Raw genomic sequence first — 40,391 nt, forward strand, 5'->3', positions numbered from 1 at the left:
CACGCCGCCAGCGTTCGTCCTGAGCCAGGATCAAACTCTCCAAAAAGAAAGTTGATTGGCTTATTTAATTCGTCACTGACACCGAAGGTGTCAAGTCGCCTTCGCTTTTCTTATTGTCCAGCTTCAGCGCCTAGCTCTCTTGTGCCAAATAACCTTCTCCCTCGAAGTGCAAGCACTTCAGCGGGTGAAGAACATTTGGCTTCGAGAGCTGATCGCGGCGCTTCCGCTTTTCTTATTGACGCTTGCGTTTTGTCTAGTTTTCAAGGAACTTCAAACTCTAAATGATGACAGCTATTAAATAATAACTAAAAGCAAAATAAAAGTCAACATGTTTTTTATAAACATTTATAAATTTATTTGTTTTTTCTTCAAGACAGGCTTTATTCTATCACTATTATTGCTGTTGTTCAAGAGTATTTTTCTAGAAAAAATTTTTTGCTCCATCATCGTTAATCAATAACTTCTTCAATATGAATATCTCGATGTTCACTTAGAGAAAGAAATTCGTCTTTATCTACGATTTTAACAATTGGTCTTGTTGGCGCTTCCCGCTGCATAAAAACGATTTCCGCCATTTCACCGTTCGATAATTTGACAACTGTTCCTATATGAAAATTTATCAAACTGTCTAGTAGTATTTGTATCGCTTCCATACTCAATTTACCAAAGTGCTCGACTTGAATTTTTTCAAGTGCTTTAAAAGGCGATTGTTTTCGTCGATAAAGACGTTCGGACGTCATCGCGTGATAAACGTCAGCTACGGCCACTATTTTACTATAAGGGTGAATTTGCCGATCACGAATTCCAAACGGATAGCCCGTTCCATCATTGCGTTCATGATGCTGCAATACAGCTAGCTTTACTCCTTCTTTTAATGACGTTATTTTTTGAACCATTCGATAGCCAAACACGGTATGTTGCTTTACTTCTTCATATTCGCTAGTAGTAAGCGCAGATTTCTTCGCTAAAATTCTCTGATCAACCTTCGCCATGCCACAGTCAGACAATATACCCGCCAGCACAATTTGATAACAGTCCCCTTTACTATAATCTAATTGTTTTGCTAAAAATCCAGATAATAAACCAACACTGACAGCGTGATGGTATAAATAGTCTTCTTTTGTGGCATAACGATATAGCGTTAATAGCTCTTTTCGATGATGTACAAATTTATCGAATAAAGGGATAATAATATCTCTTATTTCCCCTATATCGATAGGAGAGCCTGACTGCCAAGATTGAAATGCTTTTTTATATTTTTGAACCGCTTTCAGATAAAGTGATATCGGCTGCTCATTGCTAGTGTTATCGCCATCATGCTGTCCAAGCAATTCAGCTGGTCTAAATGGATCGCCATTTGCCAGAACTGGTTCGATGCACACTTCCTCAATCAAAAATTTTTCCAGTACATTTAATAACGCTGGCGTCAATACAGTATTTTTGGGCATAATTGTCTTTTTTGTTTTACCTAGTACATCTTCAGCAAGAATACATCCTTCTTGCAATTGATGAAGTTTCGCCCGGATCATTGTGCTACACTCCTACTTTCGTCCTTTATTCCATAATCTTATACTAACATTGATGGTACGATAGTTGTAGTGGTTTACATAAAAAATGGCTCAAAAGGTAACACCTTTCGAGCCATTACAGTAATTAATGATTCTCTTCTTCGTCTACTTCATTTTCTTTCTCTTCTTTTGGAACTTTCGCTACGGTAGCAACATATTCATGTTCATCATCGTCGGATAAGCGAATTAATTTTACGCCTTGTGTATTTCTTCCCATTCGTGAAATGTCACTGACCGCAATACGAATAAGAATGCCGCCTGCCGTAATGAGCATTAAGTCTTCTTCACCAGTCACCGTCTTCACCGCAACAACCGAACCATTTTTCTCCGTAATGTTGCACGTTTTGAGTCCTTTTCCGCCACGGCTTTGTATACGATACTCCGAAGCCGGGGTACGCTTGCCATAGCCGTTTTTCGTAACGACTAATACATCGCAATCATCTTCTAAAATTTCCATGCCAACAACTTCATCGCCATCTTCGAGGGTAATCGCTTTAACTCCTGTTGCGCTTCGTCCCATTGTTCGTACATCGGTCTCTGGAAAACGAATGAGCATTCCGTTTTTTGTCCCGACAATAATATGTTTCGAACCGTCGGTTAACTTAACGGAAATCAACTCATCTTCTTCACGCAAATGGATGGCGATTAGACCATTGTTACGAATATGGGCAAACGAAGATAATGGCGAGCGTTTGGCGATTCCTTGTTTTGTTGTAAAGAACAAATATAAATTATCATCAAATTCATTGTTAATAGGGATAATGGTGTTAATCCACTCGTCTTTATCGAGTTCTAAAAGATTAATGATTGGAATTCCTCTAGCGGTTCGACCAAATTCAGGAATTTCGTATCCCTTCGCCCGGTATACTTTCCCTTTATTTGTAAAAAATAAAACAGTGTCATGGGTCGATGTAATCAAAAGATGTTCCACAAAGTCATCTTCGCTCGTATGCATTCCTTGGACGCCTCGTCCGCCTCGTTTTTGGCTTTTATACGTTGAAACAGGAAGACGTTTAATATAGCCTTTATGCGTGAGCGTAATGACGATGTTTTCGCGCGGAATTAAATCTTCATCGTCAAATTCTTCGATTCCTCCAATGACAATTTCTGTTCTCCGCTCATCGTTAAACCGCTCTTTAATTTCCGTTAATTCATCGCGAATAATTTGTAAAACTTTCTCTTCATCGGCTAAAATTGCTTTTAATTCGGCAATTAAGCGAATAAGATCTTGATATTCTTGTTCGATTTTTTCTCTTTCCAATCCTGTCAATCGTTGCAAGCGCATGTCTAAAATCGCCTGTGCCTGTCTTTCGCTGAGCGAAAATTGCCGCATAAGTCCTTCTCTAGCGATTTCTGTCGTTTGCGAGCTGCGGATTAAGTTAATCACTTCATCGAGATGATCAAGAGCAATACGCAATCCTTCTAAAATATGGGCACGCGCCTCCGCCTTTTTCAATTCATATGCCGTGCGGCGGCGAATGACGGTTTTTTGATGATCTAAATAATGTTGCAAGCATTCTTTTAAGTTTAATACTTTCGGCTGGCCGTCAACAAGCGCGAGCATGTTAATACCAAAGTTCGTTTGCAGTGCCGTATGTTTGTATAAATTGTTTAATATTACTTTCGAGTTCGCGTCTCTTCGCACTTCGATGACAATTCGCATTCCGCTGCGATCCGATTCATCGCGCAAATCAGTAATGCCGTCAATTTTCTTTTCACGGACAAGCTCGGCAATGCGTTCAATTAATTTTGCCTTGTTGACTTGATAAGGGAGCTCGCGGACAATGATCATTTCTTTCCCGTTTGATTGTTGTTCAATCTCGACTTTGGCGCGCAATGTAATCGAACCTCGGCCTGTTTCATACGCTTTGCGGATGCCGCTGCGTCCAATGATTTGCCCTGCTGTTGGAAAATCCGGTCCTGGAATATATTCCATTAAATCCGCTACAGTCATATCAGGATTTTTACTTAACGCCAAAATCGCGTCGACCACCTCGCCGAGCTGATGCGGCGGGATGTTCGTGGCCATCCCGACAGCGATCCCTGACGAACCGTTTACTAGTAAATTTGGGAAGCGCGACGGCAATACGACAGGCTCTTTTTCCGAACCATCATAGTTATCTTGATAATCAATTGTATCTTTGTTAATGTCACGCAGCATTTCCATCGCGATTTTGGACATGCGCGCTTCCGTGTAACGCATCGCTGCAGCCGCATCGCCGTCAATGGAACCAAAGTTTCCATGACCATCTACAAGCACATAACGATAGTTAAAATCTTGTGCCATGCGAACCATCGTATCATACACCGCTGCGTCACCGTGAGGGTGATATTTACCGATGACTTCACCGACGATGTGGGCAGATTTTTTATAAGGCTTGTCCGCGGTCATTCCGAGGTCATGCATTGCATATAAAATACGGCGGTGCACCGGTTTTAACCCATCGCGTACATCAGGTAATGCGCGCGATACGATGACGCTCATCGCATAGTCAAGAAACGAAGAGCGCATCTCTTGGCTAATATTGACTTCGCGGATGCGCGGATTTTGATTTTCTGACATTCATAAAAACCTCCCTTATAAAAAATTTTCGGCGGGGAGGGTGATTGCTCAACACTCTCCGATTAAATGTCTAAGTTTTTCACATATCGCGCATTTTCTTCAATAAACTGCCTTCTCGGTTCTACTTTGTCTCCCATTAAAATCTCGAATGTTTCGTCTGCTTCAATCGCATCTTGCAAACTAACTTGAAGAAGCGTTCTTGTCTCTGGATTCATCGTTGTTTCCCATAATTGTTCCGGATTCATTTCTCCAAGACCTTTATAACGTTGAATCGTTGGTTTCGGATTTTCCGGCAATTCCGCAAGAATTTTTTCAAGCTGCCGATCATTATACGCGTATTTTACCTGCTTGCCTTGTTCAATCTTATAAAGCGGAGGCTGGGCGATGTATACATATCCCCGCTCGATAAATTCGCGCATATAACGATAAAAGAAAGTAAGCAATAATGTGCGGATATGTGCCCCATCGACATCAGCATCTGTCATAATAATGATTTTATGGTAACGCGCTTTCGTAATATCAAAATCTTCACCAATTCCCGTACCTAACGCAGTGATGATAGCGCGAACTTCATTGTTCGATAAAATTTTGTCAAGCCGCGCTTTTTCGACATTGATAATTTTCCCGCGCAACGGCAAAATCGCTTGAAAATGGCGGTCTCTCCCTTGCTTTGCCGAACCGCCGGCAGAGTCTCCTTCGACCACATACAATTCACTGATAGAAGGATCTTTCGAGGAACAATCCGCTAGTTTCCCAGGCAAGTTAGAAATTTCAAGAGCGCTTTTTCGTCTTGTAAGCTCACGCGCTTTTTTCGCCGCTAACCGTGCCCGCGCCGCCATCATGCCTTTTTCCACAATTTTTCTTGCTATCGTTGGATTTTCTAATAAAAATGTTTCAAATTGTTCTGAGAAAATTGCATCGGTAACCGCCCGTGCATCACTGTTTCCAAGTTTTGTTTTTGTTTGTCCTTCAAACTGCGGGGACGGATGTTTAATCGAAACGATCGCTGTCAATCCTTCGCGAACATCTTCTCCGGTTAAATTAGGGTCATTATCTTTCAAAATTTGATGTTTGCGTGCGTAATCGTTAATAATGCGCGTCAATGCTGTTTTAAAACCGGATTCGTGCGTTCCGCCTTCATGTGTGTGAATGTTGTTAACAAAAGAATAAATATTGCTACTATAACTATCGTTATATTGGAGAGCAATTTCCACATAAATACCATCGCGCTCACCAATGATATAAATCGGTTCCTCATGAAGCACTTCACGCGTCCGATTTAAATGTTTAACGTAAGATTTAATACCGCCTTCGTAATGATATTCGTTTTTCCGATTTTCTACTCGCTTATCTTCAAGCGTAATTTTAAGGCCTCGATTTAAGAAAGCTAGCTCGCGAAGACGGGTTGCCAACGTTTCATAATCAAATTCTGTCGTTTCCGTAAAAATTTCCGGATCAGGCTTAAAACGAACGGTGGTACCTGTCCGATCCGTTTCTCCAATCACTTCTAAATCTGTACAAGGTACGCCTCGTTGATATTTTTGATAATGAATTTTCCCGTCCCTGTGTACATATACTTCCAGTTCTTCGGATAGAGCGTTAACGACAGAAGCGCCGACGCCATGAAGTCCGCCCGACACTTTATAACCGCCGCCGCCAAACTTTCCTCCTGCATGAAGCACGGTCATAATGACTTCGACAGCAGGGCGCCCCATTTTCTCTTGAATATCAACAGGAATACCACGGCCGTTGTCCGTAATCGCAATGATATTATCTTTTTCGATCGTAACGTTAATTTCTGTACAGTAACCAGCTAAAGCTTCATCGATGCTATTATCTACAATCTCCCATACGAGATGGTGCAGTCCTTTTGGACCCGTGGAACCAATATACATCCCCGGCCGTTTACGGACTGCTTCCAGCCCTTCTAATACTTGAATTTGGCTCGCATCATACGTATGTTCGATTTTTTGTTCCATTGTCATGCGAATCACCTACGCTTTCTTTCCAAACGTTCAAAAGATTAATCACAAAGAGGGGCGGTAATGTGACCGGAATGGACTTTGTAAATTGCTGCTTCCTTGACGATGTCATGTTCGATTCCGTCAATGCTTGTTGTCGTCACAAACGTTTGCACTTTTTTCCGAATTGTATCAAGAAGGTGGGTTTGCCGAAAGTCATCGAGTTCAGATAGCACATCATCAAGTAAAAGAATGGGGTAATCGCCAATTTCGGAAAAAATCAATTCGATTTCTGCCAACTTGATGGATAACGCTGTTGTGCGCTGTTGCCCTTGAGAGCCAAATATTTGAACATCTTTTCCGTTCACGCTAAATGCAATATCATCACGATGCGGACCAGCAAGCGTCATTCCTCGCTGGATTTCTCTTTCTTTTATTGTAGCAAACTTTTCACTATATGCTTCTATTATTCTCGACAATTCTACCTTTTCTGATACATCAACAGAAGGTCGATATTGAATTTGTAATGTTTCTAATCCGCGGCTAATTTCGTGATGAATTGGCGCCGCCCATTTTTGCAGCAAAAGCAAAAATTCATACCGCTTTAGCGTGATTTTAGCTGCCAGCGGAATGAGCTGTTCTGTTAAGATATCTAGTACTGTTTCATCTTGCTGCTCGCGCGTTTGCAACATTTTTAAATAATGGTTTCGCTGCTGCAAAAGCTTTTGGTATTGGCTCAAATCATGTATATAAACAGGGGATACTTGCCCAATTTCCATATCGACAAAACGCCGTCTCACTTGCGGGCTTCCTTTTACTAAATTTAAATCTTCCGGGGCAAACATCACGATATTCAAATGACCAACATATTGACTTAATCGTTGCTGTTCAATATGGTTGCATTTCGCTTTTTTTCCTTTTTTTGAAATAATAAGTTCAAGCGATAGCGCCCCATTTTTTTTTATTGCCTTTCCTTCTATTTTAGCATAGTCTTCGTTCCAGCGAATGAGATCTTTGTCGTTTGTTGTCCTGTGCGACTTCGCCATCGCCAATACATAGATGGCCTCCATCATGTTTGTTTTCCCTTGAGCATTCTCCCCTAAAATAATATTTACGTTATTGGCAAACTCTATCGTTTCACTCTCATAATTACGATAATTTTTTAGCGATAAATGTGTTAAAAACAACGGCCCTTCACCTACTCTGCCCTTGTTACAATAAACGTTCCAAGTCCTTCGACTTCGACTATATCCCCATTTTTTAATTTCCGTCCACGCCGATTTTCTCTTTCTCCGTTGACAAGCACTTCATTCGTTTGCAGAAACCATTTCACAGCACCGCCTGTCCCAACGGCTTGAATGAGTTTTAGCAATTGACCAAGCGTAATCGTTTCTGTCGTAATCGTTACTCTTTTTTCCATTCATCATCGCTCGCTTTCTAAAAACTGCCCATCTCTTTATTTTAACGAAAAAATAAAATATTAGCAAAGAAAGCTGCTAGAACTTAGCAGCTTTCATAAACGTTAATACGTTCTTACTGGTAAAATAAGCTGAAGCATAGAGTCGCTATGGAGAGGACGAAGTAAAAATGGACGCATTGCACCAGTAAAGCTAATTTGAATGTCGGTGCCATCAAGCGCTTTTAGTGCATCCATCATATATTTTGCGCTAAAGGAAATCTTTAATTCCTCTCCTTCGATCGATTCACTTTGAATTTCTTCCGTTACTTTTCCGATTTCCGGAGAAATAGAAGAAATTTCAATAATGCCGTCATTTAGCGTTGTCAGTTTCACAACATTGTTTCTTCCTTCTCTTGCTAATAAAGATGCGCGGTCAATGGCTTGTAAAAACTCTTTTGCGTTAACGATAATATCGGTTTTGCTATCTGTTGGAATAAGCCGGGTAGTTTCTGGATAATTTCCATCAAGCAATCGAGAGAAAAACAATAAATGTTTTGTTTTAAATAAAATTTGATTCGCCGTGATGACAATATCAACCGGGTCGTTGCTATCATCTAAGATTTTGCTCAATTCATTTAAACTTTTTCCCGGAATGACAACATTGTACGATTGCTGGTTTTCCGTTTCTATTTTTGCTTTTCGTAATGCAAGACGATGGCTATCTGTTGCAGTACAGATCAGTTCGCCATCTTCAACTCTCCAGTTGACACCTGTCAAGATCGGTCTTGTCTCTGAAGTAGAAACAGCAAATACTGTTTGACGAATGATTGTTTTTAACAAGTCAGTAGGAATTTTAAAAACATTTTCTTCCTCAATTTGCGGAAGTCTTGGATACTCTTCCGCGTCAAGCCCGTTTAAACTGAACTCCGCTTTTCCGGAACGGATCACCGTTAAAAAATTAGGCTGTACTTCAATTTCAATCGTATTTTCCGGTAGTTTTTTTACGATTTCTGAAAAAAAGCGAGCTTGCAGCACAATACTTCCGGTTTCTACTACTTCGACAAGCACTTTGTCTTCTTCTTCTGTAGGAATAAAAGATTCAATCGAAATGTCGGAATCGCTTCCTGTTAATGTTACTCCTTGTGAAGTTGCCGCAATTTTAATTCCAGTCAAAATCGGAATCGTCGTACGGGGGGACACAGCTTTCATAACATCTTGAACACTTTGAACTAGCGCTTCTCGATCAATTTTGATTTTCATCACGTAAGGCCTCCTACAATGATTAGGGAAATAAATTATTTTTTTATAATAAAAATATCGTAATACTAGTAATAATGCTTGTTGAAATGTGGATAAGTAAAAAAAGTAAAGGAAACACAGTCTGTCCACATGTGGATAGACTGTGTGTAACCATTCACTAGTTATTCACAATTGCTTTAGTTTCTCTTCAATCTCTTTTATATGTTTTTGCAATTGAGCATCTGTTTGGAGAAGCTTAGAAATTTTTTCATGGGCATGAATGACCGTCGTATGGTCACGGCCTCCAAATTCATCTCCAATTTTCGGCAATGAACAATCGGTAAGTTCTCGCGAAAGGTACATAGCGATTTGGCGCGGAAAAGCGACAGATTTCGTTCTTTTCTTAGCTTTAAAATCTTCTAGTTTAATATTGAAATGCTGGCCGACAACGCGCTGAATATCTTGAATGGTAATGACTTTTGGTTTTGTACTCGGAATAATATCCTTTAACGCCTCTGCCGCTAAATCAGCAGTAATTTCTTTATTGATCAGCGATGAGTAAGCTACAACGCGTATGAGGGCTCCTTCCAGCTCACGAATGTTAGAGTCAATTTGATTAGCGATATACAGCATCACTTCATTCGGAATATCAAATCCTTCCGCCTTTGCTTTCTTTCTGAGGATAGCGATCCTCGTTTCTAAGTCAGGAGGAGTGATATCCGTAATAAGCCCCCATTCAAACCGTGAGCGAAGGCGGTCTTCCAATGTCGGAATCTCTTTTGGCGGCCGATCGCTGGAGATAACGATTTGTTTACTTTCTTCATGCAATGTATTAAACGTATGGAAAAATTCCTCTTGAGTTTGTTCTTTTCCCGCTAAAAACTGAATATCATCAATTAATAGGACATCAACGTTCCGATATTTGTTGCGAAAATCGTCGGGACGATTGTCACGAATCGCGTTGATAAATTCATTTGTAAATTTTTCTGATGATAAATACACTACTTTCGCGGACGGATTATGTTCAATGACGTAATGGCCGATCGCGTGCATTAAATGCGTTTTGCCTAAGCCAACCCCGCCGTAAATAAATAGCGGATTATATGCTTTCGCCGGCGCTTCTGCCACCGCTAAAGAAGCTGCATGGGCAAAACGATTGCCGGAACCGATGACAAACGTGTCGAACGTATATTTTGGATTCAGCATGCTTTGCGGAAAATCCGTTGATTCCTCGTATGACTTTCGGTGCTTTTTCGAAGATCGCTGAAATTCAAAATCATCTTCGGATTGATTAGGAGGAGTAATGAACTTGATCAACAGTTCTTCTCCAGTGATGTCGTAAATGGTTTCAGCAATCAAGCGAGAGTAGCGGGAATCAAGCCAGTCTCTTGCAAATTCGTTTGGGGCTATGATGACAAGCGTGTCACCTCGTAAAGAGTGGGCTTTTGTTGATTTTAACCAAGTTTCAAAGCTTGGCTTGCTAATTTTCTTTTCGATTTCCCCGAGCACACGATTCCATAAATCATGGATGTTTTCCACCCGTTGCCCCCTCCTTTGAATCGTTTAAAAAAAGAATCTGTGGAAATAACATAATAATAAGGAAAAAAGATGGTATTTCGACAAAATCCACTACATGTGGATAACTTTATAAACAAGTTGTGAAAAAACATATCCACAACATATCCACAAAATGTGGATAAATTTTTTTATTCACACAATTATCCATAATGAAAACACAATAATAATAGCAAATAAACTAGCATGTTGCAATGGATTTTTAAAATTATCCACAAAAGAAAGACGTTGTGAAAAAATAATTATCCACATAGGTGAAAGATGTGAAAAAATTGTCGATAAATTATGTGGATATGTAAAATGGTGTCTAAAAAATTATCCACAACTTCGTGAACGAGGGAAAAATCCTGGAGCGGTTGACATTTTGCTAGATTGTTCAATATAATTAGAAAGACTGCCCGTAACAGTTATTCCTCAGGGAGGTGTCATAGATGAAACGGACATACCAACCAAATAAACGGAAGCGCAGCAAAGTTCATGGGTTCCGTGCGCGCATGAGTACGAGAAATGGCAGAAAAGTGCTTGCGCGTCGTCGTCGTAAAGGAAGAAAAGTATTATCCGCATAGGCCACTGAAACTTCAGTGGTCTTTTTTCTCAAGAGGATAGTGATTATAGAGATTGAAAAAGATGGAGTGTTTCCGCACGATGAAGAAAAAGTATCGCATAAAGAAAAACAAAGAATTTCAAGAAGTGTTCCAGCGCGGTACATCGATGGCGAATCGACAGTTTGTTATTTATATGCTTGACCGTCCTGAACAACCGTATTTCCGGATCGGTTTATCAGTGAGTAAAAAGCTTGGGAAGGCGGTTGTAAGAAATCGAATTAAACGTTACATTCGACAAGTTTTTTTGGAGATGAAAGACGATATTATGCCTCAAAAAGATTATGTGATTATTGCTAGGCTCCCAGTTGCAGAAATGACATATTTTGAGGTGAAGAAAAGCTTGCTGCATGTATTGCGCAAGGCGGGCGCGCTGAAAAGAGATATAAAATAAGGCATCTATTTTACTCCCGATGCTACGGTTTCTCGCTGAAAAAAGAGCGCCCATTTTGTTTGAAATGATGCTAAAATACATATTTAGGGTAATGTGAATTTGTCGGTTAGGAGGAAAAAGATGGTGAAGAGGCGAATTTGGTTAACGGTTGGGTTAATGGCATTGCTTGCACTCATATCGGGCTGTACGCAAATTAACGAACCAATTACGCCGGAGAGCAAAGGTTTTTGGAATGAGTATATCGTTTACCCGCTCTCTTGGCTAATTAAATATGTCGCTAATGCTTTAGGCGGAAACTTTGGATTGTCGATCGTTATTGTAACCATCTTCATTCGTTTGCTTATTTTACCGTTAATGATCCAGCAAACAAAAAATGCGAAAGCGATGCAAGCGCTGCAACCGGAAATACAAAAGCTTCGGGAAAAATATAGCTCTAAGGATATGCAAACACAACAAAAGCTCCAGCAAGAAATGATGTTGTTGTTTCAAAAACACGGTGTAAACCCGATGGCAGGTTGTTTCCCAATTCTTATTCAAATGCCGATTTTAATTGGATTTTATCATGCCATTATGCGTACGAGAGAAATTGCGGAACATAACTTTTTATGGTTTGATCTCGGCGAAAAAGACCCATATTTTATTTTACCGATTGTCGCAGGGATTACGACATTTATCCAACAAAAAATAATGATGGCTGGCGCTGGACAACAAAATCCGCAAATGGCGATGATGCTTTGGATGATGCCGATTATGATCGTGATTTTCGCGATTAATTTCCCAGCTGCTTTATCGCTTTATTGGGTAGTCGGGAATATTTTCTCTATTGTGCAAACGTATTTCATTAAAGGGCCGAATGTGGACTCTGCTCATTCAGGAGGAAAGAAAAAGTGAAAGAAGTAACCGCGACCGCCGCGACCGTAGATGAAGCTGTGCAGTTAGCGCTGCAACAGCTCGGTGTTTCGAGGGATCGTGCAGAAATTACGGTGTTGGATAAAGGAAGAAAAGGGCTGTTTGGGATTTTTGGAAGCAGACCTGCAGTGGTAAAAGCAAAACTTATGATAGATCCAGTAGAAGAAGCAGAGTTATTTTTAAAAAATGTTGTAAAACAGATGGGAGTAACAGCAGCAAAAATAGAGAAGCAACAAGATGGCAAGCGGATAACATTCATGATCACAGGAGAACAAGTAGGTTTATTGATCGGAAAACATGGACAAACATTAAATTCATTGCAATTATTGACTCAGCTTGTCGCAAACCGCTATGCAAAAGAATATGTTTCCATTATCGTCGATGCGGAAAATTATCGGGAACGAAGAGAAAAAACGCTGATTCAGCTGGCGCAGAAGTTAGCGGAAAAAGCGATAAAAACTGGAAAAGAAGTAAAGTTGGAGCCGCTTCCAGCGCATGAACGAAAAATTATTCATAATGCGTTAGCGAACTATAAAAAAGTAACTACTTATTCGGTTGGAGAAGAACCACATCGTTATGTTGTAGTATCTCCAATCATGTAAATCCACATTGATGAAAAGGGGCTATCTCTGAAACAAGCGAGGCAGCCTCTTTTTCTTCTTTTTTTGTTTACATTTTTTAGGTTTAAGGATGAGCACTTCATGTTGTTATTCACATGTGGATAAGTTAAAATTGAAATGATTAACGAAAAAATTGTGGATAGATCGTTATTGACAACGGTAGTTGTCTAACATATAGATAGATTGGCTTTTTGTCAGCAAAAAGAGGTGAGGAATTGATGGAATTTGATACGATTGCTGCGATCTCCACGCCGATGGGAGAAGGAGCAATCGCGATTGTCAGACTGAGCGGCGACGAAGCGATTGCGATCGCTGACCGCATTTTTCAAAGTCCAAGCGGAAAGCGTCTTAAAGACGTTCCGTCACATACGATTCATTACGGTCATATTGTGGATCCAAAAAGCGGCCAGACGGTCGAAGAGGTAATGGTATCGGTGATGCGAGCGCCAAAGACGTTTACAAGGGAAGATGTTGTTGAAATTAATTGCCACGGTGGTTTAGTATCGGTTAATCGTGTGCTGCAGCTCGTATTAACTAATGGGGCGCGGCTTGCTGAACCGGGAGAATTTACAAAACGCGCATTTTTAAACGGACGGATTGACTTATCTCAAGCGGAAGCGGTTATTGATTTGATTCGAGCGAAAACAGACCGAGCGATGAACGTGGCGCTGCAGCAAATGGAAGGGCGCTTATCGAAACGAATTCGCGAATTGCGGCAAGCGATTTTAGAAACACTTGCCCATGTGGAAGTGAATATTGATTATCCAGAATATGATGATGTGGAAGAGATGACGCCTCATCTGTTAATGGAAAAGGCACAATACGTGCGCGAGCAAATTGAAAAATTGCTGCAAACCGCGCAACAAGGCAAAATTCTGCGCGAAGGCTTGGCAACGGTCATTATAGGAAGGCCGAATGTCGGGAAATCATCGTTATTAAATGCGCTTGTGCACGAAAATAAGGCGATTGTAACGGATATTCCTGGAACGACGCGCGACGTGATCGAAGAGTACGTGAATGTCCGCGGCGTCCCACTTCGGTTAATCGATACGGCGGGAATTCGCGAAACGGAGGATGTCGTCGAGCGAATTGGTGTAGAACGTTCGCGACAAATGTTGAAGGAAGCTGATTTAATTTTGCTTGTGCTAAATTATCATGAGCCGTTGACGGAAGAAGATGAAAAGCTTTTTGAAATGGTAAAAGGGATGGATTTCATCGTTATCGTTAATAAAACAGATTTACCAAAAAATATCGATATGGATCGGGTCAAACAATTAGCGGACGGCCGCCCGATTATTACGACATCTCTATTGCAAGAAAAAGGGATTGAAGATTTAGAAACAGCCATTTCTGAAATGTTTTTCAGCGGCTCTGTCGAAGCAGGTGATCTTACGTATGTTTCGAATTCGCGTCATATCGCCTTGCTTCATCAAGCCAAAAAGGCGATAGAGGATGCGATTTCTGGAATTGAATCGGGAATGCCGGTCGATCTTGTACAAATCGATTTAACAAAAGCATGGGAGCTTCTTGGAGAAATTATTGGGGATACGGTGCACGAAAGCTTAATTGATCAACTGTTTTCACAATTTTGTTTAGGAAAATAACGAAGGAGGTACGTAAGCTGTATGGATTATCATGGAGGTTCATATGACGTCATTGTCGTTGGCGCCGGCCATGCTGGATGCGAAGCGGCGTTAGCGGCAGCGCGCATTGGTGCGAAAACGTTAGTGATTACATTAAACCTTGATATGATCGCATTTATGCCATGCAATCCATCGATCGGCGGTCCAGCAAAAGGAATTGTTGTTCGTGAAATTGATGCGTTAGGCGGGGAAATGGCAAAAAATATTGATAAAACGTACATCCAAATGCGGATGCTCAACACTGGAAAAGGTCCAGCGGTGCGGGCATTGCGAGCGCAAGCAGACAAAGTGTTATATCAACGCGAAATGAAAAAAACGCTTGAAAATCAAGAAAATCTTACATTATTGCAAGGAAAAGTGGAACGTTTGATCGTGGAAGACGGCGTGTGCAAAGGGGTTGTTACCCAGACGGGAGCACATTATTATGCAAAAACGGTTGTTATTACGACAGGGACATTTTTGCGCGGAGAAATTATTATTGGAGACATTAAGTATTCCAGCGGACCGAACAATCAACAGCCATCGATTAAGTTGTCCGAGCATTTAGAAGAGCTTGGTTTTGAGCTTGTCCGCTTTAAAACAGGAACACCGCCGCGCGTCAACAGCCGCACGATTGATTATAGCAAAACGGAAATTCAGCCAGGTGACGATGTTCCGCGGGCATTTTCGTATGAAACGACGGAATATATTACCGACCAATTGCCATGCTGGCTTACGTATACAACGCCAGAGACACATCGGATTATCGACGAAAACTTACATTTATCGCCAATGTATTCCGGAATGATCAAAGGAACGGGTCCGCGTTATTGCCCATCGATTGAAGATAAAATCGTGCGTTTCCATGATAAACCGCGCCACCAAATCTTTTTAGAACCAGAAGGACGCGAAACGGAAGAAGTATATGTGCAAGGATTGTCGACAAGCTTGCCGGAGCATATTCAACGGCAGCTGCTTACGACGATTCCTGGTCTTGAAAAGGCGCAATTAATGCGGGCGGGCTATGCGATTGAATATGACGCAATCGTTCCAACGCAATTGTGGCCAACGTTGGAAACAAAACTAGTGAAAAACTTGTATACAGCTGGACAAATTAACGGAACGTCCGGATATGAGGAAGCGGCGGGACAAGGAATTATCGCCGGCATTAACGCAGCGCATCGGGCGCTTGGAAAAGAAGAAATTATTTTAAGCCGTTCGGATGCTTATATTGGCGTGTTGATTGACGATCTTGTCACAAAAGGAACGAATGAACCATATCGATTGTTGACATCCCGTGCGGAATATCGCTTGCTTCTTCGCCATGACAATGCTGATTTGCGTCTGACCGAACTTGGGTATAAAATCGGCCTTATTTCTGAGGAACGTTATCAAAAATTTTTGGCGAAAAAAGAAGCGATCGAAAGAGAGAAAAAACGGCTAAAGTCCTATATCATCAAACCAACTAAAGAAGTACAAGATGTGATTCGCCAAGCAGGAGGAAGCGAGCTAAAAGACGGCATTCGCGCCGCGGACTTGTTGCGTCGTCCGGAAATGACATATGAACATATTAAACAGCTTGCTCCGGCGGAAGAAGAAATTTCACCGGAAGTGGCGGAACAAGTAGAAATTCAAATTAAATACGAAGGATATATTCAAAAATCGTTGCAACAAGTCGAACGACTCAAAAAAATGGAGAATAAAAAGATTCCAGAAGATATCGATTATGATGCCATTCACGGCTTAGCAACAGAAGCGCGGCAAAAACTAAAACAAGTCCGACCATTGTCGATTGCACAAGCTTCGCGCATCTCAGGGGTAAATCCTGCCGATATTTCGATATTATTAGTGTATTTAGAACAAGGAAGAATCGCACGAGTGTCGAATGAATAAAAATTAGGGAAAGGATTGGCGTATGGATACAGCACAGTTTCATACCATGCTTGAGGAGAAAGGGATTTCTCTCTCTTCTCAAGCATTGGCACAATTTGAGCGGTATTATGAGTTGTTAATGGAATGGAATGAAAAGATGAATTTAACTGCCATCACGGACAAGCCCAGCGTGTATTTAAAACATTTTTTTGATTCTCTTTCTCCGGCTTTTTACTATGATTTTTCCCAATCATTATCCATTTGCGATGTAGGCGCAGGTGCAGGATTTCCAAGCGTTCCGTTAAAAATTTGTTTTCCGCATCTGAAATTGTCGATTGTCGATTCATTGCAAAAGCGCATCACCTTTCTCGAGCATTTAGCAGCCGAGTTAGGATTAACCGATGTCGCCTTTTATCACGATCGGGCCGAAACGTTTGGAAGAAAAAAAGAATTCCGCGAATCATTTGATATTGTCACTGCAAGGGCAGTGGCGCGAATGTCCGTATTAAGTGAGTTGTGTCTTCCGCTTGTCAAAGTGAATGGCACCTTTATCGCCATGAAAGCCGCCTCGGCACAGGAAGAATTGGAACAAGGGAAAAAAGCGATTGATGTGCTTGGCGGGGAAATTTCCGCGATCGAGCGGTTTATGCTGCCGATAGAACAAAGTGAACGAACGATTATTTTTATTCAAAAAGTGAGAAATACGCCAAACAAATATCCTCGCAAACCGGGAATGCCAAATAAGCAACCAATTCAATGAATTTTTTACAATCTAGGGGAGAGTTTTTAAAGGTGGTGTAAGGGGAATGAAGCATCCTTTCTCTCGCTTCTTTAGCTTTGGAGAAAAGGAACAGGAAGAGACGATGGAAAAACAAGAAAAAGAAGAAGTAAGAAAAATTCCGGTTTCTAAAATTGTTCCAAACCGCTTTCAGCCACGGACGATTTTTGACGAAGAAAAAATTGAAGAACTTGCATTAACGATCCATACGCATGGCATTATCCAGCCGATTGTTGTCCGCGAGTGCGAGGATGGAAAGTTTGAAATTATTGCAGGAGAACGAAGATGGCGCGCCGTTCAAAAGCTCGGTTGGTCGGAAATTCCAGCGATTATTAAAAATCTAAATGACAAAGAAACCGCTTCAGTAGCGTTAATTGAGAATTTGCAGCGTGAAGAGTTGACGCCGATTGAGGAAGCGATGGCGTATGCGAAGCTATTAGAGCTACATAATTTGACACAAGAGGCGTTAGCGCAACGGCTTGGAAAAGGACAATCGACGATCGCAAATAAACTGCGTCTGCTGAAGCTGCCGCAAGAAGTGCAGGAAGCTTTGTTGCATCGAACCATTACGGAACGTCATGCACGCGCATTAATCGTCTTAAAAGATAAAGAAAAGCAATTAAAATTGTTGCAAGAAATCATTGATAAGCAATTAAACGTGAAGCAAACGGAAGATCGTGTGTTGAAAATGCTAGAAGCGGCGAATCCGAAACCGAAACCAAAACGAAAAGCATTTAGTAAAGATATGCGCATCGCCGTCAACACCATCCGGCAGTCGCTCACCATGGTGGCAAACAGCGGCGTTGCTGTTGATTCAGAAGAAGAAGAATTTGAAGACTATTATCAAATTACGATTCGCATTCCGAAAAAGTAATGAACCGAAGAATGTTTTGCCTCATCAAGTTATCTTTGATGGGGTTTTTTTCTTTCTATAAATAGAAAACAAGTCCATTTTATTTGTTTCATGTTAAAATAAACAATATGAGTAAGAATTAGAGGTAGGTGGCATCGTGGGCAAAGTAATTGCAATCGCAAATCAAAAAGGCGGAGTCGGAAAGACGACGACAGCGGTTAATTTAGCAGCTTGTTTAGCGCATATTGGAAAAAAAGTATTACTTGTGGATATTGACCCGCAAGGAAATGCGACGAGCGGAATCGGAATTGAAAAAGGAGACGTCGATGAGTGTATTTATAACGTTATTATTGGGGATTTAAAAGCGAAAGATGTGATAAGACCAACCAATATTGAAAACTTACATATTATCCCGGCAACCATTCAATTAGCAGGGGCGGAAATTGAGCTCGTATCGGTTATTTCGCGTGAAATTCGTTTAAAAAATGCGCTCGATCCGTTGCGGGAAGCATATGACTTTATTATTATCGACTGCCCTCCTTCATTGGGATTATTAACGCTAAACGCGTTAACGGCAGCCAATTCCGTTCTTATTCCTGTTCAATGTGAATATTATGCGCTTGAAGGACTTAGTCAGCTTTTAAATACGATTCGGCTTGTACAAAAACATTTAAATCATGATTTACGGCTTGAAGGCGTTTTGTTAACGATGCTGGATGCCCGTACGAATTTAGGTATTCAAGTTATTCAAGAAGTAAAAAAATATTTCCGCGAAAAAGTATATAACACGATCATCCCGCGAAACGTCCGGTTAAGTGAAGCGCCGAGCCATGGAAAACCAATTATTTTGTACGATGTCAAATCACGGGGCGCGGAAGTATATTTAGAATTGGCGAAGGAGGTGTTAGAGCGTGGCTAAAGGTCTTGGCAAAGGAATTGATGCGTTGTTTTCCAATTTGACGTTAAAGGAAGAAGAAACAATAAAAGAAGTGGATATCCGCGAACTTCACCCAAACCCTTATCAGCCGAGGAAAGTGTTTCATCAGGAAGCGATTGAAGAATTAAAGCAGTCGATTTTGCAGCACGGGATTTTGCAGCCATTGATCGTGCGGAAAAGTATAAAAGGGTTTGAAATTGTCGTTGGGGAACGGCGTTATCGCGCCGCAAAAGAAGCGAATTTAAAAACCGTTCCGGTTGTCGTGCGTGAATTGACAGATGAGCAAATGATGGAACTGGCTCTGTTGGAAAATTTGCAGCGTGAAGATTTAAATCCGATTGAAGAGGCAATGGCTTATAAAATGTTAATGGAAAAGCTGCAGCTTACACAAGAAGAGATTGCCAGCCGCGTAGGAAAAAGCCGCCCTCATATCGCCAACCATCTTCGTTTATTGTCGTTGCCAAAGGACGTACAAAAGATGCTTGTAGATGGAACGCTTTCGATGGGGCATGGCCGTGCGCTGTTAGGGCTGAAGCACAAAAATAAGATGAAATTCGTTGTTGACCGTATTATTCGCGAGCAGTTAAACGTCCGCCAACTAGAAAAGCTCATTCAAGAAATGAATAAAAATGTTTCACGTGAAACACCAAAGCGGAAACCAGTGGAAAAAAGCGTTTTTCTGAAGGAAAGTGAATCTTTGTTAAGGGAAAAATTTGGAACGAATGTAACGATTAAACAAACTCGAAAAAAAGGAAAAATTGAGATTGAATTTTTCTCTTCTGAAGATTTAGAAAGAATACTAGAATTGTTAGATGTGCGATTGGATGAATAAGTAGGCCATCATCTTTGGTGGTTTATTTTTTTATGGTAATGAACGGGAGGAAACGCATCGTGGTACTATTAGGGACGATTGTAAATGGAATTTGTATTGTGGTCGGGTCATTGTTAGGGAAATTATTCCAACATATCCCGGAACGATTAAAAGCAACGGTGATGGGAGGAATCGGGCTTGCCGTAGCGTTGCTAGGAATTCAAATGGGGATGAAAAGCGAACAATTTCTCATTGTCATTTTTAGTCTTGTTTTTGGCGGAGTGTTAGGAGAAATATGGGATTGGGACCAAAAACTAAATCAGCTCGGTGAATGGGTCGAGAAAAAAGTAGGAGGGGACCAAGAAGGAAATATCGCAAAAGGATTTGTCAGCGCCACATTATTATTTGTCATTGGAGCAATGGCGATTGTTGGCGCGCTTGATAGTGGATTGCGCGGCGACCATCGCGTCTTGTATACAAAATCGATTTTAGATGGCTTCACGAGTATTATTTTAACAACAACACTCGGTATTGGCGTTATTTTTTCGGCGATTCCTGTCATGATGTATGAAGGAGGAATCGCGCTGCTTGCGACGCAAATTGAGCGATGGGTGCCAAAAGAAATTGTCGATTCGTTCATTACTGAATCGACGGCAACAGGAGGAATTTTAATTATGGCGATTGGTTTAAATATGCTTGGTATTACGAACATACGTGTAGCGAATTTGCTGCCTAGCATTATAGTAACTGCTTTCGCGGTTTCCGTTCTTCATTTTTTTTAAAAACAAAGAACCCCCTTCTTGTTCATCACAACAAAGAGGGGATTTTTTATGATTAGAATGGCTGTTGGGAGTCTTTGACGATGGTTGTATTCGTCCAAAATTCCTTTCGGCTTAATTTTCGATCCGCCTCATAAATGCCGTTGGCGATCGTTTTTGCCATGTTCATCACAAGATGAAGACGAGTATTTTGCAAAACGAAAAATTCCATAAATCCGCTAACGTTCACTACTCCGGTAATATGAAGATCACCGACAGGTGGAAGCTGTTTATTCACCCCGGCGCCTGGCCGTACCGGCCCTTTTGCGATCGTAATGGCGCCAACGCTTTTGAGCCGTCCTAAGCAAGCGTCAATTGCAATCATGAATACGTCGTCATGAATTGAACGAATCGCGGTGATTTTTTCTTCTAGGTTTACGGCATGGATCGGCTCTTCCAATGTCCCATATACATGGAAGTGAGAAAGGTGTTTTTCTTTTAGCATCGTACCAACAAGCGGCCCGAGCGAATCGCCGGTAGAGCGATCCGTACCGATACAAACAATGGCGGCAGGCTGCGATAAAGGGGAAGGAAGCAGTGAAATAAGCCGCAGCGCTATTAATGTAGAAGCTCCTTGTTCATCATGAAAAATACGCTCTCTATCATCTTTGGATGAGAAAAAAATAGATGGTATACTCATCATACCCACTCCTAATTGTCATCAAAGTATTAACAGTATACGGAAAAAACGAAAATTATATACATTATGTTTATTGCTACAAATTGATTAGCAATCTTGTTAAAATAAATGTTGATGCAAAGCGAAAAACGACGCAGAGGTGTGAACAACATTGGATACAGTGAAAAAGATTTTAGACTCTTTATTTGGATTTGCCGCAAATGAAGATTTTTGGGTGAAATTAGGGGCAGGAGCGCTCAAAGTCATCATTATTTTAGTGTTATGTGTTTTTGTTTCGAAGATTCTGAAAGTTGCTGTCCATAATATTTTTAAAATGCGGAAAAAAGCGCCAATCCGCATTTCGGAGCGGCGGGAAGCAACGTTGTTGCGACTGCTGAATAATGTGATCACATACGTATTATATTTTATTGCGCTGATTATGATTTTAGATACGTTTGGCGTGGAAGTAAAAGCAATTTTGGCAGGTGCTGGTATTGTCGGGCTTGCCGTCGGTTTTGGCGCACAAAGCTTAGTGAAGGATGTCATTACCGGATTTTTTATTATTTTTGAGGATCAGTTTGCGGTTGGAGATTATGTACGAATAGGTAATTTCGAAGGATATGTGGAGGAAATTGGCCTAAGGGTAACCAAAATTAAAAGTTGGACAGGAGAAATTCACATTTTACCAAATGGAAGTATTACACAAGTGACAAATTATTCCTTGAGTAATAGCGTTGCGGTAGTAGATGTCAGCATTGCTTATGAAGAGGACATTGAAAAGGCAGAGGAAGCGATTCGCGAACTTCTGCCGCAGTTGCCGGCAAAATATGAAGATATGGTTGCTCCACCTGAACTATTAGGCGTTCAAAATTTAGCTAGTTCTGAAGTGGTAATGCGCATTGTTTGCGAGACAAAACCGATGCGCCATATTTCCATTGCAAGAGCAATTCGAAAAGAAGTAAAAAGGCATTTGGACGAAAAAGGAATCGAAATTCCATTCCCACGCCTTGTTCTCTATAATCGTAAAGATCAAGAAAAAGAATCGGCTCAACAAGCGAAAGAAAACGCCTAAGTAAAAGGTAGGGGTGAATAAATGAATAAAGAATTTGGGTTGTATGATATTGTTGAGATGAAAAAGCCGCATCCGTGCGGAACGAACCGCTGGAAAGTGATCCGTTTAGGCGCGGATATTCGCATCAAATGCGAAGGTTGCGCTCATAGCGTGTTGCTTCCGCGAAAAGAATTTGTACGAAAGATGAAAAAAGTGTTAGTGAAGCATGAGGAGTAACAGCCTCATGCTCTTTCTATAACGAAAAGGAGAGGAGAGTTATGGAAGAGATACGCGTTACATCGTGCCCGTTAAATTGTTAGGATGTGTGCGGGTTAAAAGTAACTATTCAAGATGGAAAAGTAGCAAAAGTAGACGGAGATGAAACACATCCGACATGTATATCGGGGATGGATGCATTTTTGGCGATGGGAATTATAAAAGAAATGCTGCGCTTAGGTTTGGAAGACCGTGCGTTTATTGAACAGCATACCGCTGCGTTTGCCGATGTCGAGGCGATACTGGAAAGTATAACGATGGAAAAAATTAGGCGTCTCACGGAAGTAGACCGCGACGTGATGACGCAATTAGCTGTTATTTACGGAGAGCGTCCAACTGCGACATATTTAGGGCTTGGCATGCAGCGATATGCCAATGGCGGCAATACGATTCACTGGATTGACGCGCTTGTAGCGATAAGCGGCAATGTTGGCATTCCGGGGGGCGGGGCGAACTTCGGCAATCTACAAGTCGGACAATGTTTTGATATTGCCGCGCTTGCGCTTCTAGAGCGCATCGTTTATTAACCATTCATCCGCTTCGCTCCAACCATTCGCAACATTACCATCTTGTTGAATCCATTCAATCGATCAAAATTGAAGTATCAAAAGATGTGGCCAAGGAGAAAGGATTGGCGGAAGGAGATCAAGCGAGAGTGTTTAACGACCGAGGCGAATTAATTGGAACGGTAAAAATTCTTGCGAGATCAATATCGATGAGGGGCAATGGGTGAAGTTTGGCGGTGCTGTCAATGTATTAACATCGGACCGCGAATCTGATAACGGATGCGGAAGCACATTATACGACTGCTTAGTGAATATTGAAAAACGATGAAATGGCTAGCGCGCGAATGCGCTTGTCATTTTCTTTTGGACTCACTATAATGAGGAAAGATGTGAACGGAAAAGAGGAGTGGAAAAATTATGGGATTAACAGCAGGAATCGTCGGTTTGCCGAACGTCGGAAAGTCGACGCTATTTAATGCGATTACAAAAGCGGGAGCAGAATCTGCTAATTATCCTTTCTGTACAATTGAACCAAACGTTGGTATTGTTGAAGTGCCGGATGAGCGGTTGAAAGTGTTGACGGAAATGTTCAAACCGCAACGTACGGTACCGACCGTGTTTGAATTTACCGATATTGCCGGAATTGTCAAAGGGGCAAGTAAAGGAGAGGGGCTTGGGAATAAATTTTTATCGCACATTCGCCAAGTCGACGCCATTTGTCAAGTTGTTCGTTGTTTTACGGATGAAAATATCACCCATGTAGCGGGAAGAGTCGATCCGCTTGCGGATATTGAAACGATTAATTTAGAGCTCATTTTCGCCGACTTAGAAACGGTCGATAAACGCATAGACCGCGTTGGCAAAATAGCGAAACAAAAAGATAAAGACGCCGTTTTTGAATATGATATTCTGGTGCGCCTGAAAGAAACGTTCGAAGCAGGAAAGCCGGCGAGAACCCTTTCATTTACAGAAGAAGAAATGAAAGTAGTCAAGCAGCTTCACCTATTAACGATCAAACCGATGTTATATGTCGCTAATGTCGGTGAAGAGGATGTCGCTAATCCAGATGCCAACCCGTTCGTCAAACAAGTTCGCGAATTTGCGAAAAGCGACAATGCTGAAGTGATCGTTGTTTGCGCAAAAATTGAAGAAGAAATCGCTCAATTGGATGATGAGGAAAAAGATTTGTTTTTACAAGAACTTGGCATTCAACAATCGGGTCTAGATCAATTAATTCGCGCATCATATAACTTGCTTGGATTGGCAACGTTCTTCACTGCAGGGGAACAAGAAGTGCGCGCATGGACGTTCCGCCGAGGGATGAAAGCGCCAGAGTGTGCGGGAATTATTCACTCCGATTTTGAACGGGGATTTATTCGTGCGGAAACGGTTTCTTATGACGATTTGATTGCAGCTGGGTCGATGGCGGCGGCACGCGAAGCAGGAAAAATCCGGTTGGAAGGAAAAGATTATGAAGTACAAGATGGCGATATTATTTATTTCCGCTTCAATGTTTAATATTGCTTATCGTTTTCTAGCATGATATAATCAAAAAATGTGAGTAATGTTTTACTCCTTGCCCTTATCCAAAGGGCCGTTTAGACCAAAAGGAGGTGACTAGCGTGAGAAAGTACGAAATCATGTACATTATCCGCCCAAATATGGACGAAGAAGCAAGACAAGCTCTAGTAGAACGTTTCAATAATATTTTAAAAGAAAATGGTGCGGAAATTACAAATGTGACGGATTGGGGCAAACGCCGCTTAGCATATGAAATTAAAAAATACCGTGACGGTCATTACATGATTTTGAATGTCGTCTCTGAGCCAAAAGCGGTGCAAGAGTTTGACCGTTTAGCAAGAATCAGCGACGATATTATCCGTCATATTGTCGTAAAAGAAGAAAAATAATTTTTTTTAAACGTTAAGAGGTGGTTCTGATGATTAATCGCGTAATTCTTGTAGGAAGGTTAACGAGAGATCCGGAATTACGCTATACTCCAAATGGGGTGGCTGTTGCCACGTTTACGCTCGCTGTCAATCGTCCGTTTACAAACCAGCAAGGTGAACGTGAAGCGGATTTTATTAACTGCGTTGTTTGGCGTCGTCAAGCCGAAAATGTCGCGAATTTCTTAAAAAAGGGAAGTTTAGCCGGAGTAGACGGTCGTTTACAAACCCGCAGCTATGAAGGTCAAGATGGAAGGCGTGTATATGTAACGGAAGTGGTTGCTGATAGCGTCCAATTTCTTGAGCCGAAAAGTAGCACAGAACAGCGTGGAGTGGCAGCAGGCGGCTACTATGGGGAGCCATTCCCATTTGGACCAGATCAGAACCATCGCAATCCAAACGAAAAAGATTTTAGTCGCATAGATGAAGATCCTTTTGCAAACGATGGTCAAACGATCGATATTTCGGATGATGACCTACCGTTTTAATCAAAAAGCAAAAGGCGCCTTGATCGGATAAAGATAAAGGAGAAAGGAGGATATATGATGGCAGGACGTAAAGGCGGACGCGCAAAACGCCGGAAAGTATGCTATTTCACAGCGAACGGAATTACACATATCGACTATAAAGATGTAGACTTGTTAAAGAAATTCATTTCGGAGCGCGGCAAAATTTTACCTCGCCGTGTTACTGGCACAAGCGCGAAATATCAACGTAAATTGACGGTTGCGATTAAACGCGCTCGTCAAATGGCATTATTGCCATACGTAGCAGACGAATAAAATACGAAAGCAGTAAGGGGGAAATCCTTACTGCTTTTTCTATTTATTTCTCCGTCATTGTGATACGATGGACGTAAGGAGGGAGAATGGAAAATTGCGAAAAACGCACATCATTACGGAGGCGGCGATTCAGCTTGCTCTGTTTGCCGTTTTATTTTTAGTTTCCCTATATGTACCGCTGTTAGGGATGATTGCTATATTATTTTTATCGCTGCCGTTTATGATTTTTACGATGAGGCACGGTTATGCATATGCACTTCTTTTGCTTGTGGCTTCGCTTATTATTTCTACGCTGATTGGTTCGCTTCTTTCTTTGCCGGTTGCATTGATGTTTGGAACAGCAGGGATTGCGATTGGGGTAATGCTTGCCAAAAATAAAAGCCGTTATATGATTTTACTGACGAGCGCGCTTATATTTCTTATGAACATAGTCATCGATTATGTCATCTCCGTAAAATTTTTGCAGATGGATATCATTCAGGAAACGCTCTCAGCATTTCGCCAATCATTTGAGACCGCGATGCAAATTATGAAAGGAATGGGGCAAACGCCGACAAAACAATTACAGGAACAATTTGAACAAGGATTGGAACTTATAAAATACGTAACCCCGACGTTGTTTGTCATCGCTGCTTTCTTGCTTGCCTACGCAACAATGGCCGTCTCTATCCCAATTTTAAAACGATTAAAGCTGCCAGTCGGCACGTGGCCTCCGTTTCGTGATTTTACATTACCAAAAAACTTATTATGGTGCTATTTGCTCGTGCTTGTTATTTCATTCATTCCGTTAGAAAAAGGAACATTTGCCTATCTTGCCGTTTTAAACGTATATTATTTATTACAGCTGCTTTTTATTGTTCAAGGGTTTTCTTTCTTGTATTATGCTGCCAATAAAAAGAATGTACCGAAAGGAATCGTGATCGGTGGAACGATCCTATGCTTATTCCTGCCTTTTTTACTTTATCTTATCGCGATATTAGGTATAATTGATTTAGGATTTGATTTGCGAAAACGCATATGATAATTGAATAAGGCAGATTATTTTTCTATGTAGGAGCTGACTTTTGAATGTCTCATTTTTATGAAAGGAAAGCGTATCGCTATCCCTTATACGCTTTTATTGCATTATCGGTTGTTTTTGCAGCGTTTTTGTTTTATTTTCAATGGATATTAGGGATAGTTAGCTTTTTGCTCCTTGGTTTTGTACTTTATTACGTGATCCATTCACAACGGTCATTATATGCAGAGCTTGAGCAATATATTTCCAACTTGTCGTATCGAATTAAAAAAGTTGGCGAAGAAGCATTAATGGAAATGCCCATTGGAATCATGTTGATTAATGATGACTATGAGGTAGAATGGGCGAATCAATTTTTAGCTTCTTGCTTTAAAGAGCAGACGTTAATAGGCCGTTCGTTATATGATCTTTCTGATCCATTAGTCGCTTTATTGAAGCAGGAGCAAATAAATGAAGAAATCATTAACATTCATGGAAGGCAATTTAAAGTCATTATAAGACGCGAGGAAAGGCTTCTTTACTTTTTCGATGTGACGGAGCAGGTAGAATTACAAAAACAATATGAGGCAGAACGATTAGTATTGGCCATTATTTTCCTTGATAATTATGATGAAATTACACAAGGAATGGATGACCAGGCGAAAAGCCAGATGAATAGCCATGTGACGTCCATTTTGAACAAATGGGCGAATGATTATGGGCTATTTTTAAAACGGACGTCGTCCGAGCGGTTTATCGCTGTCTTGAATGAGCATATTCTCAAGCAATTGGAAAAAAGCAAGTTTTCCATTTTAGACGAAGTCCGTGAACAGACGATGAAATATAATGTCCAGTTAACGTTAAGTATTGGGATTGGCACTGGTGTATCATCGCTTCCGGAATTGGGATTGTTGGCACAATCCGGTTTAGATTTAGCGCTAGGCCGCGGCGGCGACCAGGTTGCCATTAAACAAGGCAACGGGAAAGTGAAGTTTTATGGTGGAAAGACCAATCCAATGGAGAAACGTACAAGGGTTCGTGCCCGTGTCACTTCTCATGCGCTTAGGGAATTGATTACAGAAAGCGACAAAGTGCTGATTATGGGGCATAAATACCCAGATATGGACGCACTTGGAGCTGCTATCGGAATTTTAAAGTTAGTACAATCCAATCAAAAAGAGGGATTTATCGTCATTGATACGGCACGAACGAATTCTGGGGCACAACGTTTAATTGAGGAATTGAAAAAGCATTCGGAGCTATGGTCAAGATTTATTAAGCCAGAACAAGGGCTTGAGTTGGTTACAGAGGATACGTTGGTTATTGTTGTTGATACGCACCGTCCTTCATTAGTCGTAGAAGAAAGATTATTATACCGTACAGATCATATTGTTGTTATTGACCATCATCGTCGCGGTGAAGAATTTATTAATGATCCGATTCTTGTTTATATGGAACCATATGCGTCTTCCACTTCTGAACTGGTGACTGAACTGTTAGAATACCAGCCAAAACGGATGAAGCTGTCGATGCTGGAGGCGACGGCGCTTCTTGCAGGAATTGTGGTTGATACGAAAAGTTTTACGCTTCGCACAGGTTCACGGACGTTTGATGCTGCTTCTTATTTACGTGCTCAAGGCGCTGACACTGTTTTAGTGCAAAAATTGCTAAAAGAAAGTATCACAAATTATGTAAAGCGGGCAAAAATTATTGAAAATGCGTCTATCGATTCGAGAGGAATCGCCATTGCAAAAGGGGATCCAACAGAAACATATGATCAAGTGTTAATTGCCCAAGCGGCTGATACGCTATTAACATTAAGCGGAGTCGTTGCTTCGTTTGTTATCTCAAAGCGAACGGACCAAACGATTGGCATTAGTGCTCGCTCCTTAGGAGATATCAATGTTCAAATCATTATGGAAAGCTTAGGAGGAGGCGGCCATTTAACCAATGCTGCTACACAGCTTTCCGATATAACGATAGAAGAAGCAGAACAGCGCCTGCGAGCAGCAATTGATGATTATCTAGAAGGAGGTAAGGAATCATGAAAGTCATCTTTCTTAAAGATGTAAAAGGAAAAGGAAAAAAAGGGGAAATTAAAAACGTCGCTGACGGATACGCAAACAATTTCCTTTTTAAACAAGGGCTTGCCATTGAAGCAACACCAGCAAACATAAAAGCGCTAGAGGCGCAAAAACGAAAAGAACAACGGCAAGCGGAAGAGGAGCTTGCAAAAGCAAAACAATTAAAAGAAAAGCTAGAACAAATAACGGTGGAATTGTCCGCGAAAGCTGGGGAAGGCGGTCGTTTATTCGGATCGATTACAAGCAAACAAATTGCTGAAGTTCTTCAATCCCAGCACCAAATTAAAATTGATAAGCGTAAAATCGAACTGGACGATGCCATTCGTTCATTAGGATATACGAATGTACCTGTAAAACTTCATCCGGAAGTCACAGCAACATTAAAAGTACATGTGACCGAACAAAAGTAAATTCGTTTCCCCATCAATATCGGTAACATGAGAATAAAATGTGATTTTATGAGGATGTTTTCCTCATATAATCACATTTTTCTTATGGCAGGAAAAACGGGGGAAAAAGGTGGTGAAATCACATGAACGATCTATTTTCAGAACGAATTCCTCCGCAAAGCATCGAGGCGGAACAGGCTGTGTTAGGTGCTATATTTCTTGATCCTTCCGCCTTAACATTAGCTTCGGAAATTTTAATTCCGGAAGATTTTTATCGTGCTTCCCATCAAAAAATTTTCCATGCGATGCTTCGCGTTGCGGATAAAGGAGAGCCTGTCGATTTAGTCACAGTGACGGCGGAGCTTGCCGATACGCAGCAATTGGAAGAAGTCGGCGGAGTGTCATATTTAAGCGAACTGGCCGATGCTGTACCAACGGCGGCAAACGTTGAATATTACGCGCGCATCGTGGAAGAAAAATCGGTGTTGCGCCGCTTGATTCGCACCGCCACGTCGATTGCGCAAGACGGTTACACAAGAGAAGATGAAGTAGATGTTTTGCTTGACGAAGCAGAACAGAAAATCATGGAGATTTCACAGCGCAAACATTCAGGCGCATTTAAAAATATTAAAGATGTCCTTGTGCAGACGTACGATAATATTGAAATGCTCCATAATCGAAAAGGCGAGGTGACGGGAATCCCGACTGGATTTACCGAGCTTGACCGCATGACATCGGGATTTCAGCGCAGCGATTTTATTATTGTTGCGGCCCGTCCTTCTGTAGGGAAAACGGCATTTGCTTTAAATATTGCGCAAAACGTAGCGACAAAGACGAATGAAAACGTCGCGATTTTTAGTTTGGAAATGAGCGCCCAGCAACTAGTGATGCGGATGTTGTGCGCGGAAGGAAATATCAACGCGCAAAATTTACGGACAGGGAGGTTAACGCCGGAAGACTGGGGCAAGCTAACGATGGCGATGGGAAGCTTGTCGAACGCCGGCATTTATATCGATGATACGCCTAGCGTCCGTGTCAGCGATATTCGCGCCAAATGCCGCCGCTTAAAGCAAGAAAGCGGTCTTGGCATGGTTGTCATCGACTACTTGCAGCTCATTCAAGGAAGTGGCAGAAATAGAGAAAACCGCCAACAAGAAGTTTCGGAAATCTCCCGTTCTTTAAAAGCGTTGGCTCGTGAATTAGAAGTGCCGGTGATCGCTTTATCCCAGCTTTCTCGAAGCGTCGAGCAGCGCCAAGATAAGCGGCCGATGATGTCCGATATCCGCGAATCCGGAAGCATCGAGCAAGATGCGGATATTGTCGCCTTTTTATACCGCGACGATTATTACAATAAAGATTCGGAGAATAAAAATATTATTGAGATCATTATTGCCAAACAGCGGAACGGCCCAGTCGGGACCGTACAGCTTGCATTTATTAAAGAATACAACAAGTTCGTTAATTTGGAACGCCGTTTTGATGATGCGCAAATTCCGCCAGGAGCATAACGAAGAACAGGTGCCGCTTTTTTAGAGGCACCTTATATTTTTTCATTTTCACGAGAAGCCTCCCGATGCAGGCTCGAGTAGAAGGAGATCACCTTTCTTCTACGCAGAAGCTTTTTCGATGGAGGTAGTAAGAAACTCCCACCTCTTTATGGAATGAAGGTAGGAGAGGTTCATACACGAATAATAAATGATTAATATATATAAATGTTCGTGTTTTATTGACTTTCCCTTGAAAAACTGCTACACTTACAATGTTTATATCGAGTTAAAGGTGGAGGTGCTCGCCATGTCGTCAGTCGTCGTTGTCGGGACGCAATGGGGCGATGAAGGAAAAGGGAAAATTACTGACTTTTTATCAGAAAATGCGGAAGTCATTGCAAGATACCAAGGCGGAAACAATGCTGGGCATACGATTGTCTTTAATGGAGAGAAGTATAAATTGCATTTAATTCCGTCCGGAATTTTTTATAAAGATAAAATTTGTGTCATCGGAAATGGAATGGTAGTTGACCCGAAAGCATTAGTGGCGGAGTTGAAATATTTGCACGATCGCGGCATTTCAACTGATAATTTACGCATTAGCAATCGTGCGCATGTTATTTTGCCATACCATTTAAAACTGGATGAACTCGAAGAAGAGCGGAAAGGCGCAAACAAAATCGGCACGACAAAAAAAGGGATCGGACCTGCGTATATGGATAAGGCGGCGCGCGTCGGCATCCGCATTGTCGATTTGTTAGATCGCGAAGTATTTGAAGAAAAATTGGCTCGTAATTTGCAAGAGAAAAATGTCCTTTTTGAAAAAGTATACGGCGTCGAAGGATTTAAGCTAGAAGATATTTTAGATGAATATTACGAATATGGACAACAAATTGCCAAATATGTTTGCGATACGTCTGTAGTGTTAAATAACGCGCTTGATGAAGGGCGCCGTGTTCTCTTTGAAGGCGCACAAGGCGTCATGCTTGATATTGACCAAGGAACCTATCCATTTGTTACTTCCTCAAATCCAGTCGCCGGTGGCGTGACGATCGGTGCTGGGGTCGGACCAACGAAAATTAAACATGTCGTCGGGGTTGCAAAAGCGTATACGACTCGTGTCGGCGACGGTCCATTCCCGACAGAATTACATGATGAAATTGGCGACCGCATCCGCGAAGTCGGCCGTGAATATGGAACAACGACAGGCCGTCCACGCCGTGTCGGTTGGTTTGATAGCGTTGTTGTTCGCCATGCTCGTCGGGTTAGCGGTATTACAGATTTATCGTTAAACTCGATTGACGTTCTTACTGGTATTGAAACGTTAAAAATATGTGTTGCTTATCGCTATAAAGGAAAAGTGATCGAAGAATTTCCGGCAAGCTTAAAAGTGCTAGCGGAATGTGAGCCAATTTATGAGGAACTTCCAGGATGGTCAGAAGATATTACCGGTGTAAAAAGTCTGGACGAACTGCCAGTCAACGCCCGCCATTATGTAGAACGCATTTCTCAATTAACAGGCATTCCGTTATCGATTTTCTCTGTCGGTCCAGATCGTTCGCAAACAAATGTTGTTCGCAGCGTATATGCGTGAAATATTTATAATATGTATAATAAAAGCGTAGATGCAGCAATGTATCTATGCTTTTCTTTTTGTTTCTCCTTTAAATGGCGAATGGTTATGAGTGATTTCATTTTGATAACATGATAAATTAATAATGGTAAATCTATTCTGATTCCATCGTAAAAGGAAGGATGTGAAGAGAATGATGGAAAAACGAATTCTCGTTGTTGATGATGAGAAGCCGATTGCGGATATTTTGCAATTTAATTTGCAAAAAGAAGGATATGAGGTAATTTGTGCTTACGATGGAGAAGAAGCGTTACAAAAAGTCGAGGAAATAATGCCGGATCTTATTTTGCTTGATATTATGCTTCCACAAAAAGACGGTATGGAAGTTTGTCGGGAAGTACGGAAAAAATACGATATGCCAATTATTATGTTAACTGCAAAAGATTCAGAGATTGATAAAGTACTTGGTTTAGAATTAGGGGCGGACGACTATGTAACAAAGCCGTTCAGTACGAGAGAGCTGTTAGCGCGGGTAAGAGCGAATTTACGCCGTCATTCACAAATTGTTGCACAGGAAGAAACGAACGATACGAATGAAATTATTATCGGTTCTCTTGTTATTCGTCCTGATGCATACATCGTTTCGAAACGAGGAGAAACGATTGAATTAACGCATCGCGAGTTTGAATTGCTGCATTATTTGGCAAAACATATTGGACAAGTCATGACAAGGGAGCACCTGTTGCAAACCGTATGGGGATACGATTATTACGGTGATGTTCGTACTGTTGATGTCACGGTGCGCCGTCTCCGCGAAAAAATTGAAGATAATCCATCACACCCTTCATGGATTGTCACACGACGGGGAGTCGGATATTATTTGCGCAACCCAGAACAGGAGTAACGAAAACAAATGAAAAAAGTAGGCCCATTTCGTTCGATTCATTTCAAGTTTGCCGTTATATACGTTTTGCTTATTCTCATAGCGATGCAAATTATCGGTGTTTATTTTGTTAGAAAGCTAGAAACGGAGTTAGTGCAAAGTTTTAAAAATTCCCTGAATGAACGGGTGACGCTATTAGCGTATAATGTGGAACAAGCGATGAATAAAGAAAGGGATTCGAAAAGTCCGATGTTAGAAGAAGATATCCGCTCCCTTCTCCGTGATTTTGTTTCCGATGACATTTCTGAAGTCCGTGTCATCGATCATAAAGGCAAAGTGTTAGCTACATCGAATCCATATATGCAAAATATCGTTGGAAAGCGGACAACGGAAATTTATGTGAAGCGATCGCTTGTGACTGGGGAAATCGTCGATCAAATGTTCATAGATCAGAAAGGACACCGTATGTATATTTCTTCTACTCCAATTAAATCGAGTGGAGAAATAAAGGGAGTTATTTACATCATTGCTTCGATGGAGAACGTATTCTCACAAATGAAACAAATTAATACAATTTTAGCAACGGGAACCGGAATTGCTCTTGCTATTACGGCTGTACTCGGTGTTCTTTTGTCACGCACGATTACTCGTCCGATTTCAGATATGCGAAAACAAGCGTTAGCGATGACAAAGGGAGATTTCTCCCGCAAAGTAAAAATTTACGGTTATGATGAAATCGGACAATTAGCAATGACGTTTAATAATTTAACGAAAAAGCTGCAAGAAGCACAAGCGACAACAGAAGGGGAACGGCGCAAGCTTGAATCCGTATTAACACATATGACAGATGGAGTGATTGCCACAGACCGCCGCGGCAGAATTATACTCATTAATGATGCCGCCTTAAACATTTTGAATGTTTCACGTGAAACAGTACTGTCGAGTTCCATTATCGATGTACTTGGAATTGGTGACCAATATACGTTTGAAACACTGTTGGAGGAGCGGGATTCGCTCATTTTAGATTTTAGTACGGATGAAGAGCTATATATTTTGCGTGCATCACTTTCTGTGATTCAAAAAGAATCAGGACTTATTAACGGATTAATTGTCGTATTGCATGATATTACGGAACAAGAAAAAATTGACCGCGAACGTAGAGAATTTGTTGCCAATGTTTCACATGAGCTTCGCACTCCGTTAACAACAATGAAAAGTTATTTGGAAGCACTAGCGGAAGGAGCTTGGCAAGATAAAGCGATTGCTCCTCGATTTATCGAAGTAGTACAAACAGAAACAGAACGAATGATTCGCTTAGTCAATGACTTATTACAGCTTTCTAAACTGGATAGTAAAGATTATAAGCTAAATAAATCATGGGTAAATTTTTCGGAGTACTTTCATAAAGTGATTGACCGTTTTGAATTGACAAAAAGCGAAAACATTACGTTTGTGCGAAAAATCCCAAAAGAAGCGATTTTTATTGAAATCGATAAAGATAAAATTACGCAAGTATTAGATAATATTATTTCCAACGCCATCAAATATTCTCCACAAGGCGGAAAAATTACGTTTCGCGTTAGAGAGCTTGCCGATGAAATTATTGTGAGTGTCAACGATGAAGGAGTCGGTATTCCTAAGGCGGATCTCGCGAAAGTGTTCGAACGGTTTTATCGTGTCGATAAGGCAAGATCACGCAAACTCGGCGGTACAGGGTTAGGATTAGCAATTGCGAAAGAATTGGTGATCGCTCATGGAGGAACCATTTGGGCGGAAAGTAAGGAGCATAAAGGAACAACAATTTTCTTTACTTTACCGTTGGAAAGAGATCAAAAGGATGACTGGGACGATGTATGAAGCAGCAAAAACAGTCGTGTTGACGTTTTTAGTATTAGTGAGTATTGTGCTGACGTTTGTATTATGGACATACCACCCAAAATACGATGTTTTGCAAAATGATGAGTACGTTCAGAACGTTTCCGTCAGCAACACCCAAGTAGATCCAGCGATGATTGTTCAACCTTCACAGCTGTTGTTTCATAAAAATAATGCTCATTATGGAATTGTACAAGAAGAAGAAGCAAATCAGATTTTAAAAGAAATCAAAAAATGGTCCATTGATGATTTTGAAAACATTTCCGATACGATTCCAAAAGGAAAATTTTTATCGTTTTTACACGAAAAAGAGAGACTAGAACTCGTTTATCCCGATAGCATCCCTATTGATGTTTATCGTTCCATTTTTCAAATTGAAGACAAAGGAATAAAACATATTAGTTTTGACCGTATAATCATTCCATTAGCGAACAAGGACGAGCTTTCTATTTATTTTATTTCTACGGAAAAACGCAGGGTATATAAAGCAATTGCAACGGACGTATCACTTTCTGAAATTAACAAACTAGCAATGGAATTAGATAAATACCCTCGTTATTTTCCTTATGTAATTAATGAAACAAAGCAAATTTTTTTGCCTGAAAAAGAGGTCACAATGAATCGTCTTCAATATTATACGGACGAGCTTGACTCTGATAAATTTAAAGAGGCGCTGTTTAGCGATCCTAGTTTTGTGAAAAAAGATTTAATTACATTTGGCGAGGAATATACCGATGGATCGCGATTAATGGATGTTGATTTTTTACAGCGAATGTTGTTATATGTAAACCCAGCAGCGCGGACATTGAACGGTAGCGAGAATCAAAAAAACGATCATTTAATTCAAAAGAGCATTGACTTTGTCAATGAGCATGGCGGCTGGACCGATATGTATCGCTTTGCTAGATGGAATGAGGACGAACGGACCGTCGTATTTCGCCTAATAGTCAACAACCACCCTGTATTTAACGAATATGGCATGTCTGAAATAGTACAAATATGGGGAAGCAGCGATCTTGTAAAATATCAGCGTCCTCTATTTCGTTTAGAAGTTGCCGACCGTGTGAATGTGCCAAGGACGTTATTATCCGGTCATGAAGTGATTAAAAAAATAGAAATGATGGAGGGATTTAAAAAAGAATTAGTAAAAGATATTGTGGTAGGATATGAGCTGATAAAAGATCCGGAACGAGAAAAAGTGATTATTTTAGAACCATCATGGTTTTGTTTATACGGTCAGACGTGGAAGAAGATACCTTTAGATGACCAAGAAAAAGAACAAGACAGCAAAAAGAGAGGAGGGAACGTAAGTGGATTGGAGTAAAACAAAAACGATTTTTATTATTACGTTCCTCATCCTCGATTGTTTTTTAGGATATCAATTTATGGAAAAGCGAAATAGCAGCCAATTAGATGTCATTTTGGAAACAACGATTGAAGAACAATTGGAGGCAAACGGCATCACTTATGTAGAGCTTCCAAAAGAAATAACGAAAGCCACTTATGTCAGCGGGAAAAGCAAAAAGTTTACCGATGAAGAAATAAAAAAATTGCCTGGCCAAAAGGTGACGGTAAACGATGGAACCGCTTTGAAAGGGACATTTATTCATCCGATATCGTTAAATTTCAAAGATCCATATCGATTGAAAGAATTTTTACAGCGGCATATTGTCAATGGAAAAAAGTATACGTTTTGGACATTTGACGAAAAGTCAAATACCGTCGTTTGCTACCAAACGTATGATGGAAAAATAATTTACAATAATGAAAGCAGTAAACTATTGATACATTTAAATGAAAAAAGCGAAGCGGTATCGTATGAACAAACGATGTTAGATGATTTACAAAAATATGAGAGAAAACAAGATATCGTCCCAGCTATTAAGGCAATTGAAACGTTATACAAAAAAGGGTATTTACAACCCGGGGACCGCGTCACATCGGTTGAACTAGGGTATTACGGCCTGGTTCAGTTTACCACTTCTCAAGTATTAACGCCGACGTGGCATATCGTCATTAATGGAAAAAAAGACTATTTTATTAATGCATTCGAAGGACAAATCATTAATGATGAAGGAAAAATTTTGGAGTGAGAAAAATGGCGATGCAGTTTAGCGTTTTAGCAAGCGGCAGTACAGGAAATGCATTTTATATAGAAACAGGACAACAGAGGCTGCTTGTCGATGCGGGATTAAGCGGAAAGCAATTAGAACAATTATTCGAGCAAATTGATCGCGATTTGCGTGACTTAACGGCGATTTTAGTGACACATGAGCATAGCGATCATATTAAAGGATTAGGCGTCATTGCCCGAAAGTATAAACTGCCTATTTATGCGAATGAAAAAACATGGAAGGCAATGGAAGGGTTAATTGGCGATATTCCCACCGAGCAAAAGTTTATTTTTCCATTAGGCAAAGTGCGTTCTTTTGGCGATCTTGATGTAGAGTCGTTCGGTGTATCACACGATGCGGCAGAGCCGATGTTTTACGTATTTTATCATGAAGGAAAAAAACTTGCGTTAATTACGGATACAGGCTATGTTAGCGATCGGATGAAAGGGACGATCAAAAATGCCGATGTATTTATTTTTGAAAGCAATCATGATGTGGAAATGCTGCGAATGGGAAAGTATCCGTGGAACGTCAAGCGCCGCATTTTAAGCGATGTTGGTCATGTTTCTAATGAAGAGGCGGGGCTAGCGTTAGCCGATGTGATCGGAGACCGCACAAAACGAATTTATTTAGCGCATCTAAGTCAGGATAATAATATAAAGGAATTGGCTCGGATGACGGTGGCGCAAACGTTGGCAAACAGAGGATTGGCAATCGGAGATCAGTTTGATTTATATGATACTGACCCGAAAATAGCAACGAAACTTGTGTATGTATAATCGCCATTTCGTCAAAAATAGGTAAATATGTTTGTCATGAGTGTTGGTTCATCAGCACGTCTATGTGTTGATAAATGGATTTTCTATTCTTTAAAAGAGTATAATGGGAATAGATATGCTTTCTTATTGAACAATTATCGTTGCTGAAAGGGTTGATGCGCATGGGATATTACGATGATCACTACGAATACCAGCAAAAACAAAAGGGAAACCGTGGCCGCTGGTTTTTTTCCGCGTTAGTTGGCGCTGTTTTAGGAGGGTTATTAGTAGTAATTTCTGTTCCAGCTCTTTCAAAATGGAATGTGCTTCCTTATCAAGTTACACCGAGAGAGAGTGAACAGGTACAAAATGAAGAAACAGCAAAAGAACCTGCTATACGGCAACAAGTTTCTGTCGATGTGTCAAGCCAAGTAACAAAAGCGATTGATAAAGTATCCGATGCGGTTGTTGGCATTGTAAACATTCAAGCAGCGAACTTTTGGTCGCAGGGCGGAGAAGCGGGAACTGGTTCAGGCGTCATCTATAAAAAAGAAAATGGGAAAGCATTTATTGTGACGAACCATCATGTTGTCGAAAACGCCAGTGAATTAGAAGTAAGCTTAAAAGATGGAACAAGAGTGCCAGCGAAGCTGTTGGGAAGCGATGTGTTAATGGACTTAGCAGTATTGGAAATTGATGCGAAGCATGTCAAAAAAGTAGCTGAGTTTGGCAATTCAGATACAGTCAAACCGGGAGAACCAGTCATTGCGATCGGCAATCCGCTTGGGTTGCAATTCGCTGGCTCTGTTACGCAAGGAATTATATCAGGAACGAATCGAACCGTAGAAATTGACTTAGACCAAGATGGTACTCCGGATTGGAATGCAGAAGTATTGCAAACGGATGCTGCCATTAACCCGGGCAATAGCGGTGGCGCCCTTGTCAATATTCAAGGGCAAGTTATTGGCATTAACTCCATGAAAATTGCCCAAGAAGCAGTGGAGGGAATTGGGTTTGCCATCCCAATCAATACAGCGATTCCGGTAATTTCAGATTTAGAAAAATACGGACAAGTACGCCGCCCATATATGGGGGTAGAACTTCGCTCCTTAAGCGATATTTCTTCTTATCATTTGCAAGCAACTTTGCACTTGCCAAAAGATGTGACAGAAGGTGTGGCTGTCATTCAAGTAGTGCCAATGTCTCCAGCAGCGCAAGCGGGATTAAAGCAATTTGATGTGATCGTAGCATTAGATGATCACAAAATTCGTGATGTGTTAGATTTAAGAAAATATTTGTACACAAAAAAATCGATTGGCGATACAATGAAAGTAACATTTTATCGAGACGGCAAAAAACATACAGTGACGATAAAATTAGAGAAAGAATCGTTTTAACCATAAATAAAAAACAAGGAGCGCTATATTCGCTCCTTATTCTTTTTCCACATGTGGATAAAAGGAGATGAGAACATGTTTTTCTGCTGTGAAGAACATATCGATTTAGCCATCGACATGTATGTGGATAAAATGGAACAAGCGCCGAATATTTCGTTTGTTTCTGTGGATAAGTCAGAGAAATCATGCGATTTTTGTACGAATAAAGCCGTATATATAGTAGGGAACTAATGTTTTTTACACAATATGTGGATATATACTGTGTATATGTGGATAAATGTTGTGGATATTTTGTTTGTAAAGTGGGGATGAGTTGTGCATATTCACATTATTTCTGTTGGGAAGTTAAAAGAAAAGTATTTGATGCAAGGGATTGACGAATATAAAAAACGATTATCCAGTTATGCGAAAGTTGATATCATTGAAGTTCCTGATGAAAAAGCGCCAGAACATTTAAGTGAACAAGAAATGGAGCAAATTAAACAGCGGGAAGGGGAACGCATTTTAGCGAAAATTCCCAATGACGCGTATGTGATTGCCTTAGCGATCGAAGGAAAGATGAAATCGTCCGAGCAATTTGCCGCCAGCCTAGACAAACTTGCCACTTACGGAAAAAGCAAAATCGCCTTTATCATCGGCGGTTCGCTCGGCTTAAGCAAACAAGTGATGCAGCGCGCCGATGAAGCGTTATCGTTTTCCAAAATGACGTTCCCGCACCAGCTGATGCGTCTCATTCTCCTTGAACAAATTTACCGTGCGTTTCGGATTAACCGGGGGGAACCGTATCATAAGTAACGGTAAACTTTTTAATTTGAATAATTTTAGGGATTAAGTTTACTCATTCCATCTTTAGGAATGAGTATTTTTTATTTACGTTTGGAGGAATTTTTTGTATATTGTCGAATTATTGGATTGCTAGTCGATGATGATTTTTATAACTAAAGTGTTTTCACATTAAATAATTAACTGTATAAAAGTGACTGTCTATTTAAAAACAGGATGGAACTTTATTATGCTTTAACAGATTTATGTGGAGAGGGGATGTTTATCATGATGATGTATAACTCACATTTCGCACCCTAACAAGGTCAAAACAAAGGATTTTTTATTTAGTTTTTCAGAATAACTTTTTG

The 40,391-nt window shown here is 40.8% G+C and carries 38 protein-coding genes and 1 pseudogene; 31 read left to right on the forward strand and 8 right to left on the reverse strand.

Annotation, left to right across the window (positions count from 1 at the left end):
- Nucleotides 1-449: 449 nt before the first annotated feature.
- From DCC82_RS02400 to dnaA, 7 genes are all read right to left on the reverse strand, one after another.
- Nucleotides 450-1,529 carry an HD-GYP domain-containing protein gene (locus DCC82_RS02400; RefSeq protein WP_097353957.1) on the reverse strand — a complete coding sequence of 360 codons (1,080 nt, stop codon included), beginning with the start codon at nt 1,527-1,529 and terminating at the stop codon, nt 450-452.
- A 124-nt stretch (nt 1,530-1,653) separates the two neighbouring features.
- Complete coding sequence (gyrA, locus tag DCC82_RS02405; RefSeq protein WP_097353958.1) at nt 1,654-4,131, reverse strand: DNA gyrase subunit A; 2,478 nt, start codon at nt 4,129-4,131, stop codon at nt 1,654-1,656.
- Between the two features lie 62 nt (nt 4,132-4,193).
- Nucleotides 4,194-6,116, reverse strand: a complete 1,923-nt coding sequence (gyrB, locus tag DCC82_RS02410; RefSeq protein WP_012748784.1) for a DNA topoisomerase (ATP-hydrolyzing) subunit B — start codon at nt 6,114-6,116, stop codon at nt 4,194-4,196.
- Nucleotides 6,117-6,154: 38 nt separating this feature from the next.
- Nucleotides 6,155-7,279 carry a DNA replication/repair protein RecF gene (gene recF, locus DCC82_RS02415; protein WP_097353959.1) on the reverse strand — a complete coding sequence of 375 codons (1,125 nt, stop codon included), beginning with the start codon at nt 7,277-7,279 and terminating at the stop codon, nt 6,155-6,157.
- An 11-nt stretch (nt 7,280-7,290) separates the two neighbouring features.
- Entirely contained in the window at nt 7,291-7,512 is a 222-nt protein-coding gene (gene yaaA / locus DCC82_RS02420; protein WP_012748782.1) for a S4 domain-containing protein YaaA, read from the reverse strand.
- Between the two features lie 102 nt (nt 7,513-7,614).
- Nucleotides 7,615-8,751, reverse strand: a complete 1,137-nt coding sequence (dnaN, locus tag DCC82_RS02425; protein WP_012748781.1) for a DNA polymerase III subunit beta — start codon at nt 8,749-8,751, stop codon at nt 7,615-7,617.
- A gap of 165 nt (nt 8,752-8,916) precedes the next feature.
- Entirely contained in the window at nt 8,917-10,269 is a 1,353-nt protein-coding gene (dnaA, locus tag DCC82_RS02430; protein WP_062679405.1) for a chromosomal replication initiator protein DnaA, read from the reverse strand.
- 467 nt (nt 10,270-10,736) lie between these two features.
- Between dnaA and rpmH the strand changes: the two genes are divergently transcribed.
- The 11 genes from rpmH (at nt 10,737) to DCC82_RS02485 (ending at nt 20,485) form a co-directional block, all read left to right on the forward strand.
- On the forward strand, nt 10,737-10,871 hold the full coding sequence (gene rpmH, locus DCC82_RS02435) for a 50S ribosomal protein L34 (protein WP_015865427.1): 135 nt from the start codon (nt 10,737-10,739) through the stop codon (nt 10,869-10,871).
- A 79-nt stretch (nt 10,872-10,950) separates the two neighbouring features.
- Nucleotides 10,951-11,301, forward strand: a complete 351-nt coding sequence (gene rnpA, locus DCC82_RS02440; protein WP_015865426.1) for a ribonuclease P protein component — start codon at nt 10,951-10,953, stop codon at nt 11,299-11,301.
- 120 nt (nt 11,302-11,421) lie between these two features.
- Nucleotides 11,422-12,192, forward strand: coding sequence for a YidC family membrane integrase SpoIIIJ (gene spoIIIJ / locus DCC82_RS02445; RefSeq protein WP_062679404.1), 771 nt, complete (start codon nt 11,422-11,424; stop codon nt 12,190-12,192).
- Entirely contained in the window at nt 12,189-12,812 is a 624-nt protein-coding gene (gene jag / locus DCC82_RS02450) for an RNA-binding cell elongation regulator Jag/EloR (protein ID WP_015865424.1), read from the forward strand. The genes spoIIIJ and jag overlap by 4 nt, the downstream gene beginning before the upstream one ends.
- A gap of 236 nt (nt 12,813-13,048) precedes the next feature.
- Nucleotides 13,049-14,434, forward strand: coding sequence for a tRNA uridine-5-carboxymethylaminomethyl(34) synthesis GTPase MnmE (mnmE, locus tag DCC82_RS02455; RefSeq protein ID WP_097353960.1), 1,386 nt, complete (start codon nt 13,049-13,051; stop codon nt 14,432-14,434).
- A 21-nt stretch (nt 14,435-14,455) separates the two neighbouring features.
- A complete protein-coding gene (gene mnmG, locus DCC82_RS02460; protein ID WP_097353961.1) occupies nt 14,456-16,345 on the forward strand; it encodes a tRNA uridine-5-carboxymethylaminomethyl(34) synthesis enzyme MnmG in 1,890 nt (629 codons plus the stop codon).
- A gap of 22 nt (nt 16,346-16,367) precedes the next feature.
- Nucleotides 16,368-17,084, forward strand: coding sequence for a 16S rRNA (guanine(527)-N(7))-methyltransferase RsmG (gene rsmG / locus DCC82_RS02465; RefSeq protein WP_015865421.1), 717 nt, complete (start codon nt 16,368-16,370; stop codon nt 17,082-17,084).
- Nucleotides 17,085-17,130: 46 nt separating this feature from the next.
- The gene (gene noc / locus DCC82_RS02470; RefSeq protein WP_015865420.1) at nt 17,131-17,976 is read left to right on the forward strand and encodes a nucleoid occlusion protein; all 846 of its coding nucleotides are present in this window, start codon (nt 17,131-17,133) and stop codon (nt 17,974-17,976) included.
- A 136-nt stretch (nt 17,977-18,112) separates the two neighbouring features.
- On the forward strand, nt 18,113-18,874 hold the full coding sequence (locus DCC82_RS02475; RefSeq protein WP_015865419.1) for a ParA family protein: 762 nt from the start codon (nt 18,113-18,115) through the stop codon (nt 18,872-18,874).
- Nucleotides 18,867-19,724 (forward strand): ParB/RepB/Spo0J family partition protein, encoded by an 858-nt coding sequence (locus DCC82_RS02480; RefSeq protein ID WP_015865418.1) that lies wholly within the window; start codon nt 18,867-18,869, stop codon nt 19,722-19,724. The genes DCC82_RS02475 and DCC82_RS02480 overlap by 8 nt, the downstream gene beginning before the upstream one ends.
- Before the next feature lie 59 nt (nt 19,725-19,783).
- Nucleotides 19,784-20,485, forward strand: a complete 702-nt coding sequence (locus DCC82_RS02485) for a DUF554 domain-containing protein (RefSeq protein ID WP_015865417.1) — start codon at nt 19,784-19,786, stop codon at nt 20,483-20,485.
- A 52-nt stretch (nt 20,486-20,537) separates the two neighbouring features.
- On the opposite strand, the gene yyaC is transcribed toward DCC82_RS02485, so the two are convergent.
- Nucleotides 20,538-21,161, reverse strand: coding sequence for a spore protease YyaC (gene yyaC, locus DCC82_RS02490; protein ID WP_041269771.1), 624 nt, complete (start codon nt 21,159-21,161; stop codon nt 20,538-20,540).
- A gap of 151 nt (nt 21,162-21,312) precedes the next feature.
- Between yyaC and DCC82_RS02495 the strand changes: the two genes are divergently transcribed.
- The 20 genes and pseudogenes from DCC82_RS02495 (at nt 21,313) to rlmH (ending at nt 40,053) form a co-directional block, all read left to right on the forward strand.
- Nucleotides 21,313-22,212: a mechanosensitive ion channel family protein gene (locus tag DCC82_RS02495; RefSeq protein ID WP_097353962.1), complete on the forward strand. Its 900-nt coding sequence runs from the start codon at nt 21,313-21,315 to the stop codon at nt 22,210-22,212.
- A gap of 21 nt (nt 22,213-22,233) precedes the next feature.
- On the forward strand, nt 22,234-22,428 hold the full coding sequence (locus DCC82_RS02500; RefSeq protein WP_097353963.1) for a DUF951 domain-containing protein: 195 nt from the start codon (nt 22,234-22,236) through the stop codon (nt 22,426-22,428).
- Nucleotides 22,429-22,586: 158 nt separating this feature from the next.
- Nucleotides 22,587-23,301 (forward strand): annotated as a pseudogene (locus tag DCC82_RS18815) (molybdopterin dinucleotide binding domain-containing protein); the annotation flags it as partial.
- 89 nt (nt 23,302-23,390) lie between these two features.
- On the forward strand, nt 23,391-24,491 hold the full coding sequence (gene ychF, locus DCC82_RS02510; protein ID WP_097353964.1) for a redox-regulated ATPase YchF: 1,101 nt from the start codon (nt 23,391-23,393) through the stop codon (nt 24,489-24,491).
- A gap of 104 nt (nt 24,492-24,595) precedes the next feature.
- Complete coding sequence (rpsF, locus tag DCC82_RS02515) at nt 24,596-24,883, forward strand: 30S ribosomal protein S6 (RefSeq protein WP_097353965.1); 288 nt, start codon at nt 24,596-24,598, stop codon at nt 24,881-24,883.
- 29 nt (nt 24,884-24,912) lie between these two features.
- Entirely contained in the window at nt 24,913-25,407 is a 495-nt protein-coding gene (gene ssb, locus DCC82_RS02520; RefSeq protein ID WP_097353966.1) for a single-stranded DNA-binding protein, read from the forward strand.
- Nucleotides 25,408-25,461: 54 nt separating this feature from the next.
- The gene (rpsR, locus tag DCC82_RS02525) at nt 25,462-25,701 is read left to right on the forward strand and encodes a 30S ribosomal protein S18 (RefSeq protein WP_003253854.1); all 240 of its coding nucleotides are present in this window, start codon (nt 25,462-25,464) and stop codon (nt 25,699-25,701) included.
- 94 nt (nt 25,702-25,795) lie between these two features.
- A complete protein-coding gene (locus DCC82_RS02530) occupies nt 25,796-26,722 on the forward strand; it encodes a YybS family protein (protein ID WP_146177908.1) in 927 nt (308 codons plus the stop codon).
- A gap of 47 nt (nt 26,723-26,769) precedes the next feature.
- Nucleotides 26,770-28,746 carry a DHH family phosphoesterase gene (locus DCC82_RS02535; protein WP_015865409.1) on the forward strand — a complete coding sequence of 659 codons (1,977 nt, stop codon included), beginning with the start codon at nt 26,770-26,772 and terminating at the stop codon, nt 28,744-28,746.
- On the forward strand, nt 28,743-29,192 hold the full coding sequence (rplI, locus tag DCC82_RS02540) for a 50S ribosomal protein L9 (RefSeq protein WP_015865408.1): 450 nt from the start codon (nt 28,743-28,745) through the stop codon (nt 29,190-29,192). Before DCC82_RS02535 ends, rplI begins: the two co-directional genes overlap by 4 nt.
- A 122-nt stretch (nt 29,193-29,314) precedes the next feature.
- Nucleotides 29,315-30,679, forward strand: a complete 1,365-nt coding sequence (gene dnaB, locus DCC82_RS02545) for a replicative DNA helicase (protein WP_062679392.1) — start codon at nt 29,315-29,317, stop codon at nt 30,677-30,679.
- Nucleotides 30,680-30,965: 286 nt separating this feature from the next.
- Complete coding sequence (locus tag DCC82_RS02550; RefSeq protein ID WP_015865406.1) at nt 30,966-32,252, forward strand: adenylosuccinate synthase; 1,287 nt, start codon at nt 30,966-30,968, stop codon at nt 32,250-32,252.
- 175 nt (nt 32,253-32,427) lie between these two features.
- Nucleotides 32,428-33,135, forward strand: coding sequence for a response regulator YycF (gene yycF, locus DCC82_RS02555; RefSeq protein WP_081189421.1), 708 nt, complete (start codon nt 32,428-32,430; stop codon nt 33,133-33,135).
- A gap of 9 nt (nt 33,136-33,144) precedes the next feature.
- Nucleotides 33,145-34,971, forward strand: a complete 1,827-nt coding sequence (gene walK, locus DCC82_RS02560) for a cell wall metabolism sensor histidine kinase WalK (RefSeq protein ID WP_097353967.1) — start codon at nt 33,145-33,147, stop codon at nt 34,969-34,971.
- On the forward strand, nt 34,964-36,313 hold the full coding sequence (locus DCC82_RS02565; RefSeq protein ID WP_081189415.1) for a YycH family regulatory protein: 1,350 nt from the start codon (nt 34,964-34,966) through the stop codon (nt 36,311-36,313). The genes walK and DCC82_RS02565 overlap by 8 nt, the downstream gene beginning before the upstream one ends.
- Nucleotides 36,300-37,082: a two-component system regulatory protein YycI gene (locus DCC82_RS02570; protein ID WP_015865402.1), complete on the forward strand. Its 783-nt coding sequence runs from the start codon at nt 36,300-36,302 to the stop codon at nt 37,080-37,082. Before DCC82_RS02565 ends, DCC82_RS02570 begins: the two co-directional genes overlap by 14 nt.
- A 5-nt stretch (nt 37,083-37,087) precedes the next feature.
- A complete protein-coding gene (locus tag DCC82_RS02575; RefSeq protein ID WP_015865401.1) occupies nt 37,088-37,882 on the forward strand; it encodes an MBL fold metallo-hydrolase in 795 nt (264 codons plus the stop codon).
- 161 nt (nt 37,883-38,043) lie between these two features.
- Nucleotides 38,044-39,258, forward strand: coding sequence for a S1C family serine protease (locus DCC82_RS02580; protein ID WP_097353968.1), 1,215 nt, complete (start codon nt 38,044-38,046; stop codon nt 39,256-39,258).
- A gap of 75 nt (nt 39,259-39,333) precedes the next feature.
- Entirely contained in the window at nt 39,334-39,489 is a 156-nt protein-coding gene (locus DCC82_RS02585) for a CxxH/CxxC protein (protein ID WP_097353969.1), read from the forward strand.
- An 84-nt stretch (nt 39,490-39,573) separates the two neighbouring features.
- Nucleotides 39,574-40,053, forward strand: coding sequence for a 23S rRNA (pseudouridine(1915)-N(3))-methyltransferase RlmH (rlmH, locus tag DCC82_RS02590; protein WP_015865398.1), 480 nt, complete (start codon nt 39,574-39,576; stop codon nt 40,051-40,053).
- The last annotated feature ends 338 nt before the right edge of the window (nt 40,054-40,391 follow it).

Source organism: Geobacillus sp. LYN3 (assembly GCF_003064505.1).
GTDB lineage: Bacteria > Bacillota > Bacilli > Bacillales > Anoxybacillaceae > Parageobacillus_B > Parageobacillus_B toebii.

Bases quoted from the DNA above. Each gene is read 5' to 3' on its own strand.
- DCC82_RS02400 (WP_097353957.1), bottom strand. From the start codon at position 1,529: ATGATCCGGGCGAAACTTCATCAATTGCAAGAAGGATGTATTCTTGCT.
- gyrA (WP_097353958.1), bottom strand. From the start codon at position 4,131: ATGTCAGAAAATCAAAATCCGCGCATCCGCGAAGTCAATATTAGCCAA.
- gyrB (WP_012748784.1), bottom strand. From the start codon at position 6,116: ATGACAATGGAACAAAAAATCGAACATACGTATGATGCGAGCCAAATT.
- yaaA (WP_012748782.1), bottom strand. From the start codon at position 7,512: ATGGAAAAAAGAGTAACGATTACGACAGAAACGATTACGCTTGGTCAA.
- dnaN (WP_012748781.1), bottom strand. From the start codon at position 8,751: ATGAAAATCAAAATTGATCGAGAAGCGCTAGTTCAAAGTGTTCAAGAT.
- rpmH (WP_015865427.1), top strand. From the start codon at position 10,737: ATGAAACGGACATACCAACCAAATAAACGGAAGCGCAGCAAAGTTCAT.
- rnpA (WP_015865426.1), top strand. From the start codon at position 10,951: ATGAAGAAAAAGTATCGCATAAAGAAAAACAAAGAATTTCAAGAAGTG.
- spoIIIJ (WP_062679404.1), top strand. From the start codon at position 11,422: ATGGTGAAGAGGCGAATTTGGTTAACGGTTGGGTTAATGGCATTGCTT.
- mnmE (WP_097353960.1), top strand. From the start codon at position 13,049: ATGGAATTTGATACGATTGCTGCGATCTCCACGCCGATGGGAGAAGGA.
- mnmG (WP_097353961.1), top strand. From the start codon at position 14,456: ATGGATTATCATGGAGGTTCATATGACGTCATTGTCGTTGGCGCCGGC.
- rsmG (WP_015865421.1), top strand. From the start codon at position 16,368: ATGGATACAGCACAGTTTCATACCATGCTTGAGGAGAAAGGGATTTCT.
- noc (WP_015865420.1), top strand. From the start codon at position 17,131: ATGAAGCATCCTTTCTCTCGCTTCTTTAGCTTTGGAGAAAAGGAACAG.
- yyaC (WP_041269771.1), bottom strand. From the start codon at position 21,161: ATGAGTATACCATCTATTTTTTTCTCATCCAAAGATGATAGAGAGCGT.
- DCC82_RS02500 (WP_097353963.1), top strand. From the start codon at position 22,234: ATGAATAAAGAATTTGGGTTGTATGATATTGTTGAGATGAAAAAGCCG.
- ychF (WP_097353964.1), top strand. From the start codon at position 23,391: ATGGGATTAACAGCAGGAATCGTCGGTTTGCCGAACGTCGGAAAGTCG.
- ssb (WP_097353966.1), top strand. From the start codon at position 24,913: ATGATTAATCGCGTAATTCTTGTAGGAAGGTTAACGAGAGATCCGGAA.
- rpsR (WP_003253854.1), top strand. From the start codon at position 25,462: ATGATGGCAGGACGTAAAGGCGGACGCGCAAAACGCCGGAAAGTATGC.
- DCC82_RS02535 (WP_015865409.1), top strand. From the start codon at position 26,770: ATGTCTCATTTTTATGAAAGGAAAGCGTATCGCTATCCCTTATACGCT.
- rplI (WP_015865408.1), top strand. From the start codon at position 28,743: ATGAAAGTCATCTTTCTTAAAGATGTAAAAGGAAAAGGAAAAAAAGGG.
- dnaB (WP_062679392.1), top strand. From the start codon at position 29,315: ATGAACGATCTATTTTCAGAACGAATTCCTCCGCAAAGCATCGAGGCG.
- DCC82_RS02550 (WP_015865406.1), top strand. From the start codon at position 30,966: ATGTCGTCAGTCGTCGTTGTCGGGACGCAATGGGGCGATGAAGGAAAA.
- yycF (WP_081189421.1), top strand. From the start codon at position 32,428: ATGGAAAAACGAATTCTCGTTGTTGATGATGAGAAGCCGATTGCGGAT.
- walK (WP_097353967.1), top strand. From the start codon at position 33,145: ATGAAAAAAGTAGGCCCATTTCGTTCGATTCATTTCAAGTTTGCCGTT.
- DCC82_RS02565 (WP_081189415.1), top strand. From the start codon at position 34,964: ATGTATGAAGCAGCAAAAACAGTCGTGTTGACGTTTTTAGTATTAGTG.
- DCC82_RS02575 (WP_015865401.1), top strand. From the start codon at position 37,088: ATGGCGATGCAGTTTAGCGTTTTAGCAAGCGGCAGTACAGGAAATGCA.
- DCC82_RS02580 (WP_097353968.1), top strand. From the start codon at position 38,044: ATGGGATATTACGATGATCACTACGAATACCAGCAAAAACAAAAGGGA.
- DCC82_RS02585 (WP_097353969.1), top strand. From the start codon at position 39,334: ATGTTTTTCTGCTGTGAAGAACATATCGATTTAGCCATCGACATGTAT.